The organism is Nocardia paucivorans NBRC 100373 (genome assembly GCF_000308675.1).
Lineage (GTDB): Bacteria > Actinomycetota > Actinomycetes > Mycobacteriales > Mycobacteriaceae > Nocardia > Nocardia paucivorans.
Genome location: NZ_BAGE01000045.1, coordinates 1 through 52,129 on the forward strand (window position 1 = coordinate 1; position 52,129 = coordinate 52,129).

51 protein-coding genes, 1 tRNA gene, 1 other RNA gene and 1 pseudogene are annotated in these 52,129 nt (G+C 66.3%); 31 read left to right on the forward strand and 23 right to left on the reverse strand.

Annotated features, from left to right (window positions below):
* Positions 1-120 precede the first annotated feature (120 nt).
* The 3 genes from ON32_RS15535 to pgm are packed head-to-tail and all read right to left on the reverse strand — an operon-like array spanning position 121 to position 3,938.
* A complete protein-coding gene (locus tag ON32_RS15535; RefSeq protein ID WP_040791656.1) occupies positions 121-855 on the reverse strand; it encodes a thioredoxin domain-containing protein in 735 nt (244 codons plus the stop codon).
* A gap of 57 nt (positions 856-912) precedes the next feature.
* A complete protein-coding gene (locus tag ON32_RS15540) occupies positions 913-2,292 on the reverse strand; it encodes an MFS transporter (RefSeq protein ID WP_245551079.1) in 1,380 nt (459 codons plus the stop codon).
* Positions 2,293-2,300: 8 nt separating this feature from the next.
* Complete coding sequence (gene pgm / locus ON32_RS15545; RefSeq protein WP_040791657.1) at positions 2,301-3,938, reverse strand: phosphoglucomutase (alpha-D-glucose-1,6-bisphosphate-dependent); 1,638 nt, start codon at positions 3,936-3,938, stop codon at positions 2,301-2,303.
* Positions 3,939-4,616: 678 nt separating this feature from the next.
* Between pgm and ON32_RS15555 the strand changes: the two genes are divergently transcribed.
* Both ON32_RS15555 and ON32_RS15560 read left to right on the forward strand, forming a co-directional pair.
* Complete coding sequence (locus ON32_RS15555; protein WP_245551080.1) at positions 4,617-5,330, forward strand: TetR/AcrR family transcriptional regulator; 714 nt, start codon at positions 4,617-4,619, stop codon at positions 5,328-5,330.
* Positions 5,331-5,383: 53 nt separating this feature from the next.
* Complete coding sequence (locus ON32_RS15560; RefSeq protein WP_040791659.1) at positions 5,384-6,682, forward strand: D-arabinono-1,4-lactone oxidase; 1,299 nt, start codon at positions 5,384-5,386, stop codon at positions 6,680-6,682.
* A gap of 11 nt (positions 6,683-6,693) precedes the next feature.
* Here the strand turns inward: ON32_RS15560 and ON32_RS15565 are convergent, their stop codons facing one another.
* The 9 genes from ON32_RS15565 to ON32_RS27145 all read right to left on the reverse strand — a co-directional run bounded on the left by ON32_RS15565 (position 6,694) and on the right by ON32_RS27145 (position 11,422).
* Positions 6,694-7,437 carry an SIR2 family NAD-dependent protein deacylase gene (locus ON32_RS15565; RefSeq protein WP_040791693.1) on the reverse strand — a complete coding sequence of 248 codons (744 nt, stop codon included), beginning with the start codon at positions 7,435-7,437 and terminating at the stop codon, positions 6,694-6,696.
* A gap of 123 nt (positions 7,438-7,560) precedes the next feature.
* The gene (locus ON32_RS15570) at positions 7,561-8,136 is read right to left on the reverse strand and encodes a hypothetical protein (RefSeq protein ID WP_040791660.1); all 576 of its coding nucleotides are present in this window, start codon (positions 8,134-8,136) and stop codon (positions 7,561-7,563) included.
* A complete protein-coding gene (locus tag ON32_RS15575) occupies positions 8,136-8,798 on the reverse strand; it encodes a DUF6286 domain-containing protein (RefSeq protein WP_174361637.1) in 663 nt (220 codons plus the stop codon). Before ON32_RS15575 ends, ON32_RS15570 begins: the two co-directional genes overlap by 1 nt.
* Entirely contained in the window at positions 8,795-9,130 is a 336-nt protein-coding gene (locus ON32_RS15580; protein WP_040791661.1) for an Asp23/Gls24 family envelope stress response protein, read from the reverse strand. The genes ON32_RS15575 and ON32_RS15580 overlap by 4 nt, the downstream gene beginning before the upstream one ends.
* Positions 9,127-9,318: a hypothetical protein gene (locus ON32_RS15585; RefSeq protein ID WP_040791662.1), complete on the reverse strand. Its 192-nt coding sequence runs from the start codon at positions 9,316-9,318 to the stop codon at positions 9,127-9,129. The genes ON32_RS15580 and ON32_RS15585 overlap by 4 nt, the downstream gene beginning before the upstream one ends.
* Before the next feature lie 25 nt (positions 9,319-9,343).
* Positions 9,344-9,874 (reverse strand): Asp23/Gls24 family envelope stress response protein, encoded by a 531-nt coding sequence (locus tag ON32_RS15590; protein WP_083874561.1) that lies wholly within the window; start codon positions 9,872-9,874, stop codon positions 9,344-9,346.
* 80 nt (positions 9,875-9,954) lie between these two features.
* The gene (locus ON32_RS15595; RefSeq protein ID WP_040791663.1) at positions 9,955-10,284 is read right to left on the reverse strand and encodes a hypothetical protein; all 330 of its coding nucleotides are present in this window, start codon (positions 10,282-10,284) and stop codon (positions 9,955-9,957) included.
* Positions 10,284-10,655, reverse strand: coding sequence for an Asp23/Gls24 family envelope stress response protein (locus tag ON32_RS15600; protein WP_040791664.1), 372 nt, complete (start codon positions 10,653-10,655; stop codon positions 10,284-10,286). Before ON32_RS15600 ends, ON32_RS15595 begins: the two co-directional genes overlap by 1 nt.
* Positions 10,652-11,422 carry an RNA polymerase sigma factor gene (locus ON32_RS27145; RefSeq protein ID WP_157224209.1) on the reverse strand — a complete coding sequence of 257 codons (771 nt, stop codon included), beginning with the start codon at positions 11,420-11,422 and terminating at the stop codon, positions 10,652-10,654. The genes ON32_RS15600 and ON32_RS27145 overlap by 4 nt, the downstream gene beginning before the upstream one ends.
* Before the next feature lie 619 nt (positions 11,423-12,041).
* Here ON32_RS27145 and ON32_RS27815 point away from each other — a divergent pair.
* Positions 12,042-12,230: a hypothetical protein gene (locus tag ON32_RS27815; RefSeq protein WP_245551081.1), complete on the forward strand. Its 189-nt coding sequence runs from the start codon at positions 12,042-12,044 to the stop codon at positions 12,228-12,230.
* A gap of 7 nt (positions 12,231-12,237) precedes the next feature.
* Here the strand turns inward: ON32_RS27815 and ON32_RS15620 are convergent, their stop codons facing one another.
* Positions 12,238-12,864, reverse strand: a complete 627-nt coding sequence (locus tag ON32_RS15620; RefSeq protein WP_040791666.1) for an NADPH-dependent F420 reductase — start codon at positions 12,862-12,864, stop codon at positions 12,238-12,240.
* 96 nt (positions 12,865-12,960) lie between these two features.
* Between ON32_RS15620 and ON32_RS15625 the strand changes: the two genes are divergently transcribed.
* Together ON32_RS15625 and ON32_RS15630 are read left to right on the forward strand one after the other, a co-directional pair.
* Positions 12,961-13,356: a winged helix-turn-helix transcriptional regulator gene (locus ON32_RS15625; protein ID WP_051133303.1), complete on the forward strand. Its 396-nt coding sequence runs from the start codon at positions 12,961-12,963 to the stop codon at positions 13,354-13,356.
* Positions 13,357-13,616: 260 nt separating this feature from the next.
* Entirely contained in the window at positions 13,617-14,177 is a 561-nt protein-coding gene (locus tag ON32_RS15630; RefSeq protein ID WP_040791667.1) for a hypothetical protein, read from the forward strand.
* A gap of 12 nt (positions 14,178-14,189) precedes the next feature.
* Here the strand turns inward: ON32_RS15630 and ON32_RS15635 are convergent, their stop codons facing one another.
* Positions 14,190-15,164, reverse strand: coding sequence for an SMP-30/gluconolactonase/LRE family protein (locus ON32_RS15635; RefSeq protein ID WP_040791668.1), 975 nt, complete (start codon positions 15,162-15,164; stop codon positions 14,190-14,192).
* A 134-nt stretch (positions 15,165-15,298) separates the two neighbouring features.
* On the opposite strand from ON32_RS15635, the gene recQ reads away from it, so the two are divergent.
* From recQ to ssrA, 4 genes are all read left to right on the forward strand, one after another.
* Positions 15,299-17,191 carry a DNA helicase RecQ gene (gene recQ, locus ON32_RS15640; protein WP_051133304.1) on the forward strand — a complete coding sequence of 631 codons (1,893 nt, stop codon included), beginning with the start codon at positions 15,299-15,301 and terminating at the stop codon, positions 17,189-17,191.
* A gap of 73 nt (positions 17,192-17,264) precedes the next feature.
* Positions 17,265-17,507 (forward strand): WLR motif membrane protein, encoded by a 243-nt coding sequence (locus ON32_RS15645; RefSeq protein WP_040791669.1) that lies wholly within the window; start codon positions 17,265-17,267, stop codon positions 17,505-17,507.
* 55 nt (positions 17,508-17,562) lie between these two features.
* Entirely contained in the window at positions 17,563-18,036 is a 474-nt protein-coding gene (gene smpB, locus ON32_RS15650) for an SsrA-binding protein SmpB (RefSeq protein ID WP_040791670.1), read from the forward strand.
* Positions 18,037-18,125: 89 nt separating this feature from the next.
* Positions 18,126-18,495, forward strand: a transfer-messenger RNA (tmRNA) gene (ssrA, locus tag ON32_RS27820).
* A 63-nt stretch (positions 18,496-18,558) separates the two neighbouring features.
* On the opposite strand, the gene ON32_RS15655 is transcribed toward ssrA, so the two are convergent.
* Positions 18,559-19,296 (reverse strand): SDR family NAD(P)-dependent oxidoreductase, encoded by a 738-nt coding sequence (locus ON32_RS15655; protein ID WP_040791671.1) that lies wholly within the window; start codon positions 19,294-19,296, stop codon positions 18,559-18,561.
* Positions 19,297-19,384: 88 nt separating this feature from the next.
* On the opposite strand from ON32_RS15655, the gene ON32_RS15660 reads away from it, so the two are divergent.
* Positions 19,385-19,981, forward strand: a complete 597-nt coding sequence (locus ON32_RS15660) for a TetR/AcrR family transcriptional regulator (RefSeq protein WP_051133305.1) — start codon at positions 19,385-19,387, stop codon at positions 19,979-19,981.
* On the opposite strand, the gene ON32_RS15665 is transcribed toward ON32_RS15660, so the two are convergent.
* The gene (locus ON32_RS15665) at positions 19,968-20,921 is read right to left on the reverse strand and encodes a helix-turn-helix transcriptional regulator (RefSeq protein ID WP_040791673.1); all 954 of its coding nucleotides are present in this window, start codon (positions 20,919-20,921) and stop codon (positions 19,968-19,970) included. The two genes, ON32_RS15660 and ON32_RS15665, sit on opposite strands and share 14 nt — an antisense overlap.
* Before the next feature lie 106 nt (positions 20,922-21,027).
* On the opposite strand from ON32_RS15665, the gene ON32_RS15670 reads away from it, so the two are divergent.
* The gene (locus ON32_RS15670; protein WP_040791674.1) at positions 21,028-21,579 is read left to right on the forward strand and encodes a DinB family protein; all 552 of its coding nucleotides are present in this window, start codon (positions 21,028-21,030) and stop codon (positions 21,577-21,579) included.
* A 15-nt stretch (positions 21,580-21,594) separates the two neighbouring features.
* On the opposite strand, the gene hisN is transcribed toward ON32_RS15670, so the two are convergent.
* On the reverse strand, positions 21,595-22,380 hold the full coding sequence (hisN, locus tag ON32_RS15675; protein WP_040791675.1) for a histidinol-phosphatase: 786 nt from the start codon (positions 22,378-22,380) through the stop codon (positions 21,595-21,597).
* Positions 22,381-22,406: 26 nt separating this feature from the next.
* Positions 22,407-23,000 (reverse strand): NADPH-dependent FMN reductase, encoded by a 594-nt coding sequence (locus ON32_RS15680; protein WP_040791700.1) that lies wholly within the window; start codon positions 22,998-23,000, stop codon positions 22,407-22,409.
* A 140-nt stretch (positions 23,001-23,140) separates the two neighbouring features.
* Here ON32_RS15680 and ON32_RS15685 point away from each other — a divergent pair, with 140 nt between their 5' ends.
* From ON32_RS15685 to ON32_RS15740, 13 genes are all read left to right on the forward strand, one after another.
* Positions 23,141-23,989, forward strand: a complete 849-nt coding sequence (locus tag ON32_RS15685; RefSeq protein ID WP_040791676.1) for a helix-turn-helix domain-containing protein — start codon at positions 23,141-23,143, stop codon at positions 23,987-23,989.
* A 101-nt stretch (positions 23,990-24,090) separates the two neighbouring features.
* Positions 24,091-25,206 (forward strand): peptide chain release factor 2, encoded by a 1,116-nt coding sequence (gene prfB / locus ON32_RS15690; RefSeq protein ID WP_040791701.1) that lies wholly within the window; start codon positions 24,091-24,093, stop codon positions 25,204-25,206.
* Positions 25,206-26,081, forward strand: a complete 876-nt coding sequence (locus ON32_RS15695) for a mechanosensitive ion channel family protein (RefSeq protein WP_051133306.1) — start codon at positions 25,206-25,208, stop codon at positions 26,079-26,081. Before prfB ends, ON32_RS15695 begins: the two co-directional genes overlap by 1 nt.
* A complete protein-coding gene (locus tag ON32_RS28890) occupies positions 26,068-26,217 on the forward strand; it encodes an Rv3103c transmembrane domain-containing protein (protein WP_157224210.1) in 150 nt (49 codons plus the stop codon). Before ON32_RS15695 ends, ON32_RS28890 begins: the two co-directional genes overlap by 14 nt.
* 60 nt (positions 26,218-26,277) lie before the next feature.
* The gene (gene ftsE, locus ON32_RS15700) at positions 26,278-26,967 is read left to right on the forward strand and encodes a cell division ATP-binding protein FtsE (protein ID WP_040791677.1); all 690 of its coding nucleotides are present in this window, start codon (positions 26,278-26,280) and stop codon (positions 26,965-26,967) included.
* Positions 26,967-27,872: a permease-like cell division protein FtsX gene (gene ftsX / locus ON32_RS15705; protein ID WP_040791678.1), complete on the forward strand. Its 906-nt coding sequence runs from the start codon at positions 26,967-26,969 to the stop codon at positions 27,870-27,872. The genes ftsE and ftsX overlap by 1 nt, the downstream gene beginning before the upstream one ends.
* Positions 27,873-28,056: 184 nt before the next feature.
* Positions 28,057-29,463 (forward strand): acyl-CoA dehydrogenase family protein, encoded by a 1,407-nt coding sequence (locus ON32_RS15710; RefSeq protein ID WP_040791679.1) that lies wholly within the window; start codon positions 28,057-28,059, stop codon positions 29,461-29,463.
* A gap of 33 nt (positions 29,464-29,496) precedes the next feature.
* Positions 29,497-30,723, forward strand: coding sequence for an acyl-CoA dehydrogenase family protein (locus ON32_RS15715; RefSeq protein WP_040791680.1), 1,227 nt, complete (start codon positions 29,497-29,499; stop codon positions 30,721-30,723).
* A gap of 191 nt (positions 30,724-30,914) precedes the next feature.
* Entirely contained in the window at positions 30,915-31,550 is a 636-nt protein-coding gene (locus ON32_RS15720) for a hypothetical protein (RefSeq protein ID WP_040791681.1), read from the forward strand.
* Positions 31,551-31,728: 178 nt separating this feature from the next.
* On the forward strand, positions 31,729-33,357 hold the full coding sequence (locus tag ON32_RS15725; protein WP_245551083.1) for an acyl-CoA synthetase: 1,629 nt from the start codon (positions 31,729-31,731) through the stop codon (positions 33,355-33,357).
* A 182-nt stretch (positions 33,358-33,539) separates the two neighbouring features.
* The gene (locus ON32_RS15730) at positions 33,540-35,186 is read left to right on the forward strand and encodes an acyl-CoA synthetase (RefSeq protein ID WP_040791682.1); all 1,647 of its coding nucleotides are present in this window, start codon (positions 33,540-33,542) and stop codon (positions 35,184-35,186) included.
* Between the two features lie 61 nt (positions 35,187-35,247).
* Positions 35,248-35,811, forward strand: coding sequence for a hypothetical protein (locus ON32_RS15735; RefSeq protein WP_051133308.1), 564 nt, complete (start codon positions 35,248-35,250; stop codon positions 35,809-35,811).
* A 191-nt stretch (positions 35,812-36,002) separates the two neighbouring features.
* Positions 36,003-37,460, forward strand: coding sequence for a PepSY-associated TM helix domain-containing protein (locus tag ON32_RS15740; protein ID WP_040791683.1), 1,458 nt, complete (start codon positions 36,003-36,005; stop codon positions 37,458-37,460).
* A 46-nt stretch (positions 37,461-37,506) separates the two neighbouring features.
* Here ON32_RS15740 and galK read toward each other — a convergent pair whose 3' ends face one another.
* Complete coding sequence (gene galK / locus ON32_RS15745; RefSeq protein ID WP_373284309.1) at positions 37,507-38,709, reverse strand: galactokinase; 1,203 nt, start codon at positions 38,707-38,709, stop codon at positions 37,507-37,509.
* Between the two features lie 481 nt (positions 38,710-39,190).
* On the opposite strand from galK, the gene ON32_RS15750 reads away from it, so the two are divergent.
* Positions 39,191-40,633 carry a GGDEF domain-containing protein gene (locus ON32_RS15750; protein ID WP_245551082.1) on the forward strand — a complete coding sequence of 481 codons (1,443 nt, stop codon included), beginning with the start codon at positions 39,191-39,193 and terminating at the stop codon, positions 40,631-40,633.
* A gap of 62 nt (positions 40,634-40,695) precedes the next feature.
* On the opposite strand, the gene ON32_RS15755 is transcribed toward ON32_RS15750, so the two are convergent.
* Positions 40,696-41,442, reverse strand: a complete 747-nt coding sequence (locus ON32_RS15755; RefSeq protein WP_040791684.1) for a DUF6319 family protein — start codon at positions 41,440-41,442, stop codon at positions 40,696-40,698.
* A 179-nt stretch (positions 41,443-41,621) separates the two neighbouring features.
* Here ON32_RS15755 and casG point away from each other — a divergent pair, with 179 nt between their 5' ends.
* The 4 genes from casG to ON32_RS29615 all read left to right on the forward strand — a co-directional run bounded on the left by casG (position 41,622) and on the right by ON32_RS29615 (position 46,321).
* A complete protein-coding gene (gene casG / locus ON32_RS15760; RefSeq protein WP_040791707.1) occupies positions 41,622-43,256 on the forward strand; it encodes a steroid-24-oyl-CoA synthetase in 1,635 nt (544 codons plus the stop codon).
* Between the two features lie 349 nt (positions 43,257-43,605).
* On the forward strand, positions 43,606-44,430 hold the full coding sequence (locus ON32_RS15765) for a nuclear transport factor 2 family protein (RefSeq protein ID WP_040791685.1): 825 nt from the start codon (positions 43,606-43,608) through the stop codon (positions 44,428-44,430).
* A gap of 110 nt (positions 44,431-44,540) precedes the next feature.
* On the forward strand, positions 44,541-45,545 hold the full coding sequence (locus ON32_RS15770) for an AurF N-oxygenase family protein (protein ID WP_040791686.1): 1,005 nt from the start codon (positions 44,541-44,543) through the stop codon (positions 45,543-45,545).
* Positions 45,546-46,165: 620 nt separating this feature from the next.
* Positions 46,166-46,321: a hypothetical protein gene (locus ON32_RS29615; protein ID WP_217998065.1), complete on the forward strand. Its 156-nt coding sequence runs from the start codon at positions 46,166-46,168 to the stop codon at positions 46,319-46,321.
* 46 nt (positions 46,322-46,367) lie between these two features.
* Here ON32_RS29615 and ON32_RS15780 read toward each other — a convergent pair whose 3' ends face one another.
* Together ON32_RS15780 and ON32_RS15785 are read right to left on the reverse strand one after the other, a co-directional pair.
* Entirely contained in the window at positions 46,368-46,796 is a 429-nt protein-coding gene (locus ON32_RS15780; RefSeq protein ID WP_040791688.1) for a nitroreductase/quinone reductase family protein, read from the reverse strand.
* Between the two features lie 294 nt (positions 46,797-47,090).
* A tRNA-Met gene (locus tag ON32_RS15785) sits at positions 47,091-47,164 on the reverse strand.
* 614 nt (positions 47,165-47,778) lie between these two features.
* Between ON32_RS15785 and ON32_RS15790 the strand changes: the two are divergent.
* Positions 47,779-48,111, forward strand: a pseudogene (locus tag ON32_RS15790) (transglycosylase family protein); the annotation flags it as partial.
* 128 nt (positions 48,112-48,239) lie between these two features.
* Here the strand turns inward: ON32_RS15790 and ON32_RS15795 are convergent.
* Positions 48,240-51,239, reverse strand: coding sequence for a UPF0182 family protein (locus tag ON32_RS15795; RefSeq protein ID WP_040791690.1), 3,000 nt, complete (start codon positions 51,237-51,239; stop codon positions 48,240-48,242).
* Positions 51,240-51,444: 205 nt separating this feature from the next.
* On the opposite strand from ON32_RS15795, the gene ON32_RS15800 reads away from it, so the two are divergent.
* Positions 51,445-52,032, forward strand: a complete 588-nt coding sequence (locus tag ON32_RS15800) for a PPA1309 family protein (RefSeq protein ID WP_040791708.1) — start codon at positions 51,445-51,447, stop codon at positions 52,030-52,032.
* Positions 52,033-52,129 lie beyond the last annotated feature (97 nt).

Below are 52,129 nucleotides of genomic sequence, written 5' to 3' on the forward strand. Positions count from 1 at the left end.
TGCGCTACCAGCTGCGCCATAGCCCCGTGGCGTTTCGGTCGGTTCCCCGACCTGCCTGAACGAAACTACACCACCGGGTTACCCGGAACCAAATCGCCTGGTTCCGGGCGTAACGGTGGGTCAGGGCGCCAGATTCTGCACCCACTCGGAATCGTTGACATCGATCTTGGTGTCCCCGTCGAAGACGGTGGGTGTGGCGGCCTTGGCGGACAGCGCCTCGGTGAGCGCCCGGGTGGCCGCCGCGGCAGCGCCCTCGGCTGCGGCCCGGCGGGTGTGCAGGACGATGCACTGGTGGGCGGTTTCCGTGGCGCCGGCCTCGGCGGCGATGGCGGCCAGTTCCTCGTTGGTCAGGTCGGAACCCTCGTCGGGTTGACGGGTGGTGAACAGGGTGTCGTGGAATCTGGCGAACACCGGACCGGAGCCGCCTTCGGCCACGCATTGCAGGGCCGCGATGGCGCGAGTGGAGTAGTCCTTGCTCGCGGAGCGGTCGTTGAGGAAGTCGACGTAGAGATAGCGGACGGCGAGTTTGCCCTCGTCCAGTTTCTGGGCGATCTCCTGGCCGTAGCGACGTTCCAGGAGACCGCAGGCGGGGCAGAGCGGATCCAGATAGATATCGATGGTTTTGGGGGCGTCGGCCTGCCCCAGCCGGATGGCATCACTTTCCAGCGACACCACCACCGCCGCCTGGTGCACCGACCCGTAACCGTTGTTGCGGACCTCGGTGGTGCCGTCGGAGCTCCATCGATAGACCAGGAACACGATCAGTGCGATCAGGGCCACGGCCAGGGCGCCCAGCGCATAGGTGGTGCGGCTGGAGACGGGCCGGGGCGTGTACTCGGACGGTGCGCTGCTCACCCTTCCACTCTGCCGTAGGTCGCTGTCGCGATCACGTTCCTCGGAATGTGCGCAGCGTCATTCGGCGGGTTTACCGGTCCTATCGACATGTGGTGCGACGATGCGCGGGTTCGTTGTGGCGATACCGCTACCGGGACCGCCGTCACAGGCGGACGAGGCGGCGAGTTCCTCGGCCTCGTCGTCGACGGTGAGCACGTGTTCGGCGGTGCGGTCCGCCGGGAGGTCTCGACGCAGGGGTTCGGGGACGATCAACCAGACCAGGGCGGCGAGTGCGAGCAGGGAACCGGTGACCGCCAGGCCGGCACCGTAGGACAGCCGCTCGGCAATGGCGCCCACCACCACCGGGCCGAGGACGGTGCCGAGGTCGGCCGACATCTGGAAACCGGCGAGCACCGGGCCGCCGCGGGCGTTGGGGCCGATGACATCGGCTACGGCGGCCTGTTGGGCAGGGGTGAAAAGACCCGAACCGAGTCCGGCCACGAACGAGGCGACCAATAGCCAGACCAGGTTCGCGGCGATACCGAGGCCGCCGGTGCCGAGTGCGCACAGGAGAGTGCCGGTGATGAGCAGGGGGCGGCGCCCCCACCGGTCGGACAGTCGGCCCGAGACGAACAGCACGGTCGCGTTACCGGCAGCGAAGACCGTGAGCGCCACCCCGGCCATTCCGGCCGGTTGCCCCAGCACCTCCACCACCAGCAGCGGAACCAGCGCCATCCGCACCCCGAACACCGCCGCGCCATTGGCGAAGTTGGACCAGAGCACCGCGCGGTATTCCGGCCGGGCCAGACCCTGGGTGAAGGTCATGGTCGGCGCGGGACCGGAGCCTTCGGGTTCGATGAGCCGCGAGTCCTTCAGGTTGAAGTACACGATGGCACTGGCGATGAGCAGGGCGATGGCGTAGATGAGGAACGGCGCGCGCAGTCCGAAGCGGGCGAGCGCGCCGCCGATCAGCGGGCCGGCCAGCGAGCCGATCAGGAAACTGGTGGACCACAGCCCCGATGCCCGTCCGCGCAGTCCGGGTGGGGAGAGCCGAATGAGAAGGGCCATCGCCGAGACGGTGAACATGGTGGAGCCGATCCCACCCGCGGCCCGCAGCACCATCAGCTGCCAGTAGGTCTGTGCGAAGGCGCTCGCGCCGGTCGACAGGGCGACGATGAGCAGCCCGCTCAGGTATACCCGTCGCTCGCCCAGCAGTTGTACCAGCCGCCCGCTCACCGGGGCGAACAGCAGCCGCATGAATGCGAACGCGCTGACGATCGCCGACGCGGCCGCGATCCCCACCCCGAAACCGAGCGCGAACTGCGGGAGGACGGGCGCGACCAGACCGAAACCGATGGCGATGACGAAGGAGGCGCCCACCAGCACCCAGATCTCGCGGGGCAGGGTTTCCGCTCGAGGGCGTTTACGCAGGGATAACGGGCCGACTCTACTGCTCACTCGATCCACTATCCCCCGGATAGCACCCGGCCCACCATCTCCTCCGCCTCGGCCTGCACCTTCGCCAGGTGCTCGGGTCCGTGGAACGATTCGGCGTAGATCTTGTATTTGTCCTCGGTGCCCGAGGGCCGGGCGGCGAACCAGGCGTTCTCGGTGGTCACCTTGAGCCCGCCCAGCGGGGCGCCGTTACCGCGGGCCCGGGTGAGCACCTCGGTGATCGGTTCGCCCGCGATCTCGGTGCCGGTGACCTGTTCGGGGCTCAGCGCGGCCAGCAGTTTCTTCTGTTCCTTGGTGGCCGGGGCGTCGATGCGCGCGTAGGCGGGGCTGCCGTAGCGGCGTTCGAGTTCGGCGTATCGAGCCGACGGGCTCTCTCCGGTCACGGCCGCGATCTCGGCGGCGAGCAGGGCGAGCACGATGCCGTCCTTCTCGGTGGTCCACACCCCACCGTCCATGCGCAAAAACGACGCGCCGGCGCTCTCCTCACCGCCGAAGGCGAGGCTGCCGCTGAACAGCCCCGGCACGAACCATTTGAATCCGACCGGGACCTCGTGCACCTCCCGGCCCAGCACCTTGGCCACCCGGTCGATCATGGACGAGGTGACCGCCGTGCGACCTATCTTGGTGAGCGCATCCCACCCCATGCGGTTGGCGATCAGATATTCGACGGCGACCGCCAGGAAATGGTTCGGGTTCATCAGCCCGGCGTCGGGGGTGACGATGCCGTGCCGGTCGGCGTCGGCGTCGTTACCGGTGGAGATGTCGTAGTCGTCCTTGATGGCGATCAGCGAGGCCATGGCATGGCGCGAGGAGGGATCCATCCGGATGACACCGTCGCTGTCGAGCGACATGAACCGCCAGGTGGGGTCGACGGAGGGATTCACCACCTCCAGTTCCAGGTCGTAGCGCTGGCCGATTTCCTCCCAGTAGTCGACACTGGCCCCACCCATCGGGTCGGCGCCGAGTCGGATACCGGCGCCGCGGATGGCATCCATGTTCAGTACCGCGGGCAGGTCGGCGATGTAGTGGTCGAGATAGTCGTAGCGTTCGACCGTGCGCATGGCCTGCGCCAGGGGCGCGCGGCGCACCTCGGCGAGACCGCCGCGCAGCAGCTCGTTGGCGCGCGCGGCGATGGCGTCGGTGACATTGGTGTCGGCGGGGCCACCGTGCGGCGGGTTGTATTTGATACCGCCGTCGCGGGGCGGGTTGTGCGACGGGGTCACCACGATGCCATCGGCCTGTTGCCGGGTCTCGGTGCGGTTGTGCCGCAGCACGGCGTGGCTGAGCGCGGGGGTTGGGGTGTAGCGGCCCCGGGAGTCGATCACCGCGCCGACCTCGTTACCGGCGAGAACCTCGAGCACGGTGGTCCAGGCGGGTTCGGACAGGGCATGGGTATCGCGGGCCAGGTAGACGGGTCCGGTGATACCGCGGGTGGCGCGGTATTCCACGATGGCCTGGGTGATGGCCTGGATATGCGCTTCGTTGAAGGTGCCGTCGAGGCTGGAACCACGATGGCCGGAGGTGCCGAACACCACACGCTGCGTCGGGTCGTCGGGATCGGGGACGCGGCTGTAATAGGCGGTGACCAGCCCGGCGATATCCACCAGATCGTCGGGGCGGGCGGATCGTCCGGCGCGATCGTGGGCCATGGTCGGAACTCCCTTCATGGTCGGCTGCGATCGACTCGTCATCGTGATCATGCCAATATCTCCGCGGTTCGGGCAGCCGTACGGGCCGCCGTCACCGTGTGCCCCCGTACAGTCGGGATTTCGATACGCTGCCGCAGCACACGGATATTTCGGTCATCGTCCGGCCCTTTCGTCGTGCTGTTCCCGTTGTCCCGCCACGCTACGCACTTCCCACCGGCCCCCACGTCGACATCATTCCGAGCATCGCGGCGCCGAAGCAAATCACGGTGGTCCCCACCGAATATCGGATGTCGCACTCGCACCCCGATCCGGACGGCGCGGAAACCGGCCCACCGCGACCGGGAAACGTGGTCGATCCGCCGGGCGGGCCGATATCCGGCAAAGGCACATCCGGCAAAGGCATGGCAATCCGCGTGCCCCTTCTGTTCGGCAGTCGCGACCATCGGCCGCCGATCGCTGCGTGTCCGACCACGCCGGCGAGGCGGGCGTGGTCGCCCGGTTCGGATCGAATGGATCGAAAAGTCGCCGCATTCCGCCGGTATCTCCGTACTCATCTGTGGCACAAGCGCTTACGTAATGCCGAACACGATTGCGAAAAGCTCGGACACCCAATCGAAATGGCCTTGCGGACTATCGAACGCGACCTTCGGGGCGATCGTGGCTTGCTACGATTCGAGTGTGGAATACGCCACGACCACTCCCGGCGCGCCCCGGCTGCGCGCCGATGCCGCTCGTAATCAGCAGCGCATCGTGGCCGCGGCGCGGGAGCTGTTCGCCATCCGAGGTCTGGAGATCACCCTCGACGATGTCGCCGAACGGGCGGGCGTCGGAGTGGGCACGGTCTATCGCCGTTTCGCGAACAAGAAGAAGCTCATTACCGAGGTCTTCCATCGGCACGTGGATACTTTCGCCGAGGTCGCCGAGGAGTGTCTGCGCCATCCGGATCCGTGGCTCGGATTGGTGGAACTCATGGAGTACGCCTGTCGTCATATGGCGACGAATCGCGGTTTCGGCGAGGTGATACTCGAGCTGCGCGGCAATGTCGAGCAATTCCGCAGCATTCGCGAGCGAATCGATCCGGCGGTAGCGGCCGTGGTCGACCGGGCGCGTGCGGCGGGGGTGATCGTCGCCGATATCGGGGCCGCCGATCTCTTCGTCATGATCCGCATGGTCGCCGCGGCGGCGGCATTCGCCGGATCGGCCGATTCGGAATCGTGGCGGCGTTATCTGAGCATTGTGCTCAACGGTATCCGGGCCGATGGCACCCCGCGTCGAGAAATAACGCTCGGCGCCACGGACGGGTCCGGGCCGGAGGCGATCGGCACCTATTGCCCGATGAACCACCATCGCGGGCCGAGCGCGGCAACGCACGGTTCCCGCACGTCCGAGTAGCGACAACACCCCCACCGTAGCGCGCGACACGATTCGTCCCTTAAATTGGACGAGTGACCAACTCATGGGTGAACTGGGCCGGAGACCAGCGGTGCACACCGGCACGACCGGCCGCCCCCCGCGACCACGCCGAACTGGCCGAAACGCTCGACCGCGCGTCCACCGACGGCCACCGGGTTCGGGTCGCGGGTGCGGGCCATTCGTTCACCGACACCTGCCTCACCGACGGGGTGCTGCTGGATCTGTCCCGATTGAACCGGGTCCTCGATATCGACCCGGCCACCGGCCTGGTCCGCGTGCAGGCCGGCATACGCCTCAATGCCATCAGCACCGCGCTCCACGAACACGGCCTGGCCTTCCCCAATCTCGGCGATATCGATGTGCAGACCATCGCGGGCGCCACTGCCACCGGCACCCACGGCACCGGTGCGAAACTGCCGAATATCTCCGCCGCGCTACACGCGGTGGAGTTGATGACGGCGGACGGCTCGACCGTGGAACTGGACGCCCGATCCGACCCGGACGGCTGGCGGGCGGCCCGGGTGAGTGTCGGCGCCCTCGGTGTGGTGACCGCGCTGACCCTGCAATTGGTGCCGTCGTTCGTCTTGGAAGGTGTCGAACGGCCGATGCCCGTGGAGGAGGTACTCGCCGACCTGGACTCCCATGTGGAGGGTAACGATCATTTCGAGTTCTACATGTTCGGGCACAGCCCGATCGCCATGACCAAACGCAACAACCGGGTGGAACTACCCGCCCGGCCTCGCGCCAAGGTCGTGGACTGGATCGCCGATATCCTGCTGTCGAACTACGCCTTCGACGTCCTGTGCCGGGTGAGCCGACGGGTTCCGGCGCTAACCCCCTATATCCAGCGCGGCGCCGCCTACGCGGGAAGTTACCGCAGGCAGGTGGACTATTCCTACCGGGTGTTCGCCTCGCCGCGGCTGGTCCGTTTCACCGAAATGGAATACGCCATACCCCGACGGCACTCGGTGGCGGCGATCCGGGCGATCAAACGGCTTTCGGCGGAATTCGGCACCCCGATGCCGGTCGAGGTGCGCTGGGTGGCCGGCGACGACGCGTTCCTGTCCCCCGCGACCGGACGCGATACCTGCTACATCGCGGTGCACATGTACCGGGGCATGGACTACGAACCGTATTTCCGCGCCTGCGAGGAGGTCTTCGACGAGTACGAGGGCCGGCCACACTGGGGAAAGCGTCACTTCCAGACCGCGCAAACCCTGCGTCCCCGCTACCCGGACTGGGATCGGTTCGCCGCCGTCCGACGCCGTTTCGACCCCGAGGGCAGATTCGCCAACGACTATCTGGATCGCGTGCTCGGCCCGATCGGGTAACGGCCGAAGGCTCAGCGCTCGAGTATCCGTCGCACCAATCGGGGTAGCGCCTCGCCGATCGGTTCCCGGACGACCTCGGTCGCAATCGAATCGTACGGTGTCGGTTCGGCATTGACGATGATCAGATCGGCTCCCGCGTCGACGGCCCGCCCACACAGCGAGGCCGCGGGTTCCACCTGCAGTGAGGTGCCCACGGCGAGGAAGATATCGGAGGTTTCGGCCACCAGCGTGGCCTTCAGCAGGGTCCGGGGATCGAGGGACTGCCCGAACATGATGGTGCCCGCCTTCAGCACCCCACCGCAGTCCGGGCACGGCGGATCGGCCTCACCCGCGGCCACCCGCTCCAGGGTCGCGGCCATACTCGAGCGGTAGTCGCATGCGACGCAGACCACGTCGAACATATTGCCGTGGATTTCCAGAACCCGTTGCGGAGTGGAACCGGCGCGCTGATGGAGCCGGTCGATGTTCTGGGTGATGATGGTGACCGTGCGGCCTGCCCGCTCCAACTCCACCAGCGCGGCATGTGCGGCGTTCGGCTCGGCGTTCCAGGCTGGATTGTCCCGGCGCGCCACCCAGGAGCGTTCCCGAATCGCCGGATCCGCCAGATAGTTGTCGTAGGTGAACAGCAGTTCGGCCATGGGGTCCTTGGTCCAAACACCACGTGGCCCACGGAAATCCGGGATTCCGGAGTCGGTTGAGATACCGGCACCGGTGAGAACGCCGATTCGACCGCGCCGGTGGTACCAAGCGGTCATCGCCACCACCGCCGTGCGAGGACGGCCGGCCGGCACAGCTGTCGTCTCGTCGAAGAGGGCCGTATCCGCATATCCGCCAGCATAGGACGCCGATGCGGCCCGTCCCGGTCGGGAGTATCGGCATCACTGCACCCGTCGACGCCGGTCGGCATCGACAATGCGCAACTCCAACCGCACCGCGATCTCGTCCACCTCGAGCGCGCGCCGTAACCGCGGCACCGCCTCATCGAGAATTCGATGCCGCAGTGCGCCGATATCGGCATCCGCGGCGACGGTCACCCGTAGGTCCAGTTCGGGCGCGGTCAAGGGCCCCGACAACCATGCGGCAGCGGCGCGGACCGCGGACAGGGCCGCGATATCGGCGGCCACCGGAGCGGCCGCGGTCGCCGACGACAGCGTCGTCCTCCCGGCGGAGCCCTCGGTCTCCATCCGCCACCACCGCGGTTTCGGCATGCGGAACATTTGCGCCAGGAGCCATCGCAGACACAGCAACCCGAGCACGACGACACCCGCCACCACCGTCCACAGCACCCAGTTCGGCGGGGCGGCGGTGCCGGGTACCAGGGTGGAACCCGCATCCACCCAGGGCAGTCGGTCGAAATGCGCGGCCACGACCAGGCCGCCGACGACAAGCAACACCACCCCGAACACCGCGAGCAGGGTGCGGTTCAGCCTGGCGGGGCGGTCGTTTCGCGTCATCACGGCCGGCCCGGTTCGCCATCCGGCATCGTCGATCCGGTTACCCCGCCCGCACCGGCGGTGGGGGCGTATCCGGTGTGGCCACGGGTTCGCCGCCGCAGCGTCGCGGGGCGGCGATGGGTGCTGCGCCGTTCCCGGTGCGGGCCGTGCACCCGGGCATGCACCCGACGCAACGGCGCACCGACTTCTCGGACGCGCTCGCCGAGGACGGAACACACGGCCGCGGCCATATCGTCGTGGGAGCGTCGATCGGTGCGCACGATCGCCAGCGCCAGGTCGCGCCGGATCCGGACCCGTGCGGAGACCACTCCCTCCACCTCCATCGCACTGTGACGCAGGAGCGCTCGCAGATCACGGCGCCCGATACCGGCCTCGATTCCATCCGGGCGCGAATCGGTCAGCGGCAGCACCCGGGCACGTCCGGGCAACAGCGCCGTCACCAACAGCAGTGCCCCGATCACCGCCACCGCCGAACCGACCGCCAGGACCTGCGGTTCGTCCCAGGTGCGTCCGTGCAGTTCGTAGGCGACCCGATCGTAGGACATGTATTCGCGCACTCCGATCAACCGCTGCACCAGCGAAACCCCCACCGCGACGCACATCCCCAACAGCGTCGACGCGACCAGCACGGCCGGTACGACCCGACGGGGCCTGCGGCTCACCGCACCCTCCCTACGGGCGCGGTCCGGGTGACCAGCTCGGTCACCTCGATATCGATGTAGACGACACCCAGCCCGGTCAACTCTTCCGTGCGCTGCCACAGATACGCCCGACAGGCGTCGGTGACCCGGCCGACCGGTTCGGGATACCGCACCGGCACCCGCACACTCAGCGCGGTGCTGTCCCCGGAGACCACGGCCTCCACCTTGGCCTTCCCCGCGACCCCCGGAACCTCCGTGGCCAACTGCGCGGCGATCCGGCGCACGGCGCGCCCGCTCACCGTCGTGACACCCGGCAATTCGGCCGGCGGCAATGCGGCGATATCCACGGTCATCGGCGGTCCCCGGGCCGGCGCGTCGATCGGAGCAGGCCATCGAGATCGATCTCCCCGTCGAGCCACCGTCCGATCAACAGACCGCCGGCCGTGAACGCCGCAACGGTCAGTAGCGCGCCGAACCCACCCAAAGCGGTGGCCAGACCCAGTGCGGCGCTGATCAGCAGGCATATCGAGGTGGCGTTCACAATCGGCTCCTCTCCGCGCGCCGGGCTACTGCACCCGACCGGCGGGGACATCGGATTCGTCGTCTCCCGGGATGTGGACATCATTGACATTGATATTGACCTCGACCACCTCGAGCGCGGTCATCTGCTCGATCGCGACGATGACATTGCGCCGCACCACCCGGGCCACTTCGGCGATATGCACGCCGTACTCGACCACGATCTCCAGGTCGACGGCCGCCTGTTTCTCCCCGACCTCGACCGAAACGCCCTGCCCGATGCTGGAGGAGGCGCCGGGGATCCGGTCGCGCAATGCGCCGAACGCTCGGGCTCCGCCACCGCCGAGGGCGTGCACGCCGGGAACTTCGCGCGCGGCCAATCCGGCCACCTTCTGCACCACGACATCGGCGATGGTGGTGGTGCCCTTCTCGGTCACCAGAGCATGTTCTCGGCCCGGCACAGCGGTCGGGGCGGCCGCCGGAGTATCCGCCGAACGCGCTGTCGGATAGGTCTTCTCACCGAACGATGTATCGCTTTCGGGCGGGCCGGAAGCGCTCTCGGCACTGAACGAAACCATTCGATTCCTCCTGGATCACGGTGAAACACATTCGATTCGCGCGTGTCCGGCCCGCGGGGAACCGGTACGGGGCGTGGGGCTCACCCGATCATCTCCCCTCGGGCAACGGCCGCGGTGTCGAGTTCGGCGACCACCAACCGCAGTTCGACTCCCTCCCATGCGGTACCGGACAATACGGCGCGGATCGTGGCGGCGGCCCGCTCCAGCAGCGGGGGTAGCGGCAGCATGGTGGCGACCACCCGAATCTCGATCACCTCGGGTGTGAGGTCCACGGCGAGTTTCCGGTCGTCCCGGAAAGACCGACCTGCGCTCTCTCGCAGAAACGGGATCGCGAGTCGTATCCCGGGAAGATCCTCGACGGCACCGAGGATTCGATCGGCGATGTCGTCATCAACGCGCCGGTCGGCCATTACCGCACCTCCGGCGCGATATCCAGAACGGTCACCCACACCTCCGCCACCCGCTGCCCGGTCTGCTCCCACACCACCCGAGTCACTTCCTCCTGCACCGCGCGCCCCACCTCCACCGCAGACCGGTCCGCCACGATGGCGATATCGACCTGCACGAGCAAACCGGTCTCGCCCCGGCGCACCCATACCCCTTCGGGCGACGCCGGGGCGATATCTCTCCGGTGCCGACGACCCGCGCACGGCACCGAGGACACAAGCCCTCGGGTACCCGGTTCCGGTCGCGCGACACCCGGGACAGCGGCGACGGCCATGGCGGCGACGACGGCGACGACCGGTGGTTCCACCACAATCGTCAAGGGCCCGGCCGTCATGGCCGGTCCTCGGGATCGTCCTCGGTATAGACATCCCCCAGATGGATATCGAGCCGGTGCACGGCCGTGCCGATCCGCTCGGCCACGGTGATGCCCACCCGCTCACGCACGACCGGTAGCAGCGGGGCCGTGGTGACGCCGAACCGGACCGCGAGGGTGAGCCGGATATCGAGCGAGAATCCTCCTCCGGGTCCGGCATCGGCCGCGGCGATCCGACACCGGCGGGCCCGCACTCCCGGCACGGAGTCGGCGGCATCACACACCACCGCGGCCACCACCTGTTCCCCGATCCGAACCCGGCCGGGCCGTGCGGTCGGGAGCGGGAGGATACGACCGCGGCGCATCTCGGCCCGAACGGCGGACATGACTCGTTCGACCGGATCGAGGTATGGATCACCCTCCCGGGGGGCGCGCTCGGAGCGGATGTCCTCGGCGGGCGATTCGGTGGGCGCCGGGTCCGCGCCCGTTCGCGGACGGCGGGAACGGAGCAGATCCGGACACCGATCGATCGTCGTTCGATACAGCCACTCTGCGAATGCCGCGTCGTCGTCGAGTCGGGGCAGATGGCGCCATGTGAGGAGGAAGATGTCCCGAACGGTCTCCTCGGCCTCGGCCCGGTCGGGCAATATCGTCGCCACCGTTTCCGATACGGAGGTCAGGTATCGCGACACCAACTGCTCGTAGGCCCGTACATCACCATCTCGGGCCCGGCCGACCAGGGTCGCGTCGTCCGGCACCGCATGCGGTAGGGATGTGATCGTGGTCATACCCACCTCCTCCACCGCTCGGTCCGTCCGTTGCCGATGAGGCAACCGCACGTCCGATTATTCCGCGATCACCGCCGCTGGGAGCACGACCATTTCGGTCACGAGCCGACCCGCGGGGAACAATTCGCGCACGACCGTTGTTAATGGCGCGAGTAGGTGACGGGATACACCGGACGACCGTACCGATCGTTTCTCCCCCGAGAGTCGACACGCGCAATGATCGCTGATTGTTTGCCCCACCCTCGAGTGGTATCTCTACCCTCGAGTTCACGCCATACAACCGAACAGATCGACCCGAGTTCCACCGTCTCCCATCCCGGAAAACAACTTTTACCGAGCACTTCCCGGCTCTACAGTGAAGATGAATACTCACCCCAAGAGTTCGGGAAATGTGAGGCGCAATAGATGTCTCATAATTTGCTGTGTCCGCTTTCGGTGGCGAACGAGTCATTACGGTCGAGCGCCCCAGAGGCATGAGCACAACACGAAAGGTTCCGCCATGGCTCGCCACGCCGCCACCGGCACGGAAAACCCCCGCGCCATCTCTGTCCTGCCCGAAAAACATGAGCATAACGGTTTGATAACCCGAACCGCGGGGTACTCGGAGACCATGACAGCAATGCGCAACCGGCCCGCCCGGATCGCCGGTATGGAATGGGGCACCGCGCTGCTGGCCTTGGCCACGTGCCTCACCTTCACCGCCGGGATCGCCGCCATCACTCAATCCGCCACGGATGCCCTGGTGGCCACCGTCAGCATCGCAGTGGGCCTCGCGGTCGCCCTGCGGACGCTACGCTCGGCCCGCTGACTCCCGGTCAGGACAGCGCCGGCACCGCGGTTCGCGGATCGATACCGCTGAATACCAGGCCGATGACGAAACCCGCGGCCTCCTCCAGCTGGCGGGCCCGCGCCAACGAACCCAGAACCGCTGGTTGCGCTCCCGCATCTTGCACCAGTTCCTCCACCATTCGCAATGACGCGGTATCGTCGCCGCAGAGCACGACCGTCGTCGGCTCGATATCCGTCCCCTGCCAGTGACTCGCGGGGACCATGTGGAAGGCCTTCACCACCCGCGCCCCGGGCGCCAACGCACCGATGCGCTGGGCCCCGGAAGTGCCGGGCTCGGTCAACAGAACCCCGACCCCGTGCTCGACGGCATTGGTCGGATCGATCACTGTGATATCCGCGAAGGCCCCCTCGTCCGCACCGGCCCGACGCAGCGTCTCCTCGACACCGCCCCACGGCACGGCCAACAGCACCACGTCCGCGCCACGGACCGCGTCCCGCGGCGAGGCCGCCGTGGCGGAACCCACGAGCCGGGACGCCAAGGCGGCGGACCGATCCGGCGACCGCCCGGCCACCACGATCTCGTGTCCGGCAGCCGCCCAGCGCATACCGAGCGCCTCGGCCATCATCCCCGTACCCAGAACCGCAATTCGCATGACACAACTCCTCGTTCACGATGATCGATCGACGGCTACGGTAGGAAACCCCCTCCGCACCGATCGGTGCGGAACGACCGACGAATATGGGCAGTGATGAACGAGTGGGACCACCATGAGGAACCGGTCGCCGACTGCCGTCCGCGGGCCGCCTTCGATCTGTTCGCCCATACCTGGGATCCGGTGGTGCTGACCACCCTTCGACGGGGGCCGCGACGACGCACCGAATTACGCGCCGAGATCGGCGGCATCAGCGACAAGGCCCTCACCGAAGCAGTGCGTCGGCTGTTGGGTTACGGGCTCATCGCCCGCCGGTCCCATGCCGAGTCCCCGCCCCGGGTGGAGTACCTGACGACCCGGCTCGGTACCACTCTGGTGGACGGGCCGCTGACCGCTCTGGCGTCCTGGGTACGCGAGCACGGAGATGAGCTCGGCGTACCGGATTCCACCGTGACCACTTCGCTGCGCCGGATCGACAACCCTCCGAACTGAAATGGACCAACCGGTTCGCATTTTTCAATAGCCAAGCGGAACAAGAGCATTCGCGGGAAATCCCTCCCCATTCCTGATAACAGAGCGGACCGGGCAGGCCGTACTGTGACGATATGTCCAGCGAGCGTTCTCTGCGGCCCCAGTCCCGCCGCGCTTCGATTCGGCCCACCGAACAGCTCGACGGACTCCCCCGATCCGGAGCCGACCCGAGACCCCCCGAACCGAACCTCCCGCCGACACCGGGGAGATCCGGCCCCCCGATGCCGTCCGAATGGCAGCCGGGCAGCGCCGCATTCGCCGGTCTCTGCGTCGGTCTGGTGCTGCTGGTGGCGGTCTTCTACTTCAGTGTGGGGCAACCCGCCCTGAACACTCCCGCCGCCGCGACCACCACCACCGCCATACCCGAGAAGCCCTCCCCGAGCCCCACCCCCACCCCGACCCCGACCGTTCCGCCCGCCCGCGTCTCCCCCCAACCAAGGGACCTCGGTGTCGGCGTGGCATTCGGCAAGGTCGTCGAAACCGATGGTTCCACCCTCGTCGTGACGAGCCCGTTCGGCGGGAAGAACACCACCGTCCACACCCACTCCGGAACCAAGGTGTACGTACTGATCGCCACCCAGGTGCAGGGCATTCGTGTCGGCGCAGCGATCATGGTCTACGGCCGCAAGAACCCCGATGGCTCGGTCATCGCCGATGTGATCACCGGGACCTCCTTCGGGCTGCTGGTCCCCCACCGCCCGAGCGGCGAACCGCCGTCGAACACGCGAAGTACCTTCTCGAAGAACTCCTGCCCGACCCGGGGAGGAATACACTCCCCCTGAGCGCACCTCGTACTAGCGTCGTCGCGGATCGGCCGGTGTGAGGTCCACGTCGGCCGGCGCACGCAACCGCCGCAGGACGCCGTCCATACCGGTGACGAACAAAGCCCAGGAGCCGCCGTCGCGGGCGATACGGACCGAGGTGGCGCCATCGGGCGGGATACGAATCGGATCGGGACGCCTGATCAGACCGGAGATGATCGCGCAACTCTCGCCGGTCTCCGGATCGATGCGGTAGACGGCACCGACCGCGTGGTCGGCGAGGAAGAGATCCCCGGTGCGAGTGGCCTCCATATCGTCGGGGACCGCGATCAGATCGGGAATTCCGGCCACCGGCACAGGATGCCCCGGGTCGTCGAGCGGGATACGGAAAACCCGCAGCGTCATATTGTCGGCGTAGATCGATACACCGTCCGGTGCCAATGCGAGCCCGTTGGGCAACGGCAGCGGTGACCAGACCGGGGTGAACTCGCCCGTGGCCGGCCGATAACGGGCGATACCGGCCGTTCCTCCCTTCAGACCCATAACGCTGAACACCAGGTCCCCGTCCGGCAGGACCAGCAGGCCGTTCGGCGAATCGAGGCCGGTGCGCAGAACCGTCACCGAGGCGGTGTCCAAGTCGTACCGCTGTAGGGTGCCGGGGCCGGCGGCGTCCAGACCGTCACCGGTCAGGAAGTACACGAAGCGATCCACCACCCGGACACCGGCCGGATGATCGAGCCCGGTGAGCAGGGTCCGGAAAGTTCCGTCGGCGGCGATATGGGCGAGGAATCCGTCCTGGATACCGGTGACATAGAAACCACCCGAACCGTCGGAATCCAGGTTCTCCAGTTCCCCGACGCCCTCCACAATCGTGGTCGCTTCCCACCCTTGTGCGCACATCGGCGGGAACTGTTGCGCTCGCGCGGATGCCGCGGAGCCGAGCCCCACCGCGAGCGCGAACGCGATCAGCGATGCGCGTCCACGTTGTCTCCGGGTCACCGAGGTCATGTCGGACAAGCCATCAGCAGCGATATCGGGAGGCGGATCGGCGTGAACTCCATTGTGTCCACATGTGGACAGTATCCGCTCGAGCGGCCGTCGCTCGGCTTTCGCGTCTTCGCGTGTCGGGCGACGCTCGTAGGATGGCCGCCGTGGATACCGCCGACACCGTGTACCTCGAACCGCCCGCCACCGACCCCGGGAGCGATACGGCCCATGAGGTGTTACGTCGGGTGTTCGGCTACGAGAGCTTCCGCGGGCAACAGCACGAGATCGTGCGACATGTGGTCGACGGCGGCGACGCACTGGTGCTCATGCCGACCGGTGGCGGTAAATCGCTGTGCTATCAGGTCCCCGCGCTGGTTCGGCCTGGGGTCGGGGTGGTGATCTCGCCCCTGATCGCGCTGATGCAGGACCAGGTGGACGCCCTCAGCGCGCTGGGGGTGCGGGCGGGATTCCTGAACTCGACCCAGTTCCCGGACGAGCGCCGCACGGTGGAGGCGCAGTTCCTCGCGGGGGAACTGGACCTGCTGTATCTGGCCCCGGAACGACTGCGGCTGGAATCGACGGCGAACCTGTTCGACCGCGGCAAGATCGCGCTGTTCGCAATCGACGAGGCGCACTGCGTCTCCCAGTGGGGCCACGATTTCCGGCCCGACTACCTCGCGCTATCGATCCTGCACGAACGCTGGCCGGACGTCCCCCGCATCGCACTGACCGCGACCGCCACCGAGAAAACTCGCGACGAGATCGTCTCCCGACTCGATCTGGGCGCGGCCCGCCGATTCGTCGCCAGTTTCGACCGCCCCAATATCCAGTACCGGATCGAGCCGAAGAACCGCCCCGAGCGGCAGTTGCTCGATTTCATTCGCACCGAACACGCGGGCGACGCGGGCATCGTCTACTGCCTGTCCCGCAATTCGGTCGAGAAAACCGCCGCGTTCCTCACCGAGAACGGTATCGAGGCGGTGCCCTACCACGCCGGGTTGGACAACCGCACCCGCGCCGCGAACCAGGCCCGATTCCTGCGTGAGGACGGCCTCGTGGTGGTCGCCACCATCGCCTTCGGAATGGGTATCGACAAACCCGATGTGCGATTCGTCGCCCACCTGGACCTGCCAAAATCGGTCGAGGGCTACTACCAGGAGACCGGGCGCGCCGGACGCGACGGCCTGGCGTCCACGGCCTGGATGGTCTACGGACTGCAGGATGTGGTGCAGCAGCGCAAACTCATCGACGCCTCCGAAGGCGACGCCGCCCACCGCAGGCAACTACAACTGCATCTGGACGCCATGCTCGCCCTGTGTGAGACGGTGACCTGCCGTCGTACCCAGTTGCTCGCCTACTTCGGCCAGCGCACCGAGCCGTGCGGTAACTGCGACACCTGCCTGCAACCGCCGCAGTCCTGGGACGGCACCATCGCCGCGCAGAAGCTGCTGTCCACGGTGCTACGGCTGAAACGTGAACGCGGCCAGAGCTTCGGAGCGGGACATGTGATCGACATCCTGCTGGGCAAGAAGAATCAGAAGGTGCAGCAGTACGACCATCACGAGCTCAGCGTGTTCGGGGTGGGCACCGAACTGCGCGATACCGAGTGGCGGGGTGTGGTGCGGCAGCTGTTGGCCCAGGGGCTGCTGGCCGTGCACGGAGATTACGGTGTGCTCACCCTCACCGAGTCCAGTAACGAGGTGCTGTTCGACGGCCGCACCGTGCTCCTACGCCGCGAACCGGAACGTCCGGCCCCCGTGCGTGCCGTCCGTTCCGCGAAGGCCGCCAAGAGTGTCGCGGTCGAGCTCACGGACGCCGACGGCCGGCTGTTCGAGAAACTGCGCGAATGGCGGGCCGCCACCGCCAAGGAACAGGGGGTGCCCGCCTACGTGGTCTTCCACGACGCCACCTTGCGCGAGATCGCGGCCCGCAAACCGGCGGACCTGACCGCATTGAGCGGTGTCACCGGCGTGGGCGAGAACAAACTCGCCCGATACGGCGAACAGGTGCTCGAGGTCCTTTCCGAGACGAACGGTTCCGCCCCATAACCCCACCAGAAGCACCGAGCCGCTCGGCTCGTATCCCCACGCGGAGGGAAACTCCCGACTAGCGTTATGTGCCATGGACTCTGGTGACGACCCCGGCGGAGAGGAGCCGGACGCCGACGACAACACTCAGGACGGCGGCGAACCGCCCCGTTCCCGCAGGGCGACCACGCGACGCGGAGATCCCGTCGTGGAGATCACCTGGCTCGGTCGTCGCCTCCCCCGCCGACGCGGCCCCCTGCCGAGACCGTCCACCGTATTGCTGCTCGCCGCGTTCGTCGCGGTGCTGATGCTCTACCTCATGCTGAAACCGTCCTGACCCGCACACACACCGGGGAATAAATCGATTGCTCCGGAGCCTTAAGGTGGACGCTATGAAGGAGAAGGGGCGTAAGGTCATCGCGACCAACCGCCGGGCGCGGCACAATTACACGATCCTGGATACCTACGAGGCCGGGATCGCGCTGGTCGGTACCGAGGTCAAGAGCCTGCGCGAGGGCAAGGCCTCGCTGGTGGACGCCTTCGCCACCGTGGACGACGGCGAGGTGTGGCTGCGTGGGCTGCACATCCCCGAGTTCAGCCACGGCACCTGGACCAACCACGCGCCGCGTCGGGTCCGCAAGCTGCTGCTCCACCGCCGCGAGATCGAGCGCCTGGTCGGCAAGTCCCGCGAAGGCAATCAAACCCTCGTCCCGCTGTCGATGTACTTCTCCGACGGCAAGGTGAAGGTCGAACTGGCCCTGGCCAGAGGTAAACAGAACTACGACAAACGGCAGGATATCGCCCGACGCACCGCCGAACGCGAGGTCACCAGGGAAATCGGTCGCCGCGTCAAGGGGATGCGGTAGGCCCGATGTGAGCACTGCGATAATGGGAATGAACTCCCGTGAACGGGGTGTTAATATAGCTGGCCCCGGTAAGGTGCCGGGGGACGTACGGGGCTGAACGGTTTCGACTTCGTACGTTGATTCAGGGGAAGCGTGTCGGTGCAGGCAAGAGACCACCGTTAAGCGTCGCTGCAACCAATTAAGCGCCGATTCTCATCAGCGCGAGTACGCTCTCGCTGCCTAAGCGACAGCGTCTCTGTCGGCCCGGGATTCGCCCTCGGTCCCGGTGCCGGCATCAGCCAGAGGGCTTACCGTGCGACTCGGTCGCGGAGTAGTACGGGACAGCACACAGCGACTGGGATCGTCATCCCGGCTTGTCCGCGGGACCGGGAGATCCGAGTAGAGGCACAGCGGACTGCACACGGAGAAGCCTTGATGACACTGCGAAGGACCCGGGTTCAATTCCCGGCAGCTCCACCAAGGGCCTCTCACCTGGAACCGGGTGAGAGGCCCTTTTCATGAGCAGAGACCTACCGCCCGTCGTTATGCGTTCGCCCCGCCGTCGACCGTGATGGATGCCCCGGTGATGAAGCTCCCGCCCTCTCCGGCCAAATGCGCGACGGTGGCAGCGATCTCCGCCGCCGAGGCGTAACGGCCGAGTGCCGTGGCCGAGCGCTGGATATCGGAGCTCGGGCCGTCGACGGGATTCATATCGGTGTCGGTGGAGCCGGGGTGGACCACATTGACGGTGATTCCGCGCGGGCCGAGGTCTCGGGCCAGCCCTTTGGTGAAGCCGATGAGCGCGGCCTTGCTCATCGAGTACAGGCTCAACCCCGGCCGGGATGCCCGTTCGGCGAGATTGCTACCGATGCTGATGATCCGGCCGCCGGCGCCCAGGTGTCGGCTCGCCGCCTTGGCCGCGGCGAAGGCGGCGCGGACGTGTAGGGCCATGGTCTCGTCGAACTGCTCCATGGTGAGCTCGTCGATGGTGCCGTAGGGGAAGATGCCCGCATTGTTGACCAGGATGTCCAGCCGACCGAATTCGACGGCCACCCGATCCACCGCGGCCGGTACGGCCTGCGGATCGGCCGCGGCGGCGTGGATGGCCAGGCTGCGGCGACCGACGTCACGAATCGACGCGGCCACCTTTTCGGCACGGTCGGCGGAGGTGTTGTAGGTCAGCGCGACGTCCGCGCCGTCGGCGGCCAATCGCTCGGCGATGGCGGCCCCGATTCCCCGACTTCCGCCCGTCACCAAGGCAACCTTACCTTCGATACCCATTTGATCTCCCATTATTTGTGCAGTGATCGTTGCACAAATAGGTACCTCGGATAGCATTGAGCTGTCAAAAGCGCAGCGTGGAGGTGTTATGCCGAGGCCCGGACGGCCGCGTGGATTCGATCGCGACAGCGCCCTGCGAACGGCCATGCACCTGTTCTGGGAACACGGCTACGAGGGGGTGGCGATCAGCGATCTGACCGCGGCGATGGGAATCGGCACCCGAAGCCTCTACACCGCGTTCGGCTCGAAGGAGGAGCTGTTCCGCGAGGCGCTGCGGCTCTACACCAGCGAGACCCCCTCCGGGTGGGAACGGCAACCCACCGCCCGGACGGCGATCGAAGTGCTGCTGCGCGAACGGGTCGACGCCAATCTCGACCCGGCCACACCACTGGGCTGCATGGTCGTCCTATCGGCAGCCAATACCAACCCGGACAACGAGCACATCCGGAAAATGCTGACCGACCAGCGCCGACAGGACCACGAAGCGGTGGCCGCCCGGTTACGGCGCGGTATCGCCGACGGCGACCTACCCGCCGAAGCGGATGTCGACGGCCTGGCCTCCTTCTATCTGACCGTTCTCCACGGGCTGGCCATCCGAACCCGGGACGGCTGTTCGCACGCCGATGCGCACAAGGTCATCGACAATGCGATGGCCGCCTGGGACGGTATCGCTACCCGCGGCTGAACCGAGCCGCCCAGTCGCGCACCTGTTCGACCAGCTCGGCAGGTTCGACGATCCGGAAATCGGCGTCGAGCACCCCCAGCGCGAAGGTGGGCCAGTCCAGCGAATCGGCCGTCATCCGCACCCGGCAACGGTCGGCGTCGATCTCCTCGACCGTGCACCATCGTCCGATCCGCTCCCGGACCGCCCGGGCCGGGGCCTGGACCATCACCTCGACCCGATAGGGGCGGGGCAGATTGTCCATTCGGGTGCGGACGAACTCGCCCGCATCGGCGGCGGGCAGCTCCCGAGGCCGGAAACGCGAACCGTCCCGGCGTGGTTCGGCCAGCCGGTCGACCCGGAAATTGCGCCAATCGTGTCGCATCAGGTCGTAACCGACCAGATACCAGCGGCGACCGAGCGAGACCAGCCGGTGCGGCTCGATATGCCGTTCGGTACGTTCGCCATCGGCGGCCGTATAGGTGAAATGGATGCGTTCGTTGTCCCGACAGGCCAATGCGATCGTGGTGAGAACGTCCGGGTCGACGCCCACGGCGGCGGATTCATCCCGACTCGCGGCGACGGTCATCGCCTGGATCGCCTCGACTCGGCGACGCAGCCGAGGGGGCATCACCTGCACCACCTTGGCCAGGGCTCGCACCGAGGGTTCGGCCACCCCTTCCACCGCTCCCTGCACGGCGGTCTGCAATCCGACGACCAATGCCACCGCCTCGTCGTCGTCGACCATCAATGGCGGCAGCGCCGCGCCCGCGGCGAGCTGGTAGCCACCGTCGACACCGCGCTGCGCCTCGACCGGATATCCCAGTTCCCGTAGCCGATCGATATCCCGACGCAGGGTGCGCGCCGAGACACCCAACCTGTCCGCCAGTTCGGTGCCCGGCCAGTACTGGTGGGTTTGGAGCAGAGACAGCAGTCGCAGCGTCCGAGTGCTGGTATTCGCCATATTCTCAATTCTGGAGCAATTCAGGTCAAAAAGTGACCGCTATGGACCATAGCGTGGTTTTCGAACCGGAAAGCACACTGCATCCGAACGACGAAAGGCGAAAACCATGGCGCAGACCCCCGCCCTCGAGCAGCCCACCGATGAGCGGACCCTCTCCGGCGAACGCGCGCATCTGGTGGCCGCGCTGGACAAGCAGCGGTTCTTCCTGCGCTTCACCACCCGCGGCCTCACCGATGAACAGGCCGCGCAGCGGAGCACGGTGAGCGAACTGTGCCTGGGCGGCCTGATCAAGCACGTCACCAAGGTCGAGCAGGGTTGGGTGAACTTCATCGTGGACGGCACCTCGGCCATGAAGGACTTCGACGATCTCACCGAGGAGGACTTCGCCGCGCGGGCCGACGAGTTCCGTTTGCTGCCGGGCGAGACGCTGGCCGGGGTACTGGCCGATTACGAGGAAGTGGCCCACCGCACCAATGAGATAGTGGCCACGGTCCCCGACCTGGACGCCACCTGGCCGCTGCCGAAGGCGCCGTGGTTCGAGGAAGAGAGCTGGTCGGTGCGCCAGGTGCTGCTGAACATCATCGCCGAGACCGCGCAGCACGCCGGTCACGCCGATATCATCCGCGAAGCCATCGACGGGGCCAAGAGCATGGGCTGAGCCCCGCCGGATCGGTCAGGGACGCAGGCGGTCCAGGACCTGGGCGTGCAGCGGACCATTGGTCGCCACCGCGTCGCCCCCGTGCGGGCCCGGCTCACCGGTCAGGGAGGTGAAGGTGCCGCCCGCCTCCCTGACCAGGATGTCCAGGGCCGCCAGATCCCACAGGGAAACCTCCGGTTCGGTGGCGATATCCACCGCACCCTCGGCCACCAGGCAGTAGTTGAAGAAATCGCCGTAACCACGCACGCGCCACACCTCGTCGGTGAGGTCGATGAACCGATCCCGGAGACCGCGGTCCCGCCAACCCGACAGGCTGGAAAAGGCCAGGCTGGCCGAGTCGAGGTCGGCGACCGAGGAGACAGTGAGCGGCCTGGGCGCACCCGGATGCACCCGCACCCAGGAGCCCTGCCCCTCGGCCGCCCACCAACGCCGACCCAACGCGGGTGCGCTGACCACCCCCACCACCGGCACCCCGTCCTGGAGTAGAGCGATGAGTGTGGCCCACACCGGGACCCCCCGCACGAAGTTCTTCGTTCCATCGATCGGATCGATCACCCACTGGCGTCCGGTGAGCTCCGCGGCGCCACCGAACTCCTCCCCCAACACCGCATCATCGGGGCGACCGTGTTTCAACATCCGACGCACCGCCTGTTCCACCGCCAGATCGGCGTCCGATACCGGGGTCAGATCCGGTTTGGCGTCGACCTTCAGATCCAGCGCGCCGAATCGCTCCTTCGTGATCACGTCCGCCTCGTCGGCGAGCCGTAGGGCGAGTTCGAGATCGGAAGAATGTGCAGCCACACCCCGAACACTAGTCGGGTGCCCGCTCAAACCGTCGCCGGCAGCGCCCGTGCCGCGGCCAGTGCGGCGGCCCACCAGTGCAATCGCTCCAACATCTGCCGGCCGGCCTCGACCGGTTCGTTCGGCTCGAGCGGTTGCCCGTCCTCGCCGAACAGTCGGTAATAGTGCGGAAACGAGACGTATTCGCGAACGGTGTGCGCGTCGAGTTCGGTGAACACCTGCCGGAGATGTTCGATGGCGAGCAGGCCGCCGCTACCGCCGCTGTAGCCGACGAAGGCGATTGCCTTGCGCTGCCACTGGGTGAAATGCCAGTCGATGGCGGCCTTCAGCGCGGCGGGATAGCTGCGGTTGTAGTCGGGGGTGACGATGATGAACGCGTCGGCCCGCTCCAACCGGTGGGTGAGTTCGGCCAACCCCGCCGGACGCGGCGGGTTCGGTTCGAGCGCCGGAGGCACGGCCGGCAGTGCCAGAGGGATGTCGAAATCGGCGAGGTCGATCACGTCGATCTCGAAACGCCCGTCCCGAGCGGCCTGTTCGGCGATCCACGCAGCCGCCGTGGGACCGAAACGACCTTCGCGCACACTGCCGATGATCACCGCGAGCCGTAGTGCCGTGGTCATGAACATCGAATCCTTCCCGGCGGTCCCGATGACCGCCACGGATTCGAATCTGCTGCGCGTCCGTCCGGGGAGGAAGACCGCGCGGATGGTGGTAGTGCCAGGGCCACCCAAAACCGGTCCCGGCTCGCTACCGTGTCCACGTGGCGGAAAACGAAATGGGATTGTTCCTGCGCAGCCGTCGCAATGCGGTATCACCGGCACAGGTGGGGCTGCCCACCGGACCCCGACGGCGCACGCCCGGACTGCGGCGGGCGGAGCTGGCGACGCTGGCCGGAGTGAGTGTCGAGTACATCACCCGGCTCGAACAGGGCCGCGATCGCAACCCCTCCCCGCAGGTGCTGGCCGCCCTGGCCGACGCCCTGTGCCTGACCCCCGCCGAACGCGTCCACCTGTATCGGCTGACCAAGGCCGACAGCGGTTTCACCTGTATGGGTGAGGCCGAACCGGTGCGGCAGGTGCGCCCGACCGTATCGGCCCTGTTGGACCGGCTCGGGCCGACGGCCGCGGTGCTGGTGAACCGGTTGACCGAAATCCTGGCCGCCACCGAGGCATACCGCACGATCATGGAGCACAGCGGTCTGTTCGAGTCCGCCCGCCGCCCCGTTCTGGCGCAATACGTGTTCACCGATCCGCGTGCCCGCCAAACCTTTCCGGACTGGGAGCACCTGGCCGATCAGATGGTTGCCACCCTCAAACAGGGCCCCTTTCGCGCCGACCCCGATATCGCCGCCCTGGCCGATCAACTGACCGTCACCGCCGGCGCGGCATTCACCGACCGAGTGCGCACGGTCCCGAATCTGCCTGCCGCCACCGGCACCATCCGCCTGACCCACCCCGACACCGGCCCACTACGACTCGCCTTCGAAACCCTGGACCTGTCCGCCGACGACGACCAACGCCTGATCGTCTACCTACCCGCCGACCGGACCACCACCGCACGCCTGGACGAACTCACCGGCCACCGCCCGGGAAATCTACGAGTCGTCTAGCACCCATCCGACTCCACCACTTACCTCACAAACCCAGAACTCGACGACCCCGCCCCTACCCCGACGGAGACCGCGCCCCCTGGCGCGGCACAATGAACACCGTGCACCCCGACGTAACCGCCGACCTTGCCGAACTCGATGCGACCTTGAAGACCGTCGAGTCGGTGCTCGATATCGAGGAGCTGCGCCGCCGCATCGATGAGCTGGAGCACCAGGCCGCCGACCCCGAGTTGTGGAACGACCAGGAACACGCTCAGCGGGTGACCAGCGAATTGTCGCACGCCCAGGGTGAGCTGCGGCGGGTCGAGGAGCTGCGGCAGCGGTTGGAGGATCTGCCGGTGCTCTATGAACTCGCCGAGGGCGAGGAGGGCGAGGCGAGGACCGCCGCGCTGGCCGAGGCGGATGCCGAGCGCGTGGCGCTGCACCGCGATGTGGAGGCCATGGAGGTCCGTACCCTGCTGTCGGGCGAGTACGACAAGCGCGACGCGCTGGTCAATATTCGTTCCGGCGCCGGCGGGGTGGATGCCGCCGACTGGGCCGAGATGCTGATGCGCATGTACATCCGTTGGGCGGATCGGCACAAGTATCCGGTGGAGATCTACGACACCTCCTATGCCGAGGAGGCGGGTATCAAGAGCGCCACCTTCGCGGTGAAAGCGCCCTACGCCTACGGCACATTGTCGGTGGAGATGGGTACGCACCGGTTGGTGCGGATCAGTCCGTTCGACAATCAGGGCCGCCGCCAGACGTCGTTCGCCGAGGTCGAGGTGCTGCCGGTGGTGGAGACCACCGACCATATCGAAGTGCCGGAGACCGATATCCGGGTGGATGTGTACCGTTCTTCGGGCCCGGGTGGTCAGAGCGTCAACACCACCGACTCCGCGGTGCGTATCACCCACCTTCCGACCGGGATCGTGGTCACCTGCCAGAACGAGAAGTCGCAGTTGCAGAACAAGGTGGCGGCCATGCGGGTGTTGCAGGCCAAGCTACTGGAACGCAAACGGCAGGAGGAGCGCGCGCAGATGGATGCGCTCAAGACCACCGAGGGCGCGTCCTGGGGTAATCAGATGCGCTCATATGTGCTGCACCCGTATCAGATGGTGAAGGACCTGCGCACCAATTACGAGGTGAACAATCCATCGGCGGTACTCGACGGCGATATCGATGGTTTCATCGAGTCGGGGATTCGGTGGCGAATGCGAGAGCAGGTGGTCTGATGCGTTGGTCGGGGACCGAGCCGTTGGCCCTGTCCCTGTCGCTCTCGTCCGATATCACATCGTGGTTGCGCTCTTCGGGGCTCGAGATCGTTCTGCTCGTGCTCGGGGTGGTGCTGTTCGGCAGGTTCGTCACCTATGTCCGGGATCGGATAACCCGCCGAATCGACGAGGGTTTCCAGGGGGGCGACGCGCTGGTGCGCTCGGAGGCGGCCAAGCATCGCCACGCGCTGGCACAGGTGATCACCTGGGTGGTCCTGACCATCGCCTATGTGCTGGTGGTGATGGAGGTGTTGCAGCGGCTCGGTTTCTCGATGAACGGTCTGGTCGCTCCGGCGGCGGTGCTGGGTGCGGCATTGGGTTTCGGCGCGCAACGCATCGTGCAGGATCTGCTGGCGGGGTTTTTCCTGATCACCGAGCGGCAGTACGGGTTCGGCGATGTGGTGAGCATTACGGTCCCCGGTTCCTCGGAGCCGGCCGAGGGCACGGTCGAGGATGTGACCTTGCGCATCACCACCTTGCGCAATTCTGATGGGGAGGTTATCACCATCCCCAACGGGCAGATCGTGAAAGTCACCAACCTGTCGAAGGATTGGGCACGGGCGGCGATCGATGTCCCGGTGGCGGCGAGCGCGGACCTCAATCGGGTCAACGAGATCCTGCACGAGGTGGGCAAGCAGGCCTACCAGGACCCTCGACTCGAACCGTTGCTGTTGGACGAGCCGACCGTGATGGGTCTGGAAGATCTGACCGTGGACCAGATGAATATCCGTATGGTCGCCCGCACCCTGCCCGGGAAACAGTTCGAGGTGCGGCGGGAATTGCGGGTACGGGTGGCCGCCGCGCTACGTCGGGAGGGGCTGCATGCGACCACGTAGGTCGACGGCGATTCTGGGGGTTGTCTGGATCGCCACGCTCGCGCTGTATGTGTTCGTCAAACCGGATACCACGGGTCCGGAGGGCACGCCCCCGTTGGTGCAGACGACCTCGGCGATCCTGCGGGGGAATCACTGAATCATCCGGTCACGGTGTCGCCGGCCATGCGTCGTTATCAAGTGGTTACACTGGCTCCCCGTGATCACCATGCGGAACGTCACCAAGTCGTACAAGACGTCGACGCGACCCGCGCTGGACAATATCACCGTCGAGGTGGACAAGGGCGAGTTCGTTTTCGTCATCGGACCGTCCGGCTCCGGTAAATCGACTTTTCTGCGATTGCTGCTCAAGGAGGAGAAACCGACCACCGGGGAGATCCGGGTTGCGGATTTCCGGGTGGATCGGTTGCCGGGACGTAAAGTGCCCAAATTACGGCAGCGAATCGGGTGTGTTTTCCAGGATTTCCGGCTGTTGCAGCAGCGGACCGTGGCGCAGAATGTGGCGTTCGCATTGGAGGTGATCGGTAAACGGCGCCAGTTCATCGAGCGGACGGTTCCGGAGGTGTTGGATATGGTCGGGCTGGCCGGTAAGGCCGATCGGCTGCCGAGCGAGCTGTCCGGTGGTGAGCAGCAGCGGGTGGCGATCGCCCGGGCGTTCGTGAACCGGCCGCTGGTGTTGTTGGCCGACGAACCGACCGGAAATCTGGACCCGGAGACCAGCGCCGACATCATGCTGCTGCTGGAGCGCATCAATCGCATCGGCACCACGGTGTTGATGGCCACCCACGACAATCACATCGTCGATGCCATGCGTCGCCGGGTGATCGAGCTCGATCAGGGTCGGTTGGTGCGCGACGACGCGTACGGGGTGTACGGGGTGAGCCGGTAATGCGGGCGAGTTTCCTGGTCGGCGAGGTTTCCGAGGGCCTGCGGCGCAATGTGACCATGACGATCGCGATGATCCTGACCACCGCGGTATCGCTCACCATGCTCGGCGGTGGTCTGCTCGCGGTGCGGATCGCGGACAAGACCGAGAAGTACTTCCTGGATCGGCTGGAGGTGCGGCTGTATCTCACCGAGGACGTCACGATCGGTGATCCGGACTGTTCGCAGGAGCCGTGCCGCACACTCATGTCGGATCTGAAGGCCGTCGACGGGGTGGAGTCGGTGCAGTTTCTCAATCGGGAGGACGCCCTACAGGAGGCCAGGGAGAAAACCTTCAAGGATCAGCCCGAACTGGCGGAGTTCGTGAGCGAGACGCTGTTTCCCGCCTCGCTACGGGTGAAGATGGTCGACGCGTCGCTGTATCCGATGATCTACGAGCAGTTCGTCGACCGCCCCGGTGTGGACATGGTGCGCAACGACAAGGACATCGTCGACCGGCTGGTGAGCCTGTTCGACGGGCTGCGCAATGCGGCGTTCGGCCTGGCGCTGATCCAGGCGTTGGCGGCACTGCTGCTCATCGCGAATATGGTGCAGATCGCCGCGTTCACCCGACGTACCGAGGTCGGCATCATGCGATTGGTCGGCGCGACCCGCTGGTATACCCAGCTGCCCTTCCTGTTGGAGGCGGTCGTGGCCGCGCTGGCGGGGGCGGTGTTGGCGGTGATCGGACTGTTTCTGACGCGTCCGCTGGTGATCGACCGGGCTCTCGGCGAACTGTTCACGAGCAAGGTGTTCCCGCAGATCACCGGGGACGATATCGTCACGACCGCCATGATCGTCGCACCGGTGGGTGTGGTGTTCGCAGGAATCACCGCCTATGCCACCCTGCGTTTCTATGTGCGGGAGTGACGCGGCCCGACTCTCGTATCCATCCATTTCCGCAACCGCCCGTCCCGGAGCATACCGGCCGGGCGGTTCTCGTACACGGTCGGAATTTCACCTGTCGACGGACTTCTTACTTGCCAGTAAGATATGTCTTACTCAAGAGTAAGGTTGCTGGGGTCAGACCTCACCCCACCCGAGAAAACAGGTGATGATGAGCACTCGAGACAGCGCCACCAAGCGGCGTCCCGATCCCACCGACAGTCAGGAGAACGGGGTGGGCCTGCATCAGCCCAAGCGGGACTGGATGGGTACCGCGATGCGGGTCATGTCGACCATTACCGGCTCGGAGCTCGCGGAGAAATACAATCTGCGCAAGCCGATCGAGCGGGTCACCTACCAGAGCACCAAAACCGGTTTCCGTACCCTCGGCGCGGCCACCCGCGTGTTCAACCGGGTCGCCGGCGGCGGCGCGCCGAAACGGCTCGCCGACAACGAGACGAAGAACAAGGACTACTTCGATCTCACCCCCACCGACGAACAGCAGATGATCGTCGAGACGGTGCGCGAATTCGCCACCGAGATCCTGCGACCGGCCGCCCACGACGCCGATGAGGCCGCGGCCGCGCCGAAGGACCTGCTCGGGCGGGCCGCCGAACTCGGCATCACCTTGATCAATATCCCGGAGGAACTCGAGGGCGCGGCCACCGAACGCGGTGCGGTCACCAACTCGATGGTGGCCGAAGCGCTCGCGCACGGCGATATGGGTCTGGCACTGCCGCTGCTGGCGCCCAGCGGCGTGGCGATCGCGCTGTCACAGTGGGGCACCGACGCTCAGCAGCAGACCTATCTGCCCGCCTTCGCCGGTGAGAACGTGCCCCAGGCGTCGGTGGTCATCGCCGAACCGCGTGCGCTGTTCGATCCGTTCGCCCTGCAGACCAAGGCGGTGCGCTCCCCCTCCGGCTACCGGCTGTCCGGGGTGAAGAGCCTGGTCCCGGCCGCGGCCGATGCCGAGATCTTCATCGTCGGGGCCGAACTCGACGGCCGCCCGGCGCTGTTCATCGTGGAATCCGACACCAAGGGCCTGTCGGTGGAGGCCGATCCGAGCATGGGTCTGCGGGCCGCGGGCCTGGGCCGACTGGTGCTGGACAATGTCGCGATCCCCGCGGACGCCGTGCTCGGCGCCGGCGACGCCAAACAGCACGCCGCCGACTACCGCGACGCCGTCCAGCTGGCCCGGCTGGGCTGGGCTTCCCTGGCGGTGGGCACCGGACAGGCCGTGCTGGACTACGTGATCCCCTACGTCAACGAGCGGGAGGCCTTCGGCGAACCCATCAGCCACCGGCAGGCGGTCGCCTTCATGGTCGCCAATATCGCCATCGAACTCGACGGTCTACGGCTGGTCACCTGGCGTGGCGCCTCCCGCGCCGAACAGGGCCTGACCTTCGCCCGCGAGGCGGCACTGGCCAAGAAACTGGCCACCGACAAGGGTATGCAGTTCGGCCTCGACGGGGTGCAGCTGCTCGGCGGTCACGGCTACACCAAGGAGCATCCGGTCGAACGCTGGTACCGCGATCTGCGCGGCATCGGCGTGGCCGAGGGTGTGGTGTTGGTCTAGCCGGCGGCACGGGTTCATTTCCAGGAGACTTTCATGATCAATCTCGAACTTCCCAAGAAACTGCGGGCCGGCGCGAACCAGGCACATCAGGTGGCCGCGCAGATCTTCCGTCCCATCTCCCGCAAATACGATCTGGCCGAGCACGAATACCCGGTCGAGCTGGACACCATGGCCGCCATGGTGGAGGGACTCAACGATTCCGGCACTCAGAAGATCGGGGGCGCCGCGGGCGGCCGCTCGGACGACGAGACCAACGGCAAGTCCACCGAACTCCTCGGCAATACCAATGGCGGCAATATGGCGGCACTGCTCAACGCCCTGGAAACCTCCTGGGGCGATGTGGGCCTGATGCTGTCGATCCCCTACCAGGGTCTCGGCAATGCCGCCATCGCCGCCGTGGCAACCGACGAACAGCTGAAGCGGTTCGGCAAGGTATGGGCGTCCATGGCCATTACCGAGCCGAGTTTCGGCTCCGACTCCGCCGCCGTCTCCACCACCGCCGTCCTCGACGGCGACGAATGGGTGCTCAACGGCGAGAAGATCTTCGTGACCGCCGGCCAGCGCTCCACCCATATCGTGGTGTGGGCGACCGTGGACCGGAGCAAGGGCCGCGCCGCGATCAAATCGTTCGTGGTGCCGCGCGACGCCCCGGGTCTATCGGTGGCGCGGCTCGAGCACAAACTCGGCATCAAGGCCTCCGATACCGCGGTGCTGCTGCTGCAGGACTGCCGGATCCCGAAGGACAACATCCTCGGCAGTCCGGAAGTCAATGTGGAGAAGGGCTTCGCGGGGGTCATGCAGACCTTCGACAACACTCGACCGCTGGTGGCCGCCATGGCCATCGGCGTCACCCGGGCCGCGCTCGAGGAACTGCGCACCATCCTCACCGACGCCGGTATCGAGATCTCCTACGACACCCCGCCCAACAACCAGCACGCCGCCGCGGCCGAATTCCTGCGCATGGAGGCCGACTACGAATCGGCCTATCTGCTGGCCCTGCGGGCGGCATGGATGGCCGACAACAAGAAGCCCAACTCGCTGCAGGCATCCATGTCGAAGGCGAAGGCGGGCCGCACCGGCACCGATGTGTCCCTGAAGGCCGTCGAACTGGCCGGCACCCTCGGCTATTCACAGCGCCTGCTGCTGGAGAAGTGGGGCCGCGACTCCAAGATCCTCGACATCTTCGAGGGCACCCAGCAGATTCAACAGTTGATCGTGGCCCGGCGCGTTCTGGGCAAGACCAGCGCCGAGCTGAAGTAGTTCCGCGCCCACCCGAACCGGTGCGAGTGGGCCGAGCTCGCACCGGTTCCGCACGGACCCGCTCGCATCCCCCGGTTCCGGACACGCTGTCCCAGAGCGTCTCGGTCCGTACCGGGTACCGGGTAGTGTGACCGCCACCAGCACCCGAGTCACTGAGCAGTACCGACAAGAATTCTGCAAGGAGACTGGCCATGCGCACAGTGGGTTTCGCTCGTCGTCTCGTCACCTCGTTCGTCGCCGCTTCCGCGGTGACCATGCTGTTCACCGGCCATGCCACCGCCGAATCGGATGGCGTCGACCAGGCCTCGGCGACCTGGCGACTCCGAGAGGCGGTGGCGGGCAACCCGCAGGCAGAAAGAGCGGTCGAACTATTGCTGAACGAGGTACGACCGACACCGGGTGCCCGGCAGGTCGCGCTGGCGGCGCAGCCGTTTCAGGTACCGGCCGAATCCACTGTCGGACGCGGTGGCGGCGCCGGGATGTATGGCTCCGGCGTCGCGCTGAATGTCGACGGGTTCCGGTTCGGTTTCTTCGGCGGGCCCGGAACCATCGCACCGAATCAGGACGGCGCACAGCTGAATGTGGTGTGGGTGAACCTGTCCAATGGACGCAGCGGTATCGAGCCCTTGACAGAACACCTCGATGTCATTGCCGACACCACCATCCGCACCCGCAGGCTGGATCCCGGTCCGGGCATGATCGTCGCCGCGATCTACGGCAGTCTGTGGCATCGCTGGCCGGTCCCGGTGAGCTCGGAACATCCCGACGGGTTCCAATACGTGCGCAGCGATGTCACGTTCCCGTCACTGGGCGTGTTCTACAACTGAAAAACACAACCCGCTCGGCCGCGACCGAAAACCGGCCGCGGCCGAATATCGAGCACACATTGGCGAAAACCGGTCGGTCATCCAGTATCTGTGACCGAGCGCACTCGCACTGCTACGGTGAGCTCGAAATGCCGTTCGAAAATCGCTAGGTCGTGTACCGCGCGAGAGTTCTGTGGAGGTGTTCGTGGTCAACCTGGCGCACGCGCTCGAAGTCGTGAAAGCGTACGGGCTGCTGGTTTCCAGCGGGGTTGCCGATTTGAAGAACCCCGGGGAGGCCCTGCAGACGGTAAAGGAGGCCAAGCTCTACATTCCGCAGGCCTCGCAGATCAGGCACGCCGCCCGGATCGCGCCGGATACGCCCGGTATCGTCGACGAACGCGGCGAGATCACCTATCGGGAACTCGACGAGCAGTCCAATGCCATCGCCCGGGGACTGCAGAAGGCCGGTCTCACCGAGGGCACGGTGGTCGGTCTCCTGGCCCGCGACCATCGCGGTTTGATCCTGGCCATGGCCGCCGCGGGTAAGGCCGGGGTCAAGATCGCCCTGATGAATACCGGTTTCGCCAAACCGCAATTCGCCGAGGTGTGCAAACGGGAGAACGTCAAGGCCGTTCTGCACGACAGCGAGTTCCTCGGTCTGCTCGACGCCCTGCCGCCGGAACTGCCGCGCTACCTCACCTGGGTCGACGAGGGTGCCGAGCTGCCCGAGGGCGCCCAGAGCCTGGACGACCTGGTCGCCGCCAACTCCAGCGAACCGCTGCCGCCGCCGAGTCACCCGGGCGGGTTCATCATCCTGACCAGTGGAACCACCGGTCTGCCGAAGGGCGCCCCGCGCAGTAAGACGAGCCCGTTGGCGACCGCGCAGTTCCTCGACCGGATGCCGTTCGCCGAATGCCGTACCGCGGTGATCGTCTCCCCCATCTTCCACAGCACCGGTTTCGGCACCTGGCTGGTACACACTCTCCTGGGCCACAAGGTGGTGGTGCGGCGGCGCTTCGACGCCGAGGCGACCCTGAAGATGATCTCCGACCACAAGGCCGAGATGTTGGTCGCCGTACCGACCATGCTGCACCGCATGGTCGAACTGCCTGCCGAAGTACGGGCGAAGTACGACACCTCCTCGCTGAAGGCCATCGTGCTGGCCGGCTCGGCCCTGGCGCCCGAACTGTACGCGCGCGCCACCGAGACCTTCGGACCGGTGCTGTACAACCTGTACGGTTCCACCGAGGTCGCCGTCGCCACCGTCGCCCAGCCCGCCGACCTGGCCAAAGCACCCGGTACCGTGGGCAAACCACCGCTGACCTGCGATGTCCGGCTCTATGACGACAACGATAAGCGGATCACCGCCAAGAACGTCACCGGCCGTATCTTCGTCCGCAGCGGCGCGCCGTTCGAGGGCTACACCGACGGGCGACACAAGCAGATCATCGACGGCTACATGTCCAGTGGTGACGTCGGACATTTCGACGACAACGGTCTGCTCATGGTCGACGGCCGCGACGACGACATGATTGTCTCCGGCGGCGAGAACGTCTTCCCGCTGGAGGTGGAGAACCTGCTGTTGGAGCGGGAGGACGTCTTCGACGCCGCCGTGGTCGGTGTCGACGATGTGGAGTTCGGTAAACGCCTGCGCGCGTTCATCGTCCCCGAACCGGGACACAAACCCGACGCGGAAACGATCAGGGCATATGTCAAGGAGAACCTGGCCCGCTACAAAGTCCCCCGCGATGTGATCTTCCTCGACGAACTCCCCCGCAATCCCACCGGCAAACTGCTGCGGCGGGTCCTCGTCGAATACGACGCGTAGGTAGGGGACACCTTTACGCCGGTAACCGGGACGATCACCGGATCGTCCCGGTTTTCGCCGACTCGGGCGAACCAAGCCACCGATCGGACCGATATTGCTACGGTTTACAACAGCAAGAGGGTCTCGAAGATCGCGGCCTCCGGCCGGGGGTCGGGGAAGCGGTCGCGGAAGGTTTGCCGCCGATGTCTTGGTCATTGCTCGCCCCGATCCGCAAAGCGAGCGATATCGCGCTCGGCGCGAATGTGATGCGCAAACGCGGCCTGTTCGATCCGCTGCGTCCCGATCAGGCTCTCCGATCCCTCGTCGACGCCGGTAGGTACGGGCCGTTCGCCGCAGTCATCAGACATACCGCGCATACCCGGCCACACGCTCCTGCCATCGTGGACGAACAGGGTGAGCTCACCTTCGCGCAGCTCGACGAATACTCCAATGCGTTCGCCCATGGGCTGCGAACCCGGGGCCTACGCCAGGGCGATGTGGCCGCCATCCTGGCTCGGGACCACCGCGGCATGGTGTTGAGCATGCTGGCCACCGGCAAGCTCGGGCTGCGGACGGTCCTGATGAACACCGGGTTCGCCAAACCCCAGTTCGCCGCGGTGTGCGAGCGGGAAAGGGTCGCGGTCGTCCTGCACGACAGCGAGTTCACCGACCTCACGAGTGCGATCCCCGACTCCGTCCCACGCATCCTCACGTGGGTCGACGACCCGGACGACGTGGACCCGAACATCCCGACCCTGTCCTCGGTCTCCATGGGGCAACCCACCACGCCACCGCCCGCCCCGTCGAAATCGGGTGGCACGGTCATCCTCACCAGCGGCACCACCGGGACTCCCAAGGGAGCCCCCCGCGACAAGGTGAGCCCGCTCATGTCGGCCCAGTTCCTCGACCGGGTGCCGTTGCCCAGGAACGGCACCATGGTGATGGCGGCCCCGATCTTCCACGGCACCGGCCTGTCCCAGTTCTCGCTGGGGTTGGGTCTGGGCAACCGGGTGATCTTCCGGCAGCGCCGCTTCGATCCGGAGCGGACCCTCGCCGATATCCAGCGCTATCGGGCCGATTCGCTGGTGCTGGTTCCCACCATGCTGCAGCGCATTCTGGATCTGCCCGCCGAGGTGCGGGCGAAATACGATGTCTCGTCGCTGCGGGTGATCTTCGCGGCGGGTTCGGCGATCCCACCGGATGTGGTGGTGCGCAGCGGTGAGTATTTCGGCGAGGTGCTCTACAACCTGTACGGGTCCACCGAGTGCGCGGTGATCACGGTGGCCGGCCCACAGGACCTGCGCCGGGCACCGGACACGGCGGGTCGACCACCGGTAGGTGTCCGGGTCGCGCTCTACGACGAGAACCGCAAACGCATCACCCGGCCGCAGGTGGTCGGCACGATCTTCGTGGAGAACGCGCACGCCTTCACCGCCTATACCGACGGCCGCACCAAGGAACGCGTCGACGGAATGATGTCCACCGGCGATGTCGGACACTTCGACGAGAACGGCCTGCTGTTCATCGACGGCCGCGACGACGACATGATCGTCTCCGGCGGCGAGAACGTCTTCCCGCAGGAGGTGGAGCACCTGATCGCCGCTCGGCCCGATGTCCTGGAAGCGGCGGTGGTGGGGGTCGACGACCGTGATTTCGGCAAAAGACTGCGCGCCTTCGTGGTCCCCGGCCCCGATTCCGCGCGGGATCCCCAAAAGATCAAGGACTACGTCAAGGAGAACCTGGCCCGCTACAAGGTTCCCCGCGATGTGATCTTCCTCGACGAGCTCCCCCGAAATGCCACCGGCAAACTGCTGCGCACAGCGCTGACGGAAACCGACCCCACGGCCTGAACTCGGATCTACCAGGGCTTACCGCCACATACCAGGACATGCGTTCGGCTATTATCGCCGGGTGAGTATCAGGTTCGGCCCCACCGCCGGGGTGGATCACCGCGGTACCGCGCGGGCGCGCGGTACGGCGGCCGGCCTGGTCTCGGGGACGATCTCCCTCGCCGCGCACGGTTGGGTATCCGCCGGGGCCGCGCCGACCGGCACCTCGATAATGCTGCTCGCCGCCACCTCCGCGGCGCTCGGCGCGTTGGTGGCCGGGGTGGGTCCGCTGCGCACCGGCTCGGCCGGACTCGTCGCCGCGCTCTGGGGTGGACAGCTCCTCGGCCATCTCGCCATGAGTCGGGATTCCGGTCACCTGCACCATGGCGATCTGCAACTCACCCCCACCATGATCGCGGCGCATGCCCTCGCCGCCCTCATCGCCGCGATCGTGATCCGCGGCGCCGAGTTCGCCTACCGGATCGGCAGTGCGGCCCTGTCCCGGATACTGCCGATCCGCTGCCCCACCCCGGTCATCCCCGGCCCACCGTCGCTACACATCGCGCACCGGGACCGGGTCGTCCTGTGGATCTTCGCGGCCGATACCGGACGTACCCGGGCCCCGCCGCATCTCGTCCCGAACTGATCCACACCCGGCCGACGCGGGCGCGTCATATCCCCCGGGGCACAGTCGTGCCCGTTCACCGCCCACCGCCGCGGCCGGACCACCTCCACCCGGCGGCTCTCCGACAGCGAACGGTTCACGACGCTCACCTGTCGCTTCGACCGTTGTCCGCTGCCGCTACGCGCCGGGCTCAGCACAGGATGTAGGGACATATGAGTACAACCGACATCGCGGCGAAACCCACCTCCACGGATGGAACCGATCGACCACGGTGGGCCGCAGCGCTACGGGCACTCGCGCTGCGGCTGCATTTCTACGCGGGCATATTCGTGGGCCCGTTCCTGCTGATCGCGGCCATATCTGGAGCGCTGTACGCGGTCGCACCGACCCTCGAGACATACACCGAGGGCCGGTTGCTGCATGTGGATTCCCACGGACCGCAACGGCCGCTGTCCGAACAGGTTGCCGCGGGTGTGGCCGCCCGGCCCGACCTCACGCTGGTGGCGGTGGCACCTGCACCCGAAGAGGGCGGGACGACGCGGGTGATCTTCTCCGATCCGATGCTCGGGGAGTCCGAACGGCGCGCGGTGTTCATCGACCCGGTCACCGCCCGCCCCGTGGGGGACGCGGTGGTCTACGGTAGCTCGGGCGCGCTGCCCGTGCGGACGTGGATTTCGCAACTGCATCGCCATCTACACCTCGGTGAACCGGGTCGACTGTATGCCGAGCTGGCGGCGTCATGGCTGTGGGTGATCGCCCTGGCCGGGCTGCTGCTGTGGGTACGTCGGGTGCGCAGCCGCCGCCACCACAACTCGGTGACGTGGCTGTTCGTCCCGGGCCGTTCCCGAAACGCCCGCGAAGGCTCCCTGAACTGGCACGCCACGGTCGGGATGTGGATCCTGCCGGTGCTGCTGTTCCTGTCGGCGACCGGTCTCACCTGGTCGACATATGCCGGGCAGCATATCGACGAACTGCGGCAGCGATTCGATTGGACGACCCCCACGCTCATCACCGCCACGACCGATTCCCCCACCGGGAGCTCCGGAGCCGCCGACCATTCCGCTCATGGTCACGGCGGTGCCCATACCCATGGTCACCACGAGAACCCGACCGATCGGGTCGAGCAACTGGATCGGGTGATCGCGGCGGCCCGGGCGGCGGGTCTCGATCGGCCTGTCGAGATCAGCGTGCCCGCCGACGCCGGGACCGCCTTCGCAGTGCAGGAGACCCGGAGGTCGGGCACCTACACCATCGACGCGGTGGCCGTGGACGGCGCCACCGGCACCGTCACCGCCCTATTGCCGTACTCCGACTGGCCGTTTATGGCCAAACTCGCCAATTGGGGTATCCAACTCCACATGGGGCTGCTGTTCGGGCCGCTCAACCAACTCCTGCTGTTCGCCGTCGCGGTGGGGTTGATCACCGTTATCGTGCGCGGCTATCTGATGTGGTGGCGACGCCGACCCACCCGGGACGCCGAGTGGTTCATCATGGGTCGCCCGCCCCGGCGCGGAGCCTTGCGCCGAGTGCCGTGGCCCGCCGGTCTCACGGTACTCGCGATGGCGGCGTGCATCGGCTGGTTCGCCCCGGTCTTCGGATTCAGTCTGCTCGGCTTTCTCGTGACCGATGTGATCGTGGGTCTGGGCCGACGCTTTCGCACCACCGCATGAGGTGCTGGGTCGGTTCTCGTATCGGGGCGGCCGCGCCGGGCCGGCGTCACTCGACCCGCCCGGCGCCTCGTGCCGCCACCACACCGAAAATTCTCGGCACAGGGAAACCCTCGCAGGACAATCTGTCCCGCACCGCCGCTGCGGTCGGTTCCGCCGTGGCGGCATCGACGAGCACGATCACACTGCCGCCGAATCCGCCGCCGACCATGCGTGCCCCATACGCGCCCACTGAAACGGCGGCGTCGACCACGGCGTCGAGCACCGGCACGGAGACGGCGAAATCATCGCGCAACGACACGTGCCCGGCGGTGAGCAGCGGCCCGATCTCCCTGGGATCCGCGCCCCCACGCAGCAGGTCGGCCACGGCGCGCACCCGAGCGTTCTCGGTGACGACATGGTGTGCCCGCCGGCGCAGCACCGTATCGGTGAGTCCGGACAGTTCGGCGACGGATCCGATATCGCGTAGTGATTCCACCCCGAGCGACGCCGCGGCGGCGGCGCATTCGGCGCGGCGCCGCGCATACCCGCCGTCGGCCAGACGATGGCCGTGCCCGGTGTCGACGACCAGCAGTCGCAGGCCGAAACGGTTCAGGTCGAACGGAATCCGTTCGTAGCCGGGGTTCCGGTCGGTATCGGCGGCGGCCTGTCGGAACCGTCGAATATCCACATACAGCGCATGCCCGGCCGTCCCCAGGATCGAGGCCGCGTGGTCCAGGACCCCGGTGGGAACCCCCGCGTAGTGGTTCTCGGCCGTCTGCGCGATATCGATCAGTTCCCGTTCACCGATCTCCGACGCGCACAGATCCCGGACGGCCACCACGACCGAACAACACAGCGCAGCCGACGAGGACAACCCCGCGCCCACCGGAACGGTGCTGTCCAATGCGAGATCCAGGCCGTCGATCCGGTGCCCACGACGCAGTAGTTCCGCCACCACCCCCAGCGGATAGCGGCTCCATTCCGGGACCGCGCCCCAGTCATCGAGCAGGTCGCGCACGGACATGTCGGCCGGTTGTTCGGGATACTGTCGGGACGACGCCCGCACCCTGCCGTCTCGGCGGGTCCGCGCTGTGCAGGTGGTGGTGAGCGGTATGGCGATGGGCAGCACGAAACCGTCGTTGTAGTCGGTGTGTTCACCGATGAGATTGACTCGTCCCGGCGCCGACCACATCGCCGGGACGGGCGGATTCGGCTCGTCGTCCACGGTCACCGCATCACCGTACGGGATATGCCGTCCGGGCACGGCCACGGCTCGATCATGGGCCGGAAACCCTTGGCACACAGCGGATACCTCGACAGGGCACCCGATACTCGTCCGGGCATCGGCCCCACCGGTATTCCGCTTCACGCCGCCCCGCCGTACCGGGCCGGGACGACACACGCCCGAATTTCGCCACTCGTTCCGCCAAGACAGCGACAAGCGCGATGTTTCGTGTCATGATCGAATCAGTTGTCCAGATTGGTGGCCGAAGGAGCTGTAGTCGGCCCGGGCATCTGCTCGTACCACAACGTTCGGCCCTCGCTCGTCAGCGGTATCCGTGTGGTGCGCCAAGGCGATATCCACACGAAGCCCAGGTACGGGCCGAGGCGATATAGCAGTCGAGGATTCCCAGACCTGATACAACGGCTCGATTCACCCGGATGGAGCGTTAGGGGGGCTGATGGAGTTCAGCGCAGGGCAGTGGGCGGCACGCTGCCTACACTGTCGAATACGTTGGTACGCAGGAATTATGGTCGCCGGAACGAGTCCGTTCGTCCTACATCTGGTCTTCGGTACGCGACTGTCGATCCTGCTGACGGTGACGGTCGTACTCACCGGCGCACTGGTCATGATCGGTGTCGGGGTGCGCCGACATCGGCCGGCGCACCCTTTGCCCTGGTCCGTGCTGTCGGTCTCGGCCGTCCTGTTCACCGTGGGCACCGCGATACGCGATGCCCACGACACCCCGATCGATCATGTCCTCATCTGTACCGGCTATCTCGGTATCGGCCTGGCGGCCCTGCTCTGGTTGCGGCCCCACCGGGCGCGCGCCGATGTGGACACCCTCCTCGATTCCGGTCTCATCGGCCTGGGGGCGCTCCTGGCGTCCTGGACCTTCCTCATCTCACCTGTCCTACGCGCCCACAGCGATTCGCTGTTGACGATCGCCGCGGCGATCTGCCCGCTCCTGGATGCCCTGTTGTTGACCCTGCTCGCGTATTCGGTCGCCACCACGATCCGTACCGTGCCCGCGCAGCGCCTCCTGCACATCGGCCTGTTGACGGTGCTGCTCGGCAATCTCGGTCACAGCCTGGCCGCCGCCGGGACCCCCTTCGCCGATCAGGGGCCGGCGCTGGTGCTCGTACTCGTCGCATTGCTCGTGATGGGAGCTGCGGCCCTGCATCCGAGCATGACGATGCTCGGTGAACCACGGCCGAGCCATCCGCATCATTCCCGCCGTCGGGCCAGCCTCATCGCGGTGGTGCTGATCGTGGCGTCGCTGGTGCCGGTGGTCGGTGCGCGACTCGAAGTATTGGACCGAGTAGTGGTGTCGTCACTGCTCGCTCTGCTGCTCATCGGGGTGCTGGTGCGCAGCGAACGCGCCATCGCGCGTAGCGCCCGCAGCGAGCAGCGGGCCCAGTATCAGGCCGATCACGATATGCTGACCGGCCTGCTGAATCGGTCGGCTCTGCTCGGCATGCCGCACCGCGACCGCGAACGCTGGAACGAACGCGCGCTGTGCCTGCTGTTCATCGACCTGGACGGTTTCAAAACCGTCAACGACAGTTACGGCCATGCCGTCGGCGACGAATTGATTGCCAAGGCCGGAACCCGAATTCGCCGGGCCGTGCGACACGACGATCTGGTCGCCCGTTACGGCGGCGACGAGTTCGTGGTACTCGCCTGTCTGGAACGACAGGACGCGGCCACGCTGGCCGAACGACTCCTACGCGCGTTCCTGACGCCGTTCCGGCTCAGTGCGGGCGATATTCCCATCACCGCCAGTATCGGGCTGGCCTGTGGCACGCTCCGAAGCCCCGGAACCACCATCTACGACCTGATCCAGAACGCGGACGCGGCCATGTACCGGGCCAAGGAACGCGGTCTCGGTTATCTGTTCCACGACGATATCCGGGAGATCCGGGCCGCGGTGACCGCGAAACCGATCCGGCGCCGCGAAACGGCGGTGTGATCCCACCACGGCGCTCCCGGGACCGCGGTCTCGAAGTCCCGGAAGCGCCCGCGACGGCCGGATCAGTCGGACAATTCCTCGAGCAGGCGCTTGGCCTCCTCGAGCTCGGCCTGTAACTGCTGCACCCTTTCCTGCTGAGCATCACGCGCCGCCTCCAACACCCCGGCCACCACGTCGGCCACCTCCGGGTGCAGGAGCTTGGTGGCCTGCGCCACCGCCCCACTGGATACCGGCAGTCCACGCACTGTGCGTTTCTTACCGCTGACCACCTCGACGGTCCAGGTGCCGTCGGCGCTACCGCTGAGGGTGACCGTCACTTCCGGCGCCTTCGATTTGCGGGCGGCACCAGCGGGTTTCGCGGATTTGGCCGCGGGCGCGGCGGGTTTCGCGGCGCTCTTGGTATCCGCAGTGGCGGTCGCTGCCGGTTTGGCAGACACGGCGGCTTTGGCGGGCGCGGCAGGTTTGGCGGGCTGGGACTCGGTGCGCGGCGCTGGCGGCGCTTGGGTCACTGGGGTTTCCTTCCTGGACGAGGGCTGGGCCCCCGTCGTACGGTCACGCGACGGTTTGGTCAGGGTCACCTCGATGGGCGAGAAGGAGAGTACATCCTTGGAACCGGTAGGCCGGACCTGCAGATAGTCACCATCGGCGGGGTCGCCGAGCGCCACCACTTTGCCCGACCGCCCCTCGTCCACCCCCACCGCGGCGGCGGTGAACCACACCATCGGGGGCCGACCGGCCGAGACCTCGTCGGCAATATGTTGTATCTCCGTATCGGACAGGGGCTTCGGTTTGGTTCGCGACGACGGCATGGTGGCACTCCGAGCAATTCTCGCTGTTCTCCAATAGCTGCGTGCACAGATGATGCCGCACCGCACCGACAGGTTCGAACCTGGGCGGGCGAATACACTCGCGAAGACCAAAAATATAACGTGTTCTAATTCAATTCCGATGGCCCGACAACACGAACAGGACGGCTGCGATGAGCGATATGAGCGATACCGGCGACACCACCGCCACCCCCTCCCCGATCGATCTCACCGCCCCGGGAGCGCCGTTCGAGACGGTGGTCGAAGACGTGCTGGGCGTCGCACTACCGGTGTTACGGCATCGACACCGCACGCTCGGCGCGGTCCTGGACACATCGGACCGGTGGGGCGATCGAGAATATCTGGTCACCGAACGGCAACGGATCTCGTTCACCGAACACTCCGAGGCCACGGCCGCCCTGGCATATGCCCTGCGCGAGCGTTTCGGCGTGAGCAAGGGCGACCGTATCGGCATCCTCGCCGCCAATACACCGGAGTGGGTGATGGCCTTCTGGGCCGCCCAACGGCTCGGGGCCATCGCCGTGGGTTACAACGCCTGGTGGGCGGCGCCCGAGGTCGACTACGGCATCGCACACACCCGCCCCACCGTGGTGATCGCCGACGAGAAACGCGCCGCGCCGCTTCGCGCCCGCACCGATACGCCCGTTCTCACCATGGAACGGGACGTCCCCGCACTTCTCGCCGAATTCCACGGCGCCGCAACGGAATCGGTGTCGGTGACCGAGGACGATCCGGCGGTGATCCTCTACACCAGCGGCACCACCGGCCGCCCCAAGGGCGTCACCCACTCACATCGCAACCTCATCGCGGTCACCGACTATCACCGCTATAACGACGCGTTGGTCGCGGCCCGCACCGGCGCCCCGAACACGGCCCGTCGGTTCCTGCTGACCTCACCGCTGTTCCATATCGCGAGCCTGCACAATCTGGCGGTGGCCCGTCTGGCCACCGGCGATACGGCTGTGATCCACCAAGGGGCGTTCGACGCGGACCGGGTGCTGCGCCTGATGGAACGTGAGCGGATCACCAACTGGGGGGCCATGCCCACCATGGCCGTCCGGCTCCTCGAACAGGACCTCACCCGCTACGACCTGTCGGCGTTACGCGCCCTGTCGCTCAACTCCGCCCCGTCCTCGGCGCTGCTGCAGCAACGGTTGCGCGAGCGACTGCCGGTGGCCCGAAGCGCCCTGGTGACCAGCTACGGGCTCACCGAATGCGCGACCGCGGCAACACTGGCCACCCCCGCCGAGTTGGCCGAATTCCCCGATACCGTCGGGCGCCCCGTATTCGGGGTCGAGTTGCGGATCTGCGACGAATCCGGCGCGGCGCTACCCGAGGGCCGAGAGGGGGAGATCCAGGTGCGCAGCCCATACGTCATGTTGGGGTATTGGGCCGACGAGGAAGCGACGGCCGCAACGATCACGCCGGATCGATGGCTGCGCACCGGCGATATGGGGATCCTCGAACAGGGCAGACTTCGGCTTTCCGGGCGACGTTCGGACCTCATTCTGCGAGGAGGAGAGAACGTCTACCCCATCGAGGTCGAACAATGCCTGGAGGCACATCCGGCGGTCGTCGAATGCGCGGTGATCGGCATACCGGATGCCGATCTGGGCCAGGCGGTGGCCGCGGTGGTGGTGGTTGCCGATATCTCCGATACCACCGAGCACGAGCTCCGCGAGTTCCTCGCCGAGCGGCTCGCCTACTACAAGGTGCCGGCGGTCTGGCGGTTGACCACCACACCACTGCCGCGCAACGCGACGGGCAAGGTGATCCGCGCCGGCCTCACGGCATGAAACCGACCGGCACGAAATCCGTTACAACAGAGCGAACAAGAACTCCAGGGCCTTCTGCGCCGTACCGATTATGAGGTCGACGGTGTACACGACCATGCCAGTGCCCACTGCGGGCCCCCAATCTCGAATATGCGGCATCCCTGCCGGAACGTTTCCGAGGCATCGACTTCTCGAGGCAGTCTTTTCGAGGCAGTCTTTTCGAGGCAATAGTGTTGCAGAATCGACCGGCCTCGCGCGACACCGGTCACGTGCGACCGAGGACGCCACGGCGATTCGCGCCGCCCGACACGAATTGGAACGTGTTCTACCATGGGCGCCATAGTCCACCGGTACCGACGAAGGAGTCGCCATGTCGCCCGAACCGACTGCCGCAGACCTACTCGCCACGGTAACGGCCTCTCCCCGAGCGGTGTCCGCGCACGATCGCAAGGCCTGGGTGGACCTGTTCACCGAGAACGCGACGGTCAACGATCCGGTGGGATCGACGCCACATATCGGCCGGGCGGCGATCGAACGCTTCTACGACACCTTCATCGCCCCCAACACCATCACGTTCGACGTCGCCCACGATTTCATCGCCCGTGATCCCGACGGGCCGGCATCGATACTGCGCGATCTCACCATTCGGATCACCATGTCCACCGGAGCGGCGGTGCACGTTCCGATGCATCTGCGCTACGAGCTGGCCCAGGTGGCCGGCGAGCTGCGTATCGACCATCTGGCGGCCCATTGGGAACTACCCGCGATGGTGAGGCAACTGATGCGCACCGGCGCGGCCGGATGGGTCGCGGGCGCGAAACTGGGTCGACTCCTCGTGCGCAACCAGGGCATCGCCGGCCCGGTCGGAATGGCTCGCGCCTATCGGAATGTGGGTCGAACCGGCAGGCGCCGGGCGCTGGAATTGTCGACCGCGGCCGGTCGAGGGGATGGGGACGCGGTGAGCGAGGCGACAGGCCACGGCAGCGCTCTGCTCTGGTCCGGTAACCGGATTTCCCCCACCGAGTTCGCAGAACGCGCCCGAGGATGGCGACGCGGTAAGACCATCACCGCCGGGCGCACGATTACCGCGAGCGTGGAGCTCGCGGACGGCCCCGGCCTGGTAATGCTCGAGTTCGCTCCCACCACCCCCCGAATCGAGACGGTCCGGGTCCACACCGAGATCGTGCCCCATTGAGCGATCGAACACCACGGCGGCCGCGGACGGGCAGCTCTCACTATTTACTGAAACTCAAAGTATCTGTAACTTTGAGTTGAGAGTTGCCTCACATGCAGAAGGAGACACCAATGACGCCGTCGACTCTGCCGCTGACCGATCACTTCTTCGACGAGCGGTATCGAGAAATGCTGCGGACCCTGTCGGAGGGTTCGGTGCACCGACATTTCGACCCCTACCTCGATATCGACTGGGACTCCCCCGAGCTCGCCCTCGATCCCGATGATCCGCGCTGGGTCCTGTCACCCGAGTACGACCCACTCGGCGCCACCCGCTGGTACCGAGAACTGCCGCTGGAGCGTCGAATCGAGATCGGGAAGTGGCGGGTCGCCAATGCCGTCAAGGTCGGCGCGGCCTTCGAGACCATTCTGATCCGCGGCATGATGCAGTACATCGCGAAACTTCCCAACGGAGCCACGGAGTTCCGCTACTGCCTGCACGAGATGACCGAAGAGTGCAATCACATCCAGATGTTCCAGGAGCTGGTCAACCGCATCGGGGCGGATGTGCCGGGGATGCGGCCGCTGTTTCGGGCGCTGTCACCGTTCATCGGGCTCATGGGGGGTTTCGCGCCGGCTATCCTGTTCATCGGCATCCTCGGCGGGGAGGAGCCGATCGACCACTATCAGAAGGCGATCATCCGCGACGGAGCGAATCTGCCGCCGATGGTGGTGCGCGCCATGGAGATTCATATCGCCGAGGAAGCACGCCACATCTCCTTCGCGGCCGAATTCCTCCGCGCCCATATCGCCGAGATGAGTCCGGCGGGCACCGCACTGTGCGGTGTGGCCTTTCCGCTGATCATGCGATGGCTGGCGGGCGAGATCATGACACCGCCGAGGTCGTTCGCCCGACGGTTCGATATTCCGCGCACGGTCTTCGAGGAAGCCTTCTGGCACAGCACGCACTCCCGCCGGATCCTGTCCGGATACTTCGGTGATATGCGCGCTCTCGCCGATGAACTCGGGTTGATGAACCCCGTCACCCGCCCACTGTGGCGGCTCCTGCGTATCGATGGTGAACGTTCCCGGTATCGCGGTGAGCCCGAACGACGCACCCGAGCGGGCGCGGCCTGATCGAGCACGGTCACCGGACGTCTCATCCGCGTTCGGTGACCGTGACAACCGTCCGCCCGTGGCGAACTCTCGACACCGAACCGTGATCCATCGTTCCCCGAACGCCGCGCGGCCGCCACGACCCGCCGCGCCGGATCGAACGATGCGATATCCGGCCGCCACCGGTCCATTGTGACGATCCCGAAATCCGAGTGACACGAAACGGTATCGCCGCCTCTCACCTTTCATCCGATGACCCCATCGATCGGATGCGACAAAAAACCTATGACCGTGGCTTTCTCGGGAACTCGCTCCAATTACCGATGCGCCATAAGGGAATTGCGCCCCATGAAGTGCGGTGACCGGGCGTATGCAAGAACATCTGCAAAACCATTCAAACAGAACGCAAAGTACCAATTCTATTGCGACGCAGGAAATCCTTCATTGTCAGGGGTGGGCTCGACAAAGCGGTTAGACTGGTTTCAGATTGGCACCGAGTGGATACGGCGTAGGCCGCACCACGTTGCTCGGTCGCGGGGAATTCAACGCGGCAGCGTTCCGATTTCGGGAACGGCGTATTCGCGGCAACGGTGTGGCTGCACACCGCCGTTCGGTGGCTGACCCAATGCTGAGGAGCGAGGATGTTCGAGAACACCGGCCCCGAAGAAACAGAAGCCGAACAGACGCTTGTCGTCTGGCCTGAGCCCAGTCGACTGGATTCCTGGTGGCAACGCATCATGACCGGTTCGGATACCGGAACCGAATATCGACCGACCGCTCAGGTGCCCCCCGGCTGATACGACCCGGATTTCGTCCACACCCGCTCGGCCGGCGCCCCGGGAATCACCGGGGCGTCAGCCGAACCAGCGGGATCTCTCGTGTGGTGCGCTTCTGATAATCACCGTAGGTCGGATAGGCGGCGGTGATACGCGGCCACAACACGGCACGTTCCTCCGGGGACAGCACTCGCGCCGTCATGGGCCGCCGCGGCCCGCTCCGAAAGGAGACCTCCACGTCGGGGTTGTCGCGGATATTCCAGAACCAGGCCGGATGTACCGGATCGCCGCCGCGCGAGGCCACCAGGATGTACTCGTCCCCTTCCACGATGGGCGCGGTCAGCATGACCGCATGTGGACGTCCCGATTTACGGCCGATGGTAACGAGCTCCAGTGTGGGCATCCCGAAGAAGTCGGCGCCCAGACGGCCACGGCTGATCCGCAACAGCGCACGGTGCACGGCGTTGGTGGCCTTCAGCGTGAAATTCGATGGCATATGGCTTTTCGCCCTTCAGGTGCGCGTCGATCCCCCAAGCCAACCACCCCGCTATACGAATGGCAACCGATCGGACGCCTCCAGGGGAGGATGGATGATTGCTGCGGAAATGCGGAAATCCCGGGATGGTTCGAGAAAGCGCGAAACATATTCGACCGGAGCCCACCCCGCTCTCATCCTTGCGTGTGCACGACGGCGTTCGCCCGGCTCGGAGCCCGGCGATGCGGAACGCCATCAGGGACGGAAGCAATGAAGTGGCCCTCGGAGAGTAACTCTCCGAGGGCCACTTCCTAGTAGCGGGGACAGGATTCGAACCTGCGACCTCTGGGTTATGAGCCCAGCGAGCTACCGAGCTGCTCCACCCCGCGTTGCGAACACCACATTACACACGGGTTTACAGCGATGGCAAATCCCCTGGTCAGAGCACCTGGTGACACCCGCCGCGAAGAGAAGATGAGACGCCGAGCGTCACCATCTGCGACCGGCCGAGTGACGAGCCACCGATCGAGCCACCCATCACCCGCGAGGGGCGAGAAGCCGAGGCCGACGAGAATCCTGGGGTCGACTACGGGTGGAGCGACTACGGGTGGAGCGACTACGGGTGGAGTAGGTATTCGCCGATGGATTGCCACTTTCTCCGGATGGCATTTTGTGACCGGAGTCACTATATACGTGTGATACCGAACATATAACGGTGTTATATACAACAGGATTGGGTAAGTAAAAAACCAATTACGACCTGCTAGGACGGAGAAGTTCGAGTCGCGGTGGGGCCAAATACCGTCAGTTATCAATACGTGATCTGTCGAGATTGTTTGGTTACCTTGTTCCTCAGTGGCCCGATCAACCGTGACGGGCTCGAACCCGAACCGTCGAACACCGGCAACCCTGTCCCGCGGTTCGGACACCCCCGACATTCACCTGGGGACAGGGGCACGTGGATGTATCACGCTGCCGGTGGGCACAGGCAGGGATTTGCCACATGAACAAGACCCGGAAGTTCAGCACCCGCGCCCTCGGTCTGACTGCTATCGCCGGGGCACTCGTTGCCGTCCCCTTCGGTCTTTCCACCTCCACCGCTTCGGCCGCCTCCGGCAACTGGGACGCTGTGGCCCAGTGCGAGAGCAGCGGCAACTGGTCCACCAACACCGGTAACGGCTTCTACGGTGGCCTGCAGTTCACCCAGAGCACCTGGGAGGCCAACGGCGGTACCGGCCTCGCGAGCGAGGCCAGCCGCGAAGAGCAGATCCGCGTCGCCGAGAACGTGCTCGCCACCCAGGGCCCCGGCGCCTGGCCGGTCTGCGGCCAGTACCTGTGATACCGGCCGGCGGGCAGATGATCACCGTCCGCTGACCGCCGGAGACGGATCACCCCGGTCCCAACACAACGGCGCTGCCATCCGCATGGATGGCAGCGCCGTTGTCGTCGAAACGTCCGAGTGGCCTACCGGCCGCCACCCGCTTCCTGGTACGCCTTCACCGCGGCCTCGAGATCGTCCAAGGCCTTGCCGAAGTCCTGGAAACTACCCGAGCGCATGGCGGTGCGAACGGCCTCGATCTTGCGGTTCAACTCGGCCGCCGCCGCATCCCTGGCCGCGGAACCGGTCGGCGGCGGGGTCGACGTCCCCTGCGCCGGCGGCCTGCTGCCCTGCTCCTGGGGCGGAGCGGTTTCCCCGGTGGGGGTACTACCCGGCCGGGGCCTGGTGGCCGGATCACCACCGGATGGGGTGGCCAACGACCCCGCACCCGGCATGACCTGCTCCAAGGCCTCCGCCAGGGTGGAGGCATAGCCGACCTTCACACTGCCCGCCTCGTCGCGGTAGCTGACCAGCACCCGGAGCAACTGCGGGAAGGTGGCCGTATTGGGGCCGGTATTGCGCTCGTTGTAGAACGGCTCGATATAGAGGATGCCGCCATCGGCGACGGGCAATGTCAGCAGATTGCCGTAGCGGATCTTGTTCGAATTCGACAGCAGGGTCTTCTCCTGCGAGACCTGCGGCGCCGTTGTCATGGTGTTCTGTGTCTGCTGCGGCCCCTGGGTCTGGGTATCCGTCGGCAGTCGTAGGATGCGGAACTTGCCGTAACCCTCCGGATCGGAGCGCACCGAGATGTAGGCCGACAGGAACTGCCGGTTGTACCCCACCATCGCGCTGGTCAGGTTGAACACCGGACGTTCGGTCTTCGGATCGCCCAGCAGCACGTAGTACGGCGGCTGATTGGCGGTGGGGCCTTCCACCGTCGGATCCGACGGCACCGACCAGAAGGCGTTGTTGGTGAAGAACTCGCGCGGATCGTCCACGTGATACTTGGTCAGCATCTCGCGCTGCACCTTGAACAGGTCTTCCGGATAGCGGAAGTGCGCCCGCAACTCGGGGGTGATCTCGTTCTCCGGGCGGACCGCGTTCGGGAACACGCCCCGCCACGCCTGCAGCACCGGATCGGTGGAATCCACCTCGTACAAGGTCACCGTGCCGTCGTAGGCGTCGACGGTGGCCTTCACCGAGTTGCGGATGTAGCCGACCTCCTTACGCGGCAGCAGCCGGCCGGTCCGCTGATCGATACTGTCCTCGACCGCGCCCTCCAACGAGGTCATCTGCGAGTACGGGTAGTGGTCCAGCGTGGTGTAGGCGTCCACGATCCAGACGATGCGGCCCTTGACCACGGCCGGGTAGGCATTGCCGTCCGCGGTCAGCCAGGGCGCGACCTTCTGCACCCGCTCGCGCGGCGAGCGGTTGAACAGGATCTTGGAGTTCTCTCCGATGGCCGAGGAGAACAGGATGTTGCGTTCGGCGTACTTGGCCGCGAAGGCGAGCCGGTTGAACCAGTTGCCGATCGGCACCCCACCGGCACCGGTGTAGGTGTACTGCGCCACATCGGAGTCGTACTCACGCGGTGGCTGTCCCTCGACCGAGCCCACAATGGCGTAGTCGGGATTGGACTGCGAGATCAACTCACCGTAGTAGATACGCGGCTGATCGACCTTGATCTGCTGCCGGTCCTTGGGAGTGAACAGGTCGCTGACCAGGAAGATCGGATAACCGGAATCGCTGCTGCCACCCGCTTCGGTGGGGTTCTCCGACTGCGGTCGATTCACCCGGTTGGCCGGGGCCGCGACGAACCCGTTGCCATGCGTGTAGACGGTGTGCTTGTTGATCCAGTCGGTCTGGTTACCGGTGAGCGAGGCCGGAGACAGCTCCCGGGCACCGACGATGAAGTCCTGGATCTGACCGTTGAGCTCGTAACGGTCGATATCCAGCTGCTCCGGGAAGCCGTAGAAGTTCTTCAGCTGCCGCAGCTGGGTGAACGTCGGGGAGAGGATATTGGGATCGAGCAGCCGGGCATTGGCGATGGTGGCGTGATCGGCCGGGACGTCCCGGGGGTCCTTGCTGCTCTCCCCCTGGTAGTCGATGTACTCGATCTTGTCCGGGGTGATGCCGTAGGCGTGTCGGGTGGCGGCGATATTCCGCTCGATGTACTCGCGCTCCTTCTGCGCGGCGTTCGGCCGCACCGAGAACTGCTCCACCACCAACGGCCACACCGCGCCGACCAATACCGACGAGAGAACCAGCAGGGCCGCCGCCATGGCGGGCACGCGCAGATCGCGCAGCACGATACCGGCGAAGAACGCCAACGCGCAGATGACGGCGATGGCCAACAGGATCAGTTTGGCCGGCAGGACCGCATTGATATCTGTGTACGAACCGCCGTTGAAGGTGGGTTCCTTGCGGCTGCTCATCAGCAGCTCGTACCGGTCGAACCAGTACGCGACGGCCTTCAACAGGACGAACAACCCCGCCAGCACGGCGAGCTGGACCCGGGCCGGCGTGGTGAGAATGCCCTCCTTGCCGGTCAATCGCAGACCGCCGAAGACATAGTGCGTCACCAGGTTCGCGAAGAAGGCGATCACCACCGCGACGAACAACCAGTTCAGCACCATCCGGTAGAACGGCAGGTCGAAGGCGTAGAACCCGACGTCGAGGTTGAACTGGGGATCGCGCTGCCCGAACGAACCACCGTGCAGGAACAATTGCACGGTGACCCACCCGGCCTGGGCGACCAACCCGGACAGCACCCCGATCAACAGCGGAATACCCAGGCCGAACAGGCGCAGCCGGGCCATCACCGCCGTGCGGTAGCGGGCGATGGGGTCGTTGGGGCCGGAGGTGGGGACGAATATCGGTCGGGTCCGGTAGGCCAGCAGCAGCGCCGCCCAGACCACACCTCCCACCACCAGTGAGACGATCAGGAAGATGAGGATTCGGGTCCACAGCACGGTCAGGTAGACCTCGCGGAATCCGACCTCTCCGAACCACAGCCAGTTGGTGTACGTATCGACGAACCGGGGTCCCACCAATAGCAGAGCCGCCAGTACGACGGCCAGCACCAGCAGCACGCGGCTGCGTCGGGACAGCGATGGTAAGCCGGTGGGGGGCCGCATGCCCACGATGCCACTCTCCAGGGTCCGGCGACGCCGGGACCGGTGGTCTCACCGGACCGACGCCGCAGTCCGTAACTTTTGCGGTCGATCCGGGAGGACCGTCCGCAAGCCACTCTAGTGAAATCGGACACCGAAGCCGGCGCAGGGTTGAAACGACGTTCGATCGCGCCGCGTGATGCCGGCAGATTTTCCCGGATGCGAGGATGGACGGGTGAGTTCCGATCTGCATGCCGAAGTTGTCCTCGCCCACTCCGTTCGGGAGGTGGCGGAATTCGTGGACGCCGAGGGTTGGGGCGCGGCACCGCAGATGTTCGCGCTGGTGCCGACCGCGGAATTGATCGCCGTCGAACCGGGCCTCATCGATCAGGTCGACACGGCCGACGAGCTCACCCCGGTGGCACAGGAACTGCCCGAGGAGGTGTCGGCCGGCACGGTGGGACTGGACGAGTTCCTGGCCACCACCAGTTGGCCGGCCACGGTGGCCGGGTGCGTGCTGGTCCAGGAGATCGTGGTGCTGCCGCCGGAGGCCGAGGACGATCTCGACGCGGCCCTCACCCCGCTGCTGGCCGCCGATACGGAGACCGCGGACGCCGCGGGACGGGCCGCGGCGCAGGCGCATCCGCGGCGGCGCGACGCCCGTCTGTTCGCCGCCGCGCTGCGCTCGGGGCGGACCCTGTGCCTGTTGCAGCTGCGTCCGGAAGCGGATGAGGACGGCGACCTGGAATTGCGCACCCACCCGAATCTCGCCCCGAACCTGGTCGAGGCGCTGCGCCATACCCTGGACCAACCCGCCGACTAGGCAGTGTCTCGAAGTGGTGGGTAGTGGGGGATCGCCGCCATGCGGCGATCCCCCACTCGTGTGTTGAGAACCATTGCCCGCGTTGGTGTGTCGATGG

Excerpts from the sequence above, each read along its gene's own strand:
- ON32_RS15780 (WP_040791688.1), bottom strand. The coding sequence starts at position 46,796 with ATGCCATCGAATTTCACGCTGAAGGCCACCAACGCCGTGCACCGTGCG.
- ON32_RS15770 (WP_040791686.1), top strand. The coding sequence starts at position 44,541 with ATGACGCCGTCGACTCTGCCGCTGACCGATCACTTCTTCGACGAGCGG.
- ON32_RS15660 (WP_051133305.1), top strand. The coding sequence starts at position 19,385 with ATGCCGAGGCCCGGACGGCCGCGTGGATTCGATCGCGACAGCGCCCTG.
- smpB (WP_040791670.1), top strand. The coding sequence starts at position 17,563 with ATGAAGGAGAAGGGGCGTAAGGTCATCGCGACCAACCGCCGGGCGCGG.
- ON32_RS15755 (WP_040791684.1), bottom strand. The coding sequence starts at position 41,442 with ATGCCGTCGTCGCGAACCAAACCGAAGCCCCTGTCCGATACGGAGATA.
- ON32_RS15590 (WP_083874561.1), bottom strand. The coding sequence starts at position 9,874 with ATGGTTTCGTTCAGTGCCGAGAGCGCTTCCGGCCCGCCCGAAAGCGAT.
- ON32_RS15710 (WP_040791679.1), top strand. The coding sequence starts at position 28,057 with ATGATGAGCACTCGAGACAGCGCCACCAAGCGGCGTCCCGATCCCACC.
- ON32_RS15635 (WP_040791668.1), bottom strand. The coding sequence starts at position 15,164 with ATGACCTCGGTGACCCGGAGACAACGTGGACGCGCATCGCTGATCGCG.
- recQ (WP_051133304.1), top strand. The coding sequence starts at position 15,299 with ATGGCCGCCGTGGATACCGCCGACACCGTGTACCTCGAACCGCCCGCC.
- ON32_RS15715 (WP_040791680.1), top strand. The coding sequence starts at position 29,497 with ATGATCAATCTCGAACTTCCCAAGAAACTGCGGGCCGGCGCGAACCAG.
- ON32_RS15695 (WP_051133306.1), top strand. The coding sequence starts at position 25,206 with ATGCGTTGGTCGGGGACCGAGCCGTTGGCCCTGTCCCTGTCGCTCTCG.
- ON32_RS29615 (WP_217998065.1), top strand. The coding sequence starts at position 46,166 with ATGTTCGAGAACACCGGCCCCGAAGAAACAGAAGCCGAACAGACGCTT.
- ftsX (WP_040791678.1), top strand. The coding sequence starts at position 26,967 with ATGCGGGCGAGTTTCCTGGTCGGCGAGGTTTCCGAGGGCCTGCGGCGC.
- ON32_RS15600 (WP_040791664.1), bottom strand. The coding sequence starts at position 10,655 with ATGACGGCCGGGCCCTTGACGATTGTGGTGGAACCACCGGTCGTCGCC.
- ON32_RS15630 (WP_040791667.1), top strand. The coding sequence starts at position 13,617 with ATGCCGTCCGAATGGCAGCCGGGCAGCGCCGCATTCGCCGGTCTCTGC.
- ON32_RS15595 (WP_040791663.1), bottom strand. The coding sequence starts at position 10,284 with ATGGCCGACCGGCGCGTTGATGACGACATCGCCGATCGAATCCTCGGT.
- ON32_RS15720 (WP_040791681.1), top strand. The coding sequence starts at position 30,915 with ATGCGCACAGTGGGTTTCGCTCGTCGTCTCGTCACCTCGTTCGTCGCC.
- pgm (WP_040791657.1), bottom strand. The coding sequence starts at position 3,938 with ATGGCCCACGATCGCGCCGGACGATCCGCCCGCCCCGACGATCTGGTG.
- ON32_RS15625 (WP_051133303.1), top strand. The coding sequence starts at position 12,961 with ATGAACGAGTGGGACCACCATGAGGAACCGGTCGCCGACTGCCGTCCG.
- ON32_RS15665 (WP_040791673.1), bottom strand. The coding sequence starts at position 20,921 with ATGGCGAATACCAGCACTCGGACGCTGCGACTGCTGTCTCTGCTCCAA.
- ON32_RS15655 (WP_040791671.1), bottom strand. The coding sequence starts at position 19,296 with ATGGGTATCGAAGGTAAGGTTGCCTTGGTGACGGGCGGAAGTCGGGGA.
- ON32_RS15580 (WP_040791661.1), bottom strand. The coding sequence starts at position 9,130 with ATGACCGTGGATATCGCCGCATTGCCGCCGGCCGAATTGCCGGGTGTC.
- ON32_RS15565 (WP_040791693.1), bottom strand. The coding sequence starts at position 7,437 with ATGACCGCTTGGTACCACCGGCGCGGTCGAATCGGCGTTCTCACCGGT.
- ON32_RS27145 (WP_157224209.1), bottom strand. The coding sequence starts at position 11,422 with ATGACCACGATCACATCCCTACCGCATGCGGTGCCGGACGACGCGACC.
- ON32_RS15670 (WP_040791674.1), top strand. The coding sequence starts at position 21,028 with ATGGCGCAGACCCCCGCCCTCGAGCAGCCCACCGATGAGCGGACCCTC.
- casG (WP_040791707.1), top strand. The coding sequence starts at position 41,622 with ATGAGCGATACCGGCGACACCACCGCCACCCCCTCCCCGATCGATCTC.
- ON32_RS15620 (WP_040791666.1), bottom strand. The coding sequence starts at position 12,864 with ATGCGAATTGCGGTTCTGGGTACGGGGATGATGGCCGAGGCGCTCGGT.
- ON32_RS15765 (WP_040791685.1), top strand. The coding sequence starts at position 43,606 with ATGTCGCCCGAACCGACTGCCGCAGACCTACTCGCCACGGTAACGGCC.
- ON32_RS15645 (WP_040791669.1), top strand. The coding sequence starts at position 17,265 with ATGGACTCTGGTGACGACCCCGGCGGAGAGGAGCCGGACGCCGACGAC.
- ON32_RS15570 (WP_040791660.1), bottom strand. The coding sequence starts at position 8,136 with ATGACGCGAAACGACCGCCCCGCCAGGCTGAACCGCACCCTGCTCGCG.
- ON32_RS15740 (WP_040791683.1), top strand. The coding sequence starts at position 36,003 with ATGAGTACAACCGACATCGCGGCGAAACCCACCTCCACGGATGGAACC.
- ON32_RS15730 (WP_040791682.1), top strand. The coding sequence starts at position 33,540 with ATGTCTTGGTCATTGCTCGCCCCGATCCGCAAAGCGAGCGATATCGCG.
- ON32_RS27815 (WP_245551081.1), top strand. The coding sequence starts at position 12,042 with ATGCGCAACCGGCCCGCCCGGATCGCCGGTATGGAATGGGGCACCGCG.
- ON32_RS15680 (WP_040791700.1), bottom strand. The coding sequence starts at position 23,000 with ATGACCACGGCACTACGGCTCGCGGTGATCATCGGCAGTGTGCGCGAA.
- ON32_RS15750 (WP_245551082.1), top strand. The coding sequence starts at position 39,191 with ATGGTCGCCGGAACGAGTCCGTTCGTCCTACATCTGGTCTTCGGTACG.
- ON32_RS28890 (WP_157224210.1), top strand. The coding sequence starts at position 26,068 with ATGCGACCACGTAGGTCGACGGCGATTCTGGGGGTTGTCTGGATCGCC.